Here is a 55888-nt window from a genome sequence, read left to right as displayed (position 1 = left end):
CTCCGTATGACGGACGACGCCGGCCCCGGGACGCCATCCCGGGGCCGGCGTCACGCTTCCGCCGCCTCACCGGTCACGTCGGTGAAGGGCCGCAACCCTCCCGGGCACTTCCTCAGTCTCGTCGGGCGGCCGTCCCCCGGTGGACCACGAAGAAATTTCCGCCGCGCCGTGTCGAGAATGCCGCACCGTCTCCGACGTCCCCTGTGAGAGTTGCCCACAGGGGGCGACCACCCTTCCAGAGGGAGCGGATCATGAAGTACCTGGTGATGGTTCAGGGGACGCAGGCGGACTACGAAGCGATGCGCGGCAACGGCTCGAAGAACGCCCCGGCGTGGAGCGAGAAGGAGGTCCAGGAGATGTTCTCGTTCATGCAGAGCATCAACGACGACCTCGCCGAGTCGGGTGAGTTCGTCGACGGGCAGGGCTTGGCCGAGCCGGCGCAGACCCGTCACGTCACGTCCGGCAAGGACGGCCGGCCGGTGATCACGGACGGGCCGTACGGCGAGACCAAGGAGCTGCTCGCGGGGTACTGGGTGCTGGACTGCGAGAGCCTCGAGCGGGTGACGGAGATCGCGGCCCGTATCGCCCAGTGCCCGGCCCCCGAGGGCACCACCGAATACCCCGTGGTCATCCGGCCGATCATGGAGGGCGGAGGCGACGTGTGCTGACGGCGACCGAGGTCGAGGACCTGCTGCGCCTGCACGCGCCGCAGGTCCTCGGTGCGCTGGTGCGCCGCTACGGCCACTTCGACCTGGCCGAGGACGCGGTCCAGGAGGCGCTGCTGGCGGCGGCGCGGCAGTGGCCGGAGGGCGGCGTACCGGACAACCCGCGCGGCTGGCTGATCAGGGTCGCCTCACGGCGCCTGACGGATCTGCTGCGCAGCGAGGAGGCGCGGCGCCGCCGTGAGGAGGCGGCGGACCGGCTCGCCCCTCGCGACGCCTTCACCGCACCGCCCCCCGGCGAGGGACGCGCACCGTCCGAGGACGACACCCTCACCCTGCTGTTCCTGTGCTGCCACCCCGGGCTGAGCCCCGCGGCGCAGATCGCGCTGACGCTGAGGGCGGTGGGCGGCCTGACGACCGCCGAGATCGCGCGGGCGCATCTGGTGCCGGAAGCGACGATGGCGCAGAGGATCAGCCGGGCGAAGCAGCGGATAAGGGGAGTGCCGTTCCGGCAACCGGGTCCCGAGGACCGCGACGACCGGCTGGCCGCCGTGCTCCAGGTGCTCTACCTGATCTTCAACGAGGGGTACACAGCCACCTCCGGCCGCGAGCTGCACCGCGCCGATCTGGCGGCGGAGGCGATCCGGCTGGCCCGCGCCGTACGCCGGCTGCTTCCGCAGGAGGCCCAGGTGACCGGGCTGCTGGCCCTGATGCTGCTCACCGACGCCCGCAGCGCGGCCCGCACCGGCCCACACGGCGAGCTGGTCCCGCTCGACGAGCAGGACCGCACGCGCTGGGACCGTGCGGCGATCGCCGAGGGAACGGCCCTGGTGGAGGAGGCGTTGGCGCAGGGCCCCGCCGGCCCGTACCAACTGCAGGCGGCGATCGCGGCCTTGCACGACGAGGCGCCGCGCGCCGCCGACACCGACTGGCCGCAGATCCTGGCGCTGTACGACCTCCTCGTGGCCCGGGCCCCCGAGCCGATGGCCGAGCTCGGCCGTGCCGTCGCGACGGCCATGGTGCACGGCCCGCGTGCCGGTCTCGCCGAAGTGGCCCGCCTGGAGGACAGGCTGTCCGGCAATCACCGGCTCGACGCCGTACGGGCCCATCTGCTGGAGAGGGCGGGCGATCTCGACGAGGCCGAGGCGGCCTACCGGACGGCGGCGTCACGCACCCTGAGCATCCCCGAGGCCCGCTACCTCCAGGCCAGGGCCGCCCGTCTTCGCCCGTGACCCGATGCGACCGGGGCGGCCGGACGCGCCGGTCCCCTTCACTGGCGGCGCACCTGCCACCGGGTGATCATCGGGGCATGAGAGCCACGATCCACCTCGCCCAGCAACCGGAGGCCGACGAGCTGCTCGGCCGCAGTCCGCTCGCCGCCCTGGTCGGGATGCTCCTCGACCAGCAGATCCCCATGGAGTGGGCGTTCACCGGCCCGTACACCGTGGCGCAGCGCCTCAAGACCGACGATCTCGACGCCGCCGAGATCGCGGCCTACGACCCGGACGCGTTCACCGAGCTGCTGCGGGAAAAGCCGGCGATCCACCGCTACCCCGCGTCGATGGCCAAGCGGGTGCAGGAGCTGTGCCGGTTCATCGTCGACGAGTACGACGGCGACGCGAGCGCCGTCTGGGCGGACGCGAGGAGCGGTGCGGAGCTGATGGCGAGGCTGAAGGCGTTGCCGGGCTTCGGCGAGCAGAAGGCCCAGATCTTCCTGGCGCTGCTGGGCAAGCAGTACGGCGTACGGCCCGACGGCTGGCGGGAGGCCGCCGGCTCCTACGGCGAGGAGGGCTCCTACCGGTCGGCTGCCGACATCACCGGCCCGGAGTCGCTCGCCCGGGTACGGGCGTACAAGCAGGAGAAGAAGGCCGCCGTGAAGGCGGCCAAGGACGCGGAGACCGCGAGGAACCTGAAGTCGACGAGAACCGCCGGGACCGCGAAGTCCGCCAGGACCACGAAGTCGCCCAAGAAGCCCTGAGGAACGTCCAGTTCATGTGGATGGAGGGCTTCCGCATGCCAATGGGACGAATTACGTGATGAGTTACGGCCCAGGTGTTCACAGCGGCCGCAGAGATCGCTAGCTTCCCTTCAACCCTCGTTCACATCGGGAAGGACCTCTGTGAAGGCAACCCATCGCAGAGCCGTGGCCACCGTGGCCGCAGCCGCACTCGCGACCCCGCTCCTGCTGGCATCCGCCTCCCCGTCCGCTGCACACCGTCAGGACCCGGGCGCCCGGGCCGCCGAGGACGCGTCGAAGCTGGCACGGAAGCTGGTCCAGAAGTCGTCCGCGGACGACGCCTTCGAGCACCTGGAGAAGTTCCAGCAGATAGCGGACAGCACGGGCGGCCACCGCGCCGCCGGCTCACTCGGTCACGACGCGTCGGCCGCGTACGTGTACCAGCAGATGAAGAAGTACGGGTACGACGTCTCGTACCAGCGCTTCGACTTCCTCTACACCGAGACCCTGGCCGAGAAGCTCTCCGTGGTCTCCCCGACGCCCCGCGACGTCGAGATCAAGGCCATGACGTACACCAAGTCCACCCCCGTCGGCGGCATCAAGGCCGACCTGGCCGCCGTGCCGGTGGACAACACGACCGGCTGCGAGGCCGCCGACTACGCGTCGGGCACCTTCACCGGCAAGATCGCGCTGATCAAGCGCGGCGGCTGCACCTTCGCCGAGAAGCAGACCGCCGCGGCCGGGGCGGGCGCCGTCGGCGCGATCGTCTACAACAACGCCGAGGGCGTCCTTTCGGGAACCCTCGGCGACCAGGCGTCCGCGAAGATCCCGACCGGCGGGATCACCCAGGCGGAGGGCGAGAAGCTCGCCGCGGAGCTCGCCAAGGGTCCCCTGAACGTCTCCTTCGAGATCCGCCAGCTCCAGGAGACGCGCAGCACCAACAACGTGATCGCGGAGACCCGCCGGGGCAACGCCGCCAACACCGTGATGCTCGGCGCACACCTCGACTCGGTGACCGCGGGCCCCGGGATCAACGACAACGGCTCCGGCTCCGCCGGTCTCCTCGAGGTCGCCCAGGAACTCGCCAAGCGGGAGAACCGGCCCACCAACAAGGTGCGCTTCGCCTGGTGGTCCGCGGAGGAGAACGGCCTGCTCGGCTCGGAGCACTACGTCGCGAACCTCAGCAACCTGGGCAAGAAGGAGATCAAGCTCTACCTCAACTTCGACATGATCGCGTCGCCGAACTACGGGCTCTTCGTCTACGACGGCGACAACTCGGACGGCGTCGGCGCGGGCGCGGGCCCGGCGGGCTCCGCGCAGCTCGAGCGTGACATCAACGAGTTCCTCGACAAGCGGGGCACCGCTCACGAGGGCACCGACTTCACCGGCCGCTCCGACTACGGGCCCTTCATCGAGGTCGGCATCCCGTCCGGCGGCACCTTCACCGGCGCGGAAGGCATCAAGACCGAGGCGCAGGCGAAGAAGTTCGGCGGCGCCGCGGGTGTGGCGTACGACCCGAACTACCACGCCGCGGGCGACGACCTCAGCAACATCAACATGGAGGCGTTCGCCGTCAACATCGGCGTCATCGCCAACGCCGTGGGCACCTACGCGCACGACCTCAGCTCGCTGCGCAAGCCCGTCACGACCGTCCCGACGGACGGCGACGCGGGCAGCGGCGGCGGCCTGCACGACGGTCACGACCACGAGGTGACCGAGTAACACCCCCCTGGTCCGGCGGATCGGTACGGTCACGGCGCGCCGCGGGCCCCACGCCTGCGGCGCGCCGTCCCATGTCCTCTCCCGCACCGCCCCCTGCCGGTGGGAGGCCGGCCTGGGCCCCGTTCGGGCGAATCGGGCCGCGCGGTCCGGGCAGCCCGAGGCCCCGTTCTCCCGGTTTGCAAAGTTTTGATCCGGATCGTGCCGCGATTCCATGGCTGCGCCATGAGCCTCTTGACCGGTAGGCTTTCCGTGTGATCTTCAAGCGCATCGGTAACGGGCGGCCGTATCCCGACCACGGCCGGGAAAGCACCCGGCAGTGGGCGGATGTCGCGCCGCGCCCGGTCCGCCTCGATCAGCTCGTGACCACCAAGGGCCAGCTGGATCTCGAGACGCTGCTCGCGGAGGACTCCACGTTCTACGGGGACCTCTTCGCCCACGTCGTGAAGTGGCAGGGCGACCTCTATCTGGAGGACGGCCTGCACAGGGCCGTACGCGCGGCCCTTCAGCAGCGACAGGTGCTGCACGCCCGCGTGCTCGAGCTGGGCTGAGCCGGCGGCAGCCGATCGGCCTCGGGCGCAGGGCGCCGGCAGCGGCTCCGCAGGGCGGCGGCTGATCCTTTCGGGGGCGTTTCGGCACCGTACGGACGCAATCCGCTGATCGTTTAGTAGGCACAGCCACCGGGCCGCACTACGCTCAGCCCATGAGCATGCTCACTCCCCCCGGCATGGGCGGAAAGTACCGCATCACGGGCGACAAGTACCCACGAATGCGACGCCCCCGGAACCGCCGCAGGATCGTGCTCGCGGTGTTCGCCGCGGTGGTCGCGCTGGGCCTTGCCGGCTGGGGGACCCTGCAGCTCATCGACGCCTTCACGGGGGGCGGCAAGAAGAACTCCGCGACCACGCGGGGCGCCGCCTGCAAGCCCGGCCCGTCCCCTTCCGCTGCACCGCCGCCGCCGCTGCCCCGCCAGATCACGGTGAACGTCTACAACGCGACACCACGCTCCGGACTGGCCAAGTCGACGGCCGACGAGCTGAAGAAACGGGGCTTCAAGATCGGCAAGGTGTCCAACGCACCGGCGGAGTACGACAAGAAGGTCCCCGGCACCGCGGTCTTCCTCGGCGCGCCGACGGCCCAGGGCGGCGCCTTCCGGGTGCTCGGCACCCAGGTGCAGGGCTTCCAGGCGAAGACCGACACCCGCAGGACGGCGGACATCGACCTGATCATCGGCACGGCCTTCGAGTCGCTCGACCCGAAGGCGAGCGCGGACGTGGCCCTCACCGCCCTGACCAAGCCGAAGCCGGTTCCCTCCGCGAAGTGCTGACAGACGGCGGAAGGGCCGGGGATCCCGGCCCTTCGATCGATGACGACGCGGTCAGCCGCGCGAGCGGGCTACTCGGCCGCCCCGTACATCCGGTCACCCGCGTCGCCCAGGCCCGGCACGATGTACCCGTGCTCGTTCAGGCGCTCGTCCACCGAGGCCGTCACCACCGTCACCGGCGTGCCCGCCAGCTCGCGCTCCATGACCTCGACACCCTCCGGCGCCGCCAGCAGCACGACCGCGGTCACGTCGTCCGCACCGCGCTTGATCAGCTCGCGGATCGCCGCCACCAACGTCCCGCCGGTCGCGAGCATCGGGTCCAGCACGTACACCTGCCGCCCGGACAGGTCCTCCGGCATACGCGTCGCGTACGTCGAGGCCTCGAGCGTCTCCTCGTTGCGGATCATCCCGAGGAAGCCCACCTCGGCGGTCGGCAGCAGCCGGACCATTCCGTCGAGCATGCCCAGACCGGCCCGCAGGATCGGCACCACCAGCGGACGCGGGTGGGACAGCTTCACGCCCGTCGTGCCCGTCACCGGGGTCTCGATGTCGACCTGCTCGGTGCGCACGTCCCGGGTGGCCTCGTACGCGAGCAGGGTGACCAGCTCGTCGGCGAGCCGCCGGAAGGTGGGGGATTCGGTGCGCCTGTCGCGCAGCGTTGTCAGTTTGTGCGCCACCAACGGGTGGTCGACGACGTGGATCCGCATGCCGTCAACAGTAGCCCGCGCTCGCATCAAGGTCGGTTCCGGAGGGAAAGTGGAGGGGTGTCTCCCCGCAGGCCGCAGGGCCGAGGGCGAGTACGGATACAGCCGTGGGGTGGTGTGGCCGATGCCGAAGTCCGAGCCGGAGCACGAAGAGGAAACCGCGACCGACGCGGAGCGCCGCAGGCGACGCGCCCAGTTCCTGCGCGAGCTCAACGAGGCGAAAGCCCTGCGCGACCGCGTCCAGCCACGACGGGCCCGAGCCGCCCGGATGCGCCAGCAGATGCGCATGCGGACCTTCCGCTGGTAGCCCGCCCCATGAACACCGGTAAGAACTGATGGCCGACGCAACGACGGAAGACCTCTCGCATCGCGCCTCTTTCTGCCACGATTCCGATTGGGCGGGGCACGACGCAAGCACCGCCGGTCGTCACACCTCTGATCAGTGGGAGAGTCACGGTGTACTTCGCCGCACTGCTCGCGCGCACTCATGACGGGTGGGAAGCGAGCGACACAGAGCTCGACGATGTGGAGACCCTGTCGGATCTGACCGACCTGGCCCGCGAAGCCTCGGTGGACGAGGACACGGTGCTCGTCTTCATCGAGCAGGAGGACGCCTGGTTCGGGGTCCTTCGGGTCGAGGGCGAGGAGGATCCCCGGATCTTCGTCTCGGACGCGGCTGCGGCCGCGCGCTCCTCCTATGGGGAGATCCTCACCAACGAACTGCTCGGCCGGGACGACGACGACCCTGCCGACGATCTTGACTCGCTGAACCTCGACGGCACGGAGGACGGAGAACCGGAGGAGGACGACCAGGACACGGTCGACGTGCCCGCCCAGGGCGGCGAGGCCGTGCCGGCCGGCCCGGTCGGCGATCGCGAGATCCTGGTGGACCTCGGCCTGTCGGAGAAGGAACTGCTGGCGCTGGACACCGACGCGCTCATGGAGATCGCGGACGCGCTCGGCGCGGGCGAGGTGCTGGAGACCGTGCGCTAGTGCACCGCCCCGCAGAAGAACAGGCACTCGGCCGCACCTCGGTGCCGGTGCCCGGTGGCGACCCCGTGCGCGGTCCGTGGGAGGCGACCATGCGTCTCGCCCTCGGCGAGGCGGACCGCGCGGCACGGGGCGGCGATGTGCCGGTCGGTGCCGTCCTGCTGGCCGGGGACGGCACCATCCTCGCCGTCGGCCACAACGAGCGTGAGGCGACGGGCGATCCGACGGCTCACGCCGAGGTGCTGGCGATACGCAGGGCCGCCGCTGTGCTCGGCGGGTGGAGGCTGACGGGGTGCACGCTCGTCGTGACCCTGGAGCCTTGCACGATGTGCGCCGGCGCGATCGTGCAGTCCCGGGTGGAGCGGGTGGTCTACGGCGCCCGGGACGAGAAGGCAGGCGCGGCCGGTTCGCTCTGGGACGTCCTACGGGACCGGAGACTCAACCACCGGCCGGAAGTCGTCCTCGGGGTGCTGGAGGAGGAGTGTTCGAAGCAGCTGACGGCGTTCTTCCGCGACCGGCCGGGCGACCGCTGACGGTGCCCGAGGAGCGTTCGGGCGGGCGTCCACGGCGAGCCCGGAGCACGCCGGGCGGGCCCTTACTCAGAACCGATTTCTGAGCACGGCCCACCTTGGGCTAAGCTCTCTCCCGGTAGCGTGTCCGAGCGGCCGAAGGAGCTCGCCTCGAAAGCGAGTGTGGCGCAAGTCACCGAGGGTTCAAATCCCTCCGCTACCGCTCTTGTCGAAGGGCCCGGTGCGATGCACCGGGCCCTTCGTACTCTCCGCGTCGCCTTCCGCGGCCACCCACGGCGCGGAGGCAGGCCGGGCCTCGATGACGAGGCCGGGCTTCATGGCGTCCGCCGAGGCAAGCGGCATCGGGAGAGCCGGCACCGGGGTAACCGCCTTCCCTGCGCGAGGACCGGCCCACCAGCCTGCCGCACCCGGGGGAGACCATGCGGCACGGGCCCGCAGCGGGATCCGGTCCCTCGCCCCAGGCTTTCTGTTCCACCCGGCCCACAGACGATTCCGGGTGCCGGACAACGCCGCCGGAGACGCAAAAGACCCGAAACGACGGGCCTTTGGACCATGGAAATCTGTCCGAATACGCTCGGCTAGACTCACGCGACGCGTGGGCCGGGGCAGGGACAGCAGGGGAGACAGGGGCTGATGGTGCAAGCCAAGAAGATAGCGGTCTACATCGTCGTCGTCTTCATCCTGTGGACGATCATCAAGTCCCCGGACCGGGCGGCCGAGCTGGTAGGGGTAGGGTTCGAGGGCATTTCGAGCGCCGCGCAGGGCGTCGGAGAATTCATGACCGAGCTCGTCAACTAGGGCCGTCCGATCCTGATCCGCCGGACACCGCCCGGGCTGCCGGGCCAACCAGGGAGTGCCCCTTGATCCGCCATCTGGTCCTCTTCAAGCTCAACGAGGGCGTCGAGCGCGACGAGCCGCGCGTCGTCGCCGCGGTGAAGGCGTTCCAGGAGCTGGACGGCCTCGTGCCGGAGCTGCAGTTCTGGGAGTGCGCCTGGAACATCACCGACCGGCCGATCGCCTACGACTTCGCCATCAACTCGGCCGTGGCCGACACGGACGCGCTGAAGCGTTACATCGAGCATCCGGCTCACCAGGCGGCCGCCGGACAGTGGCGCGAATTCGCCACGTGGGTGATCGCCGACTACGAGTTCTGAGGCCCGCTCCGCCTGCCCCTCGCCCTCTGGGCGGGGGGCTTTTCGCTTTTCCGTCCCAACCGGGCGTCAACACGGTGTTATCGGGTGCTTGCACACAGTGGACATGTCTTGTGATGCTATGACCGCTTTTGACGGATGAATTGCCCGTAAATGACCGCAAAGGGGTGGCTTGACCGTGTCGGCCAGTACTGCGCCTCAGGTGCCACCTCAGAACGAGAGGCCGGACGACACCGCCCCCGCCGCGAAGCACCAGCGGCGCGGTGCCGACACCAGGGCACTGACCCAGGTGCTGTTCGGCCGCCTCAAGGGGCTGGAGGCGGGCACCGCGGAGCACTCCAGGGTGCGCGCGGCACTCATCGAGGCCAACCTCCCGCTGGTGCGGTACGCCGCCGCGCGCTTCCGCAGCCGCAACGAGCCGATGGAGGACGTCGTCCAGGTCGGCACGATCGGGCTGATCAACGCCATCGACCGGTTCGACCCGGACCGCGGGGTGCAGTTCCCGACGTTCGCGATGCCAACGGTCGTGGGCGAGATCAAGCGCTACTTCCGCGACAACGTGCGTACCGTGCACGTGCCGCGCCGGCTCCACGAGCTGTGGGTCCAGGTGAACGGAGCGACAGAGGACCTGACGACCGCCCACGGGCGCTCCCCCACGACGGCCGAGATCGCCGAGCGGCTGAAGATCGGCGAGGACGAGGTGCTGGCCTGCATCGAGGCCGGCCGCTCGTACCACGCGACGTCGCTGGAGGCGGCCCAGGAGGGGGACGGCATGCCCGGGCTGCTGGACCGGCTCGGCTACGAGGACCCGGCGCTGGCCGGCGTCGAGCACCGCGACCTGGTGCGCCACCTCCTCGTACAGCTGCCGGAGCGGGAGCAGCGGATCCTGATGCTCCGTTACTACAGCAACCTGACACAGTCCCAGATCAGTCAGGAGCTCGGTGTGTCCCAGATGCACGTGTCGCGGTTGCTGGCGAGAAGTTTCGCTCGACTTCGTTCCGCAAACAGGATCGAAGCGTAGCTCGTACGGGTATAACCACTCTCGATTCACTGACGGGGCATCAAAAGCCGTACACCCCCTGTTTCCTGGGCATTCTTGCGCGATACTTGTCGACATGTCACTACAGCGTGTTGCCGACATGTGACATTCTGCTGGAACCGCGTTTGCCGCAGCCTCGCCGCCGGTATTCAGGTGGGAGCTGCGTTCCTCAGACGGTCGCGGCCACCGCGACCGTCCGCGACCTCAAGGGGGTGGCATGTCCGTAGAACAGGGCAGCTCGAAGGTGCTCACTCGCGCCCCAGGCGCACCCGCACCTGTCGAGTCCGGCAGCTCGGAAGCCATCGACACCCGCACGCTCTCCCGTTCCCTGTTCCTGCGGCTGCGCGCCCTGGACTGCCAGGGCGCGGCCGACGACAGCCCGGAGCGCACCTATGTGCGCGACACCCTCATCGAGCTCAACCTCCCCCTCGTCCGGTACGCCGCGGCGCGCTTCCGCAGCCGTAACGAACCGATGGAGGACATCGTCCAGGTCGGCACGATCGGTCTGATCAAGGCGATCGACCGCTTCGACTGCGAACGGGGCGTGGAATTCCCGACGTTCGCGATGCCGACGGTCGTGGGCGAGATCAAGCGCTTCTTCCGCGACACCTCCTGGTCGGTGCGGGTGCCTCGCCGGCTCCAGGAGCTGCGCCTCGCACTCACCAAGGCCAGCGACGACCTCGCACAGAAGCTCGACCGGTCACCGACCGTCCCCGAACTCGCCGCGGTGCTCGGGGTGTCGGAGGAGGACGTCGTCGACGGCCTCGCGGTGGGCAACGCCTATACGGCCTCGTCACTGGACTCGCCCTCGCCCGAGGACGACGGCGGCGAAGGCTCCCTCGCGGACCGGCTGGGGTACGAGGACTCGGCGCTGGAGGGCGTGGAGTACCGCGAGTCCCTCAAGCCGCTGCTCGCCAAACTGCCGCCCCGAGAGCGGCAGATCATCATGCTCCGCTTCTTCGCCAACATGACCCAGTCGCAGATCGGCGAGGAGGTCGGCATCTCCCAGATGCATGTCTCACGCCTGCTGACCCGTACTCTCGCCCAGCTACGGGAAGGGCTGATCGCGGACTGATCATCCGCACGGGGTCCACCCCCGGGGGTTCCCTCCTGACGGTCCGTCAGCCACACTGGCGCGATGCGACGACAGACCGGACCGGGGATCGTGGCGTTGGCGCTCTGCCTCGGCGGAGCGCTGACCGCGTGCGGCGGCAGCGGCGACGGTGACGCTGCACTCGGCGCCGCGGGGGCCGGGGCGGACAGGGCTCCGACGGCCGCGGTGCCACCGAAGGGCAAGGTCTCGCTCGCCCCGCTCGACGGGGCGGAGAACGGGCGCGCCGGCGACGGATCCACCGGCCCTGCCGCGAAGGCGCCTGGGAGCAGCACCGACACCTCCGGCCCGGCTGCCGGCCGGCACGGCGGCAGCCGGTCGCCCAAGAGCGGTACGAGCGGCGCGCGTGGGACGAGCGGTCCCTGGTCCCCGGCACCCCCTGGAGGCGGCGGGCCGCAGCACGCGCCCGGCGACGACGGAGCCCCGGGCACACCGGACGTCCCGGGCCCCGCACCCTCTCCTACGCCGCGACCGACCGCGCCCGTACCCGACCCCGGCCCCACGGGCCCGGCCGTGCTCCAGCTCGGCGAGCCGGTGCGCGAGGCCCTGGACAAGCGGTGGTGCGAGAGGGTCACTTTGGAGTTCCGCAACACCGGCGGCACCGCGGCCGCCTCCGGCACCGTCACCTTCGCCACGCACATCATCGGCGGGCTCGGCATCGACTGGGCCACCGTCGAGTCCCGGCAGGCCCTGCCGGCGCCGATCGCGCCCGGCGCCGTACGGAAGCAGGCGTACGTGGTCTGCGTGGACGCATGGCGGGTGCCCCTGGGAATGCACATCGACACCCAGGACGTCACAGCCACCTGGAAGTGACCGAAGGCCGGCCGGCCGAACCGGTCAGCGGGACCGGTCGGGCGGGCCGACCGGCCGAACCGGTCAGGCGAGCGCCAACCAGGCGACCGCGCCGAGGATGGCCACCGCCGCGATCACACCGACGATCACGCCGACGCGTGACGAGGACGACGCCGCGGGCGTCGCGGCCGCGCGGCCCTGGGGGGCGCCCTCGTCGACGAAGGCGCGGAACATCTGGGTGCTGCCCGCGGGGTCGTAGTTGCCCTCGGGGCCCTGACCTTGGGGAGCATGGGGGTTGTGTGCCATGGCCCAGGACCCTAGCGAACGGCGGTGTCCGGCCCAACCCCGGGCGGACGCGGGGACGCCCCGCAGGGCGGACATGACCCGCACATGACTCTGCGCATGCGAAGCCTTTTGAGTTCCTTTACACACTCGGGTCCATTTTCATTTGCCTGTAGCAACCAATGAGTTCTATCGTTGCCCTAAGCAACAAAAAGCCTGGAGGGGTCGTGGCCGAGCGGAGTCAGTACGAGGAGCTGGCCCGGCAGATCAGCGCCGTGGGGGCGGTGAAACGGAGCCTCGCACGGATGCTTCCCACATACTGCCCCTCGGGGTCCGCCGCCGTACTGGCCCTGGTCGGCCGGCACGGAGAGATGCGGATGAGCCGCCTGGCAGAACTGCTCGCCGTCGACATGTCGGTGACCAGCAGGCATGTGGCCCATGTGGTGGAGCGCGGCTGGCTGGAGCGGTCGCCCGACCCGGACGACCGGCGCTCCCGCCTTCTGCGGCTCACGCCCGCGGGCGAGGGCCTGCTCGACGAGCTCGGCCGCCGCACCACGGACCTGCTCGCCCACCACCTCAAGGACTGGTCCGACGACGAGGTCGGACAGCTCAACGCGATGCTGGCCCGTCTCCGGGACTCCGTCGGGGACTGCCGGGCCCACGCCATCCGTACACCTGCAGACCACACGTAAGGAAGTTCATGGCTACGACCACATCGAGCGGTGTGCGGGGCGGCCACGCCGAGCACGGCGGGTCGGCCGCCTCCGACGGCGGGGCGCCGATGACCCACCGGCAGATCATGGAGGCGCTGTCCGGGCTGTTGCTCGGAATGTTCGTCGCGATCCTGTCGTCGACGATCGTCTCCAACGCCCTGCCGGAGATCATCGGCGACCTCGGGGGCGGACAGAGCGCCTACACCTGGGTCGTGACCGCGTCGCTGCTGGCGATGACCGCGACCACACCGCTCTGGGGCAAGCTCTCGGACCTCTTCTCCAAGAAGCTGCTGGTCCAGATGTCGCTGCTCATCTATGTGCTGGGTTCGGTGGTCGCCGGACTCTCGCAGAACTCGGGCATGCTGATCGCCTGCCGGGTGATCCAGGGCATCGGCGTCGGCGGTCTGTCCGCTCTCGCGCAGATCGTGATGGCCGCGATGATCGCCCCGCGCGAGCGCGGCCGCTACAGCGGTTACCTCGGCGCCGTCTTCGCCGTCGCGACCGTCGGGGGCCCGCTGCTCGGTGGTGTCATCACCGACACCGACTGGCTCGGCTGGCGCTGGTGCTTCTACGTGGGCGTGCCGTTCGCGATCGTCGCCCTGCTCGTTCTGCAGAAGACCCTCAAGCTGCCTGTGGTCAGGCGTGAGGCGAGGGTCGACTGGTCCGGAGCATTCTTCATCAGCGCCGCCGTCTCACTGCTGCTGGTCTGGGTGACCTTCGCCGGTGACAAGTACGACTGGCTCTCGTGGCAGAGCTACGCCATGGTCTGCGGTTCCGTCGTCCTCGGCGCGCTCTTCCTGCTGGTGGAGTCGAAGGCGAGCGAACCGATCATCCCGCTGCGGCTGTTCCGCAACCGCACGATCACGCTGGCGTCGCTGGCGTCGCTCTTCGTCGGTGTCGCGATGTTCGCCGGAACCGTGTTCTTCAGCCAGTACTTCCAGCTGGCCCGGAACGAGTCGCCGACCATGTCCGGCGTGTTGACCATTCCGATGATCGGCGGCCTGTTCGTCTCCTCGACCGTCTCCGGTCGGATCATCACCAGGACCGGCCGCTGGAAGGCCTGGCTGGTCGCCGGCGGCGCCCTGGTCACGGCGGGCCTCGGTCTGCTGGGCACCATCCGGTACGACACCGAGTACTGGCACATCGCGGTCTACATGGCCGTCATGGGTCTCGGCCTCGGCATGATGATGCAGAACCTGGTGCTCTGCACCCAGAACCAGGTCGACCCCGCCGACCTCGGCGCGGCCAGCTCGGTCGTCACCTTCTTCCGGTCCCTCGGCGGCGCGATCGGCGTCTCGGCACTCGGCGCGGTCATGGCCCACCGGGTCACCGACTACGTCAAGGAGGGGTTCGCCGAACTCGGCCCGCACGCCGCGGCACTCGGAAACGGCGGTACGGGCGGCGGCAGCATCCCCGACCTGGACACCCTGCCCGGCCCGGTCCGCACGGTGATGGAGACGTCGTACGGCCACGGGGTCGCCGACATCTTCCTGTACTCGGCTCCCTTCGCACTCGTCGCGCTCGTCGTGACGCTCTTCATCAAGGAGGTCGCCCTGAAGAGCAGTTCACCGGACGACAAGGCACCGGCCGGGGACGAGGCCCACGAGGCCGTCGCTGCCGCTGCGGCCCCCGCCCGGGCGCAGGCGGTCGAGACCGAGACGCTCACCGCGTCGCCCCCGGCGTCGCGGTGACCGCCGACGTGCTTGAGGTCGACCTGGACCTGGGCCGCCTCGCCACCGGGCCCGACCGTGGGGCGGTGCGCGGGCCGCGTTCCGCGCCACGGGGGGGAACTGCACCGCGAGGCCTTCGCGATCGACGACAACCAGGTGGTGCAGGCCGGCGTCTCCGCCATCGGGACGACGCTGAAGCTGGAGCTGGGCATCCAGGCGGTGCAGGTTATCGAGCTGCCGTAGTGTGCCCGCCATGGCACGCCACATCGCCACCAACACCAGGGTGGAACGCGACCAGTTGCTGGACTTCGTACGGCCCCGTCACCGGGCGATCCTGCTGACCCGCCGCGCCGACGGGTCCCCACAGGGCTCACCGCTGACCTGCGGGGTGGACGACGCCGGCCGGATCGTCGTCTCGACCTATCCGGAACGGGCGAAGACGCGCAACGCCAAGCGGGACGAGCGGGTCAGCGTGATCGTCCTGTCGGACGACTGGAACGGCCCGTGGGTGCAGATCGACGGCACGGCCGAGGTGATCGACTCCCCCGAGTCGGTGGAGCCGCTCGTCGAGTACTTCCGCAACATCTCGGGTGAGCACCCGAACTGGGACGAGTACCGCAAGGCGATGGTCACGCAGGGCAAGTCGATCATCCGGGTCACGCCGGAGCGGTGGGGTCCCATCGCGACCGGTGGCTTCCCCGCCAGGCTCGCGGGCAACTGAGGCGGACCAGGCTACGGCCTGGACCGCTCGACCCTCGCCTCGATGCCCGCGACGAGCAGATCGAGCGCGAAGCCGAAGTCCCGCTCGCGCATCTCCTCGACGGTCCCGCCGCCGCGCGCCTCCATGATCTCGGTGGCCTGCTCGAAGTCCTTCTTGAAGTCGGGCTGTTCGCTGATGCTCCCCATGGCCTGCCGGAAGTACTCGTCCTGGCTGAGCCCCGCCGAGGCGCAGCGCTGCACATAGTGGCCCTCGATCGTGCCGAAGCCGTACACGAACTGGAAGACGGCGGCGAGCCCGCCCATCCGGCCTTCGGCCGGCAGGCCCGTGCTGCGCATGACCTGCTGGACGGCGTTGGAGAATGCCATCGCGTGCGGTCCGATGTTGAGGAAGGTGCCGATCAGCGCGGACACCCAGGGGTGCCGTACGAGCAGGGCACGGTAGCCGCCCGCCAGCGTGCGCAGTTGGTCGCGCCAGTCCGCCTCCGGGTCCGGAGCGGGCAGCGGGAAGGTGCCGAACACCGAGTCGAGCGCCAGTTCCAGCAGGTCGTCCTTGGTGTCCACGTACCAGTACAGGGACATGGCGGTGACATTCAGCTCGGCGGCCAGCCTGCGCATCGAGAATCTGGCCGCACCCTCCGCGTCGAGCAGCCGGACGGTCGCCTGAATGATCTTGTCGCGGTCGAGTCCGTCCGGCTGGCCGGACCTGCGTCCGCGTTCCCGTTCCGTCTTGTTCTCGAGCCACACACTGGTCTTGGCGGGACCGGTCGCGCGGTCGGCCGCTCGTACCATCGCGCATCCTCCTCGGTTCCTGCCGGATCGTCCGGCCGGCCGGGCGGAACGGCAGGCCCGCCCGGCCCCGATGCTATGCCGCGGTGCCGGACCGCTGCTCCGGGGCGTCCCCGGCGCACGGAACCCTCGGGCTCCCGGGGGCGGCCCTCTCGGCGCGCCGCAGTAGCAGCGCGGCCAGCAGACCTCCCGTGAGGACAGCCGCCGCTCCGACGAGCTGGCTCGTCTCCAGACCCGATGCGAAGGCGTCCGAGATGCGCGCCTTCTCGTCCGGGCTGTCGGCCGCCGCGAGAGCCGCAGGCAGCGACGGGGCGCCGACCGCCGTGGGCACGAGCGCGGCGAACCGGGAGCCCGGCACGGCGCCCAGGACCGCGACGCCCAGGCCGTTGCCGAACTCGGCGAGGGTGCCGAATGTCCCTTACGCCGCACAACGCTATTTTTCGGCCGTGAGGTCGTAGAGGGTGACGCCGCCCACGGTGACCTGGGTGAACGTCTCCTGGACCCAGTCGGCGACCGTCGAGCTGGTGTTGCCGCCGGGGCCGCCGCGACCGCCGCCTGTGCCTTCGCCGACGATGAAGTAGTGGATCCGTCCGTCGGCCACGTACTGCTTGAACCGGGCCAGCGTCGGGGACGGGTCGCTGCCGTTGAAACCGCCGATCGCCATGACCGGTGCGCCGGTGGCGAGTTGGTAGCTCGCGGCGTTCTGCGAGCCGACGGCCGCGGCGACCCAGGTGTACGCGTCGGCGTCCTGCTTCAACGCGGCCTCGGCCTCGGCGCCGACGTCCGCGCCGCCCAGCAGCCCGCCCATGCCGCCGCCTGCGCCACGGGCCCCGCCGCCCTCACCGCCGCCCCGGAAGCCACCGGGCATGCGGCGCCGGCCGTCCTGGCCGTCCTGGTCCTGGGGCCGGCCCTGACCGGCACCGGTCGGCGGCTGCCCCGCGCCCGGGCCCGTGCCCCGGGCGCCGGGCGGCCACGTCCCGGCACCACCGTCGTCACCGGTCTCGAAGCCGCCGGGCCCCCCGCCCCCGGGCCCCCCGCGGCTGCCCGCCACCGCAGGACCGGCCGTCACGACCGAGCCCGCGTGGCCCTCGCCCACGGTCGTCAGCGAGTACGCCGCCGGGCCGGCCAGTGACACCACGACCCCGAGCCACGCGGCCGCGAGCGCCGACCGGCGCCCCGCCCTGCCCGCCGGCAGCAGCGCCGCCGCGGACACCAGGCCGCCGATCAGCACCGCCGCACGCAGCCACGGAAGGTAGTCCGCGGACCGGCCGAGCAGCACGTACGACCACCACGCCGTCAGGGCCACCGTGCCGGCAAGCAACGCCGACCGAACCGGCTTCGCCCGCTCCTCCCACAGCATCGTGGCGCCCATGCCGACCAGCGCGGCGATGTACGGCGCGAGGGCCACCGTGTAGTACTCGTGGAAGATCCCGGCCATGAAGCTGAAGACCGCCGCCGTCGTCAGCAGCGACCCGCCCCAGACGAGGAAGGCGGCCCGGGCCGTGTCCGCACGGGCGGCCCCGGCGGTCAGGACGAGGCCTGCGACGAGCAGCAGCAGGGCGGCGGGCAGCAGCCAGGCGATCTGACCGCCGATGTTCCCGGCGAAGAGCCGGTCGACGCCGGTCTCCCCCCAGCCGCCTCCTCCGCCGCCTCCGACGCTGCCGGTCTGTTCGCCGTTGATCCTGCCGAGGCCGTTGTAGCCGAAGGTCAGCTCCAGGAAGCTGTTGTTCTGCGAGCCGCCGATGTACGGGCGGGACGACACCGGCCACAACTCGACGATCGCCACCCACCAGCCGCCAAAGACCACGACCGCGAGTCCGGCGAGCGCGAGCTGCCCGAGCCTGCGCCGCAGCGGCGTCGGCGCGCACACCGCGTACACCAGCGCCAACGGCGGCAGGATGAGGAACGCCTGGAGCGTCTTCGTCAGGAAGGCGAGCCCCACCGCTGCTCCCGCCCACACCAGCCACTTGGTCCGCGCGTCCTCGAGGGCACGCAGCACGCAGTACACGGTGACCGTCATCAGGAGCGCGAGCAGGGCGTCCGGGTTGTTGAAGCGGAACATCAGCGCCGCGACCGGTGTCAGGGCCAGCACGGCGCCCGCGATCAGCCCCGCCACCGGTGCGAAGCGCCGGCACACGGCCGCGTACAGCACGCCCACCGTGGCGACGCCCATCAGAGCCTCGGGAACGAGGATCTGATGGGAGCCGAGACCGAAGAGCCGCACGGACAGGGCCATCGGCCAGAGCGCGGCAGGCGGTTTGTCGACGGTGATGGAGTTGGCGGCGTCGGACGAGCCGAAGAAGAAGGCCTTCCAGCTCTCGCTGCCGGCCTGTGCGGCCGCGGAGTAGAAGGAGTTGGCGTAGCCGGAGGCGCTGAGGTTCCAGAGGTACAGCAGCGCGGTCGCGGCCAGCAGGGCGAAGAAGGCGGGCCGCACCCAGCCGGCGTCCGCCTCCCGGCCGCGCCGGAGCCGCGCGGCAGCTCCGGTACCTGAGCGGCCCGGGCCGCCGGCCGCTGTGCCTCCGGTGGACGGAAGGGGCGTGGTCATGCGGTCCACCTCGTGTCGATCGCGGCGCTCATGTCGTCGGGGGTCCGGTGGCGTTCGGGGAAGACCCACGCCCGGAAGAGCAGGAACCGCAGCACGGTCGCGGCGAGGTTCGCCGCGACGAGGACGGCCGACTCGGTGCCGTGGGAGGGACTGCCCGCGGCCACGTCCAGCGCGGCGAGCGAACCACTGGTCAGGACGAGGCCGACGCAGAACACGGCCAGGCCCTGCGCCTGGTGGCGTACGGCACGGTCCCGCCCGCGCACGTCGAAGGTGAGCCGGCGGTTGGCCGCCGTGTTGGCGACCGCGGAGAGCAGCAGGGCGGCCGCGTTCGCCGTCTGCGGGCCCGCTCCGGCACGGAAGAGCGAGTACAGCAGCAGATGGAGCAGGGTCGAGAGGACTCCCACCACGCAGAAGCCGACGAGTTGGCGGGCCAGGCCCCTCGGCACACCTTCGAGTTCCCGGTCGCGCGGGTCGTCGCCGAAGGGGCGCGCCAGACGGTCGAGGGGCAGCGCGCCGACCGCGAGCGCGCGTCCCACCCGCCAGACGCCTTTCAGGTCCTCTGCGGCCGTACGGACGATGTGGACGCTCGAGCGAGGGTCGTCGACCCAGTCCACCGGCACCTCGTGGATGCGCAGGCCGGCCCGCTCGGCCAGCACCAGCAGCTCGGTGTCGAAGAACCATCCGGTGTCCTCGACCATCGGCAGCAGCCGCTGCGCCACGTCGCGCCGGATGGCCTTGAACCCGCACTGCGCGTCCGAGAAACGGGCTGCCAGCGACGATTTGAGGACCAGGTTGTAGGCGCGTGAGACGAACTCCCGCTTCGGGCCGCGCACCACCCGCGAGTTGCTGGCGAGCCGGGAGCCGATCGCCAGGTCCGAGTGGCCCGAGATCAGCGGTGCGACCAGTGGCAGCAGTGCGTTGAGGTCGGTGGACAGGTCGACGTCCATGTAGGCGAGCACGGGTGAGTCCGAGTGCGACCACACCGTGCGCAGCGCCCGTCCCCGCCCCTTCTGCTCCAGCCGGTACGCCTGCACCTCGGCGATGCGGGATGCCAGGCCGGCCGCGACGTCGGGCGTACGGTCGGTGCTCGCGTTGTCGGCGACGGTGATCCGGAAGCCGTACGGGAAGGTCCTCGTCAGGTGCTCGTGCAGCCGCGCCACGCACCGTTCGAGATCGGTCTCCTCGTTGTGGACGGGGATCACCACATCGAGTACGGGTCGATCGGCCGTGTCGGCGAGCAGATGCCCGCGGGCCGGCAGGGTCCCCCATGGGGTGTCGGTTCGCATACCGACGACCCTCGAAGGGGCCGCTGTCACGGCCGTGTGATCAGCCTGTGGTCCGCCTGTGAGTCTGCGTCCCCGATGTGTGCGGGGCCTTCGGCGCCGGGCGGGCCGGACGGCAGCGTGACGGCGAAGACGGTACGGCCGGGCACGGACCGCACGGTCACGGCGCCGCCGTGGGCGGTGACGACGGCGTGCACGATGGCGAGTCCGAGTCCCGTGCTGCCGGCCTGACGGGAACGGGAGGCGTCGCCGCGGGCGAAGCGCTCGAAGATGTGCGGCAGCAGTTCGGCGGGGATGCCGGGCCCGTCGTCCTCGACCTCGAGCAGCACGGGCGGTGCGTGACCGGGTGCCGCTGGCGTTCGTGTGGCCGCGGGGCGCACGCGTGCCGTGACGGTCGTGCCCGCGGGTGCATGGGTGCGGGCGTTGGCGAGGAGGTTGACGAGGACCTGCTGGAGCCGTGGTCCGTCGCCGTGCACGGTGGCCGGTTCCGGCGGCAGCTCCAGCCGCCACAGATGGCCCGGCCCCGCCGCGCGGGCGTCGGCGACGGCGTCCACGACCAGGAGCGAAAGATCAGTGCTCTCGTACGAGAGCGGCCGTCCGGCGTCCAGCCGGGCAAGCAGCAGCAGATCCTCCACCAGGCCCGTCATACGCGTCGCCTCGGCCTCGATGCGGCCCAGCGCATGCCGGGTGTCCGGTCCCGCGGAGTCCCTCCCCCAGGGCCTTCGGCCTGGGGGCACACCCACGTCGTTTCGCTCGCGGCCGCGCCGCGTCAGCTCCGCGTACCCGCGGATCGACGCGAGCGGTGTACGAAGCTCGTGGCCGGCGTCCGCGACGAACTGCCGAACCCGCGTCTCGCTCTCCTGCCGTGCCGCGAGCGCCGAACCGACATGGCCGAGCATCCGGTTCAGCGCCGCCCCCACCTGCCCGACCTCGGTGCGCGGATCGGCCTCCGCGTCCGGCACCCGCTCGTGCAGGGCCACCTCGCCGCTGTGCAGCGGCAGTTCGGACACACGCGTCGCGGTCGCCGCGACCCTGCGCAGCGGTCGCAGCGCCACCCCGACCATGCCGGTGCCCGCGATCCCCGCGGCGACCAGCCCGGCGCCGGTGACGCAGACCTCTACGAGGACGAGCGTCCCGAGCGCTTCCCGCACGTCCTCGGTCGGCACGCCGACGAGGAAGGAGCCTCGGACCCCGGTCGCGTACTGCACGCGGTAACCGCCCTTCCCCGGCAGATCCACGGTGTGCGGCCGGCCGTCCCGCGCCACCCCGGCCAGCGCGGCCGTCTGCGCCGCGTCGAGCAGGCTCTCGGTCGGCGCCGGCCCGGACGGCTCGAGCTGGGTGCTCGCGACGGCCCGGCCCACGTTCCCGTCGTCCTCGACGATCGCGCCCACCGTGCCCACGGGCGCGCCACCACCGGTCACGAAGTCCAGCGGCGGCCGGCGCGGCAGATCCCCGGGCTGCCGCTCCGCGTCCTCGGCCGACGGCCCCGACGCCCGCATCGCGACGTCCTTCAGCCGGGTGTCCAACTGCCCGTACAGATAGGTGCGGAACGCGATCGTGGTGACGGTGCCGATCACCGTGCCGACCACGGCGATCAGCACCACGGCGGCGACCACCAGCCGTGTCCGCAGCGACCACGGCCGCCGCGCCCCCACCTCACTCACCGGGCTTGATCAGATACCCCGCACCGCGGCGCGTGTGGATCATCGGCGGGCGTCCGGCGTCGAGCTTCCGGCGCAGATAGGAGATGTAGAGCTCCACGACGTTGGCCTGTCCTCCGAAGTCGTAGCTCCACACCCGGTCCAGGATCTGCGCCTTGCTCAGCACCCGGCGCGGGTTGCGCATCAGGTAGCGCAGCAGCTCGAACTCGGTCGCGGTCAGATGGATCGACTCCCCGCCCCGCGTCACCTCGTGACTGTCCTCGTCGAGGGTGAGATCACCGACGGCGAGCAGCGACTCGCCGCGCACCGTCGCCGTGCCCGACCGCCGGATCAGGCCGCGCAGCCGTGCCACGACCTCCTCGAGCGAGAACGGCTTGGTCACATAGTCGTCGCCGCCGGCGGTGAGCCCGGCGATCCGGTCCTCGACGGCGTCCCGCGCGGTCAGGAAGAGCACGGGCACGTCGGGCACCTCGCGGCGCAGCCGCCCCAGGACGGCGAGCCCGTCCATGTCCGGCAGCATGACGTCGAGCACCACGGCGTCCGGCCGGAACCCACGCACCGTTCGGACCGCCGCCGCACCGTCAGCGGCGCTGCGCACTTCCCAGCCCTCGTACCGCAGCGCCATCGACAGCAGCTCGCTCAACGGCGCCTCGTCGTCCACGACGAGCACCCGCACGGGGCTTCCGTCCGGCCTGAGCATTTCGGTGCGCCCCCGGGGCGAGGTCGTGGTCATGTCGCCAGCCTGTGACCTTGCCCTGAGAGGCTTCTTTCCTGAACCTGTGAATTCCCTGAGAAGGTCGGAGGACGGGCGGCGTGGTGACGGCACACGAAACCTTCTGGGGGCTGCGGCTTCGGCGGACACTCGCCGGCGACGGCTCGGCCCCCGTGCTCGTCCTGGTCGAGGGCTTCGCCGGGACGGGCAAGAGCAGCCTGGTCCGGGAACTGACCACGCTCCCCGAAGCCGCACGGGCGACCTGCCTGCGCTGGGCGTGCGGCGAGTCGGCCGCGCCGCCGGAGCTGCCCGGGGGCGGGCCGGTCCTGCTGGCCGTGGAGGACGTCCACCGTGCCGGCGCCGAGGAGTCGGCCCTGCTGCGCCGACTGCTGGAACACCCCCGGCCCGGCCTCGCCGCCGTGCTCACCTACCGCCCGGAGGAGCTGGCCGCCCCGGGACTGCCCCTGGGCACCCCGCCGCCCCGCTATCCGCCGGGGCTCACCGTCCTGCGGCACCGGGTGCGGCCGTGGAGCGCCGACGAGGTCCGGCAGGTCGCGGCCGCGGCGCTCGGTGAGCGCTGCACCCAGGAAGCGGTGGCACGGCTGCACGAGCGCTCGGGCGGCGTGGCCCAGATCGTGGCCGACCTGCTGGCCGTCCTGCGGGACAGCACCCGGCTGCGGTGCACGGCGGCCGACGTCGACGCCGCGGGAGTGCCCGTAAGGCTGGCCGAGCTGAGCCTCGGCAGGACGGCCGCCCTGCTCCCGGAACACCGGCCGATCGTGTGGGCCGCCGCCGTCCTGGGCGAGCCGGCCCGCCGTGACGAACTCGTCACCGTCTCCGGACTCGGCCGCTCCGTCGGCAGACAGGCGCTGCTCGCCGCGCTGGCCGGCGCGGCCCTCATCGAGTCGGCCGAGGGCTACGGGCTGCCCGTCCCGCTCGCGGCCGTCGCCGTGCACGAGTCCGTGCCCGGGCCGGTACGGCAGGAGCTGCACGGGCGGGCGGCGGACGTGCTGGCCCACCGGCAGCCCGTCCCGTGGGCGGCGCTGGCCCGGCACCACAGAGCGGGCGGGCGAATACGGGGCTGGCTGCGCGCGATCGAACAGGCGGCGCGGGAGGCGGCGGAGTCCGGGCGTCATCAGGAGGCCATCGGGCTGCTCGAGGAGACCCTCGCCGCCCCGGCCGTACCGCCGCAGACCCGCGCCCGGCTGGCGCCGATACTGGCGCGCAGTGCCGTCGTCGGCCTCCGCTCCGACCAGACCGTCCAGGTGCTGACCCAGGTCGTGGAGGACGCGGCCCTCCCCGCCGCCGTACGGGGCGAACTCCGGCTCGACCTGGGGCTGCTGCTGTGCAACCAGGTCGGCATGAGCGACAAGGGCTGGCAGGAGCTCGAGCGGGCCGCCGCCGAGCTGCGCGACGCCAGACCCGACCTGTCGGCGCGGGCGATGTCGGCCCTCGCCATGCCGTACTGGCCCAACTCGTCCTTCGACATCCACCGGGCATGGCTGGAGGACGCCGCCAGGGCCGCGGCGGACAGCGGTGACGAGGTCGTCCGCACGGCGGTGGCCGCCAACCGTGCCGGGCTCGCCATGAGTTGCGGCGACCCACAGGCATGGGAGCTGGTCAGGAAGCTCCCCACGGACAGCCCCGACCCCCGGTGCCGGCTGCACGCGGCCCGCGGGCTGTGCAACGCGGCCGACGCCGCGCTGTGGCTCGGTCACCACGGACGGGCGGAGGAGCTGCTCGTCGAAGGACTCGAACTGTCCGGCAAGAGCGGCGCGCCCTACACCAAGCACACGGCACTGGGCGCCCGGCTGCTGCTGGAGTGGGTCACCGGGCGGTGGGCCGGACTGGCCGAGCGGTGCGAGACGTTCGTCACGGCGACCGCGGACATGCCGGTGATCTCGGCGGACGCCCGCATGGTGCGCGGACTGCTGGCGCTGGCGCAGGGGGAGTGGGGTTCGGCGCTGTCATGGCTGTCCGGCGCCAACGCGTCGTCCCGCGATCACGCCGCACCACCGCTCGCGGCAGCCACCTCGGGAGCCCTGATCCGGCTGTCCCTGGCCCGCCAGGAGCTGACCGACGCGGCGGCGGAGGCGCGTGACGCCTGGGCGAAGGTGAAGCGCAAGGGCGTATGGGTGTGGGCCGCGGACCTGGCACCGTGGGCCGTCGAGGCGATGGCGCGCACGGGGAACCCAGAGGCGGCGCGGGCCGTGATCGCCGACTTCACCGCGGGGCTCGAGGGGCGCGACGCCCCCGGCGCCGAGGCCGCGGTGACCTGGAGCCGCGCCGCGCTGGCCGAGGCGGAGGGCCGGTGGCTCGACGCCGTCCCGCTGTACCGGGAGGCGGCCGCCGCGTACGCGGCGCTGCCGCGCCCGTACGCCCAGGCGCTGACCACGGAGGCCGCGGGCCGCTGCGGCCTGGCGGCGGGTGCCGCCGATGCGGAGGGCCACGTCCCGGACGCCGACAAGGCGCAGGCCGTCGCCGACCTGAGCGCCTGCACGCGGCAGTTCACCGACCTGGGCGCCGTATGGGACGCCGCCCGCGCCCGTGCGCTGCTCCGCTCGCACCAGCCCGCCAAGGAGGCGCGGCCGCCGGGCCGCCCCTCGTACGGTGACCGTCTCTCGCCGCGTGAGCGCGAGGTCGCCGAACTGGCAGGTACCGGGTTGACGAACCGGGAGATCGCGACGACGCTGCATCTCTCCCCGCGCACGGTCGAGCAGCACGTCGCCCGGGCCATGCGGAAACTGGGCACCACATCCCGGCAACATCTGGCGAAAATGCTCGATGAGGCGGTCCTGCCGGAGTCACTCAACGAGGCCGCAAACAGTGGTTAATCGGACCGATCGCCATACGGGCAGGGGTTAAACAGGTATCCGTAGCGGCACCCATCCGGATAGGCGCGCGTGCATTTCCGGCCGTAGGTTCCCTGCCAACCGATCCGGTCGAACGCACATCCGCAGCGGGGGAGCTGTCAGCGTGCACGGCCGACCGGTGACATGCGCGGCCGAAGGGAGCCGTGTGCGGTGCCCGCGGCCCAACAGGCCGGCAGCCACCGCACCGTGCGTCCCCGGCATCCGGACACGAGTGCACCCCTAACCATGGCGCTCGCACACCGGGGCTCCCTTCGCTGCGCGTACATACGGCCGCCACCTCAACCCCCTGCATCCTGCTTCGCGGCCGCAGGAATGCCTGGCTTGTCATGAACTGAACCAAATGAGCCCTTTGGTTCCTGCTGCCAGGTCATACCCTCGAAAGGCAACGCCTTGAACGGTTCCAGACGCATTCGCATATCGCTCCTCGCGGCGACCGCCACCGCGCTCCTGTGTGCAGGCACCGCCACCTCCGTCGCCGCGCCCCTTCCCGCCCCGGGCGCCCAGGACGCAGGCCCCGCGACAGCGGCCGGCAGTGCGCCCGTCGAGCGCCTCATCGTCGGCTACAAGTCCCAGGCCGCAGAGGCCAGATCAAACGACGCAGCGGCCAAGGACGCCGAGGCCAAGGGCGAGAAGGCCGGTGAGTCCCTCGACTTCGACCGCCGGCTCGGCACCGGAGCGGCCCTGGTCGACCTCGGCGCGGAGCTCGGCAAGGCGGACACCGCCGACGTCATGGCCGCCTTCCGCGCCGACCCGGACGTCGCGTACGTGGTCCCGGACACGCGTATGTACGCCACGGCCGTGCAGCCGAACGACACCGAGTACAGCCGCCAGTGGGACCTCTTCGAGGCCACGGCCGGTATGAACGTCCCCGGCGCCTGGGACAAGGCGACCGGCGAGGGCGTCAAGGTCGCCGTCATCGACACCGGTTACGTCGCCCACTCCGACCTCGCGGCCAACGTGATCGCCGGATACGACTTCATCTCCGACTCGTTCATGGCGAACGACGGCGGCGGCCGCGACAGCAACGCCGCCGACCCGGGCGACTGGATGAACCGCGGCGAGTGCGGCACCGACCAGTTCGGACAGCCGGTCCCCGCCCGCGACACCAACAACTCCTGGCACGGCACCCACGTCGCCGGCACCATCGCCGCCACCACCGGCAACAGCAAGGGCATCGCCGGCATCGCGTACAACGCGACCGTCCAGCCCGTCCGTGTGCTCGGCAAGTGCGGCGGTACGACGGCCGACATCATCGACGCCATCACCTGGGCGTCCGGCGGCTCCGTCCAGGGCGTGCCCGCCAACCCGAACCCCGCCGACGTCATCAACATGAGCCTCGGCGGTGGCGGCGCCTGCGACTCCGGCACCCAGAGCGCCATCAACGGCGCCGTGAGCCGCGGCACGACCGTCGTCGTCGCGGCCGGCAACAGCAACGCCAACGCGGCCAACTTCAACCCGGCCAGCTGCAGCAACGTGATCAGCGTCGCCGCCTCCGACCGCGAGGGCAACCGCGCCGCCTACTCCAACTACGGCAGCCTCATCGACATCACCGCCCCCGGCGGCGAGACATCGGTGAGCTCCGCGAACGGCATCTGGTCCACGCTGAACACCGGCACCCGCAGCGTCGGCAGCGAGAACTACGTGGCGTACCAGGGCACCAGCATGGCCGCCCCGCACATCGCCGGCCTCGCCGCGCTGATGAACCAGGCGAGCCCGTCGATGACGCCCGTCCAGATCGAGACCGCGATCAAGAACAGCGCCCGCACCCTGCCCGGCTCCTGCTCCGGCGGCTGCGGTGCCGGCCTCGCCAACGCGGCGGCCGCGGTCGGCGCGGGCAGCGGCGAGCCCGTACCGCCGACCGGCAACGTGTTCACCAACTCTGCCAACGTGAACATCCCGGACAACTCGACGGTCACCTCCTCCATCCCGGTGACCGGCATCAGCGGCAACGCCCCGACCGCCCTCAAGGTCGCCGTCGACATCAAGCACACCTACCGCGGTGACCTGCGCATCGAGCTCGTCGCCCCGAACGGCGGCGCCACCCAGCTGAAGGCCACCAGCTCCAGCGACAGCGCGGACAACGTCATCACCACGTACACGGTCGACGCCTCCGGCGTGGCCGCGAGCGGCACCTGGAAGCTGCGGGTCACCGACATCTACAGCGGTGACACCGGCTACATCGACTCCTGGAGCCTGACCTTCTGACAGGTCCACGCCTCCAGTCCGAATCAGGGGCCTGCCGATGTCGAGGAGGGCATCGGCAGGCCCCTGCACCATGTGCGCCGGGCCCTAGGGTCCCAGCAGCAGCCCGGCCCCGTTGTCGTGGCAGACGGCCCGCAGCCAGTCGTCCCCGAGCCCCAGGCCCTCCAGCACCCGCAGCTGATGCGCATACGGATAGGGGATGTTCGGGAAGTCCGTCCCCAGCACGATCCGGTCCCCCAGATCCGCCAGCCGCCCCAGCTCACCCTTCGGGAACGGCGCGAAGGCCTCGCTGAAGTCCGTGAACGCCATCGTCGTGTCCAGCCGGACCTCCGAGTGACGCTCCGCCAGGGCGAGGAAGTCTCCGTACTCGGGCATCCCCATGTGCGCCACCACCAGCCGCAGCCGCGGATGGCGCGCCAGCACCCTGCCCACCGGCTCCGGCCCGGTGTGCTCACCGGCCGCCGGGCCGGAACCGCAGTGCATCACGACCGGCACGCGCGCCTCCGCGAGCAGCCCCCAGACCGGGTCCAGCAGCGGGTCGCCCGGGTCGTACGCCCCGACCTGCAGGTGCGACTTGAAGATCCGCGCCCCGCCCTCGACGGCCTCGCGCACATAGCCGGCCACCCCGTCCTCCGGGAACAGCGTCGCGGTGTGCACACAGTCCGGCGTCCGCGCCGCGAAGTCGGCCGCCCAGCCGTTGAGCCAGGCCGCCATCCCCGCCTTGTGCGGATAGAGCATCGAGGTGAAGGCCCGTACGCCGAACTCGCGGAGCAGCGCGACACGTTCCTCCTCCTCGTGCCGGTAGGTGATCGGCCACTCCATGCCCGTCATGGGGCCGACGGCGTCGAAGTAGGCCCAGACCTTCCTCAGCACGCGCTCCGGCATGAAATGGGTGTGGACGTCCACGAGCCCCGGCAGCCCGAGCCGCTGCCAGAACTCCCGTACTTCCCGCGCCTCTCCCGCCTCACGCTCCTCCCGCTCCTCTCGCTCCTTGGCCCCCTCATTCCCGCTCAAAGCTGTAGCTCCGCTCGACCTTGGCCACGTGCACGCTGTAGTTCTCGTACCACTCGGCGCGCCCGCGCCGCTGCGCCGCCTGGTGCTCCTCGTTCCGCTGCCAGGCGGCGATCGCCTCCTCGTCCCGGAAGTACCCCACGGTGATCCCGAGGCCGCCGGGCGTCCTGGCCGACTCGTACCCGAGGAAACCGGACACCTCCCGCACCAGCGCCGACATGCGCGCGGCGGTCTCCGCGTATCCGTCGACGGTGGCCCGCTGCACGGAGGTGAAGACCACGGCGTAGTAGGGCGGTTCGATGCCCGCCACAGGTTCGATGCTCATGAGCCCACCCTCCGGCCGGGGCGCGGGCGGCGTCCAGAGTGATCGTCGAAAGGGATCCAAGGCTTTGCCGACGGCACGCCACGTCACAGCCGATGCGTCAGAAGAGCCCGTCCTGTGAGCCGGCGCCCCGTACACCGGCCGTGGGCACGCTCACCCCCGCCGCCGCGTCCGCCCCGACCAGTCCCCAGCCGGTCATCAACCGGGTGTCGACCACGACGATCCCGTCCCCCGCCGGCCTCAGATGCAGATCGGGCCCGGCGGCCGCGACCAGTCGGCCCGCGACCACCCCTCCGTCCACCAGCTCACGCACCACCGCCGTCGCCGCAGGCAGCCCCTCGAGCCCGAACACACCGACATGATCGACCGCCTCGAAGTCCAACCGCTCCAGCGACTCCGCCCACCCGGGCAACGCGAGCGCCCGCGCATGGAGCGCCTCGACCTCGGCGGCCCGCTCCTGCGCGCTGTCCGGCAAGGCGGCCCGCACCGCGCGCTTGTGGGCGTACGGGATTCGGTCCGGCACCTTGAGCGCGGCACGCAACAGTTCCTCGGTGCGCCGTGCCGCCATCAGCGGCCCCCGCCCCAGCCAGGAGAACACCACGGCCCCCTGTTCCAGCAGCCGGGCCGGCCCGCGCTCCTCCGCGGTGATCCCGACCTTGAGCATGCCCGGCCCGAACCACGCCAGGTACACCCGGTACGTACGGGGGTCTTCGGGCACCGCGTCCGCAGCCACGGAGTGCGCCCGGTCCAGCCGCGCGCACTCGCCGCACCGTGCCTGCGTCGCCCGCCCGGGAACCTCGGATCCAAGCGGGCAGGCGTTCCCCCGCGCCCCGATGCACCGGCGCGGCCCCTCCGCCCGGAAGCCGAGCTCCTTACCGGCGACGAGCGGACTGATCCGCCCGCCCTCCCACTCGAGCACCCCGACGCGCGCCCCGGGCGGCCATCTGACCCCCGCGCACCGCCACATCACTCCACCCGCCCCTCCGCCGAGATCCGCACCCACCCATCCTGGCGCAACCGCCGACGACAGGTCTCCGATCCGGCACCGGAGCCCGCCGCTACGAGTCCCCGAGGGGACGGCAGCGGACGGGGCGGCGACAGGGAACACGTCCTCGGCGAACGTGTCGGTGATCGACACCGCCACCAACACGGTCCCCGCCACCGTCACGTCGACACCGCGCCCGAAGATCCGGCGGTCACGCCTGCCGGCACCCGGGTCTACGTCACCGACCTCCGCTCGGACGACGTGTCGGCGATCGACACGGACACCACCACCGTCACCGTCGGCGACGGACCGGAGGGCGTGGCCATCGCCACCGTCGAAACTCCCCCGCCGTCCGGAGATCGACCGGGTGTCGGCAACTCCGAGATCGTGGTCGTTCCACAGCCGTTGGGCGTCCTGGCATACCCGGCCTCGGTTGCCGTACTGCGCTGCTGTACGACTCAACGCCAGAGGCCCCCGGATCGTCTCCGGGGGCCTCTGGCCTGTGTGCACTCGGCAGGATTCGAACCTGCAACCTTCTGATCCGTAGTCAGATGCTCTATCCGTTAAGCTACGAGTGCTTGTGCTTCCCGGGCTTTTCTGCCCGGTCGGCGTTGCGGGAACAACATTACATGACCTGCGCCGCGACACGAAATCCATTAGCCGCACCCGCTCTGACCTGCACAAATACCTGAACGGGTGTATGTGCGCGGGCCCTGGGACGACCGAAGCCCCGGCCGGGTGGCCGGGGCTTCGGTGATCAGCTGGCGGAGGCGGAGGGATTTGAACCCTCGATGGGCTTTAAGACCCAAACCGCATTAGCAGTGCGGCGCCATAGACCGGACTAGGCGACGCCTCCAGCACTCCCGCACGTGCGTGTGGTGCGTGCAGATGATGACACAGCCAGTGGCGCGTCACCAATCGCCGTCCACGGTACTAGGCACCAGGCCCGCAGAGCAAAGCATCTTCGGTTGCGCAACGCCGGGACGTGAGCAGCGTTAGACATGCCGGGGCCGGTCCCGGCCCCGGCAGGACCCCGAGACTCTCCAGGAGCCCGCATGCTGCGCCGCCTCGTCCTCACCGCAACCGCATCCGCCGCCGCGCTGGCCGCGGCCGTGCCCGCCGCGGGTGCCGCCGCCTCCCCGCTGCCGCTGCCCGTGTCGCTGCTGGAGAGACCGGACCGGCTGACGGTGATCGTCTCCGGGACGGGGAACACCCGGACCAACGGCAGATTCGAGCTGGAGTGCCGCCCCGCCGGCGGGACGCACCCGTCGGCCGAGTCGGCCTGCCGCCGCCTCGAGGAGCTCGCCCGGAAGCAGCGGGACCCGTTCGCCCCGGTGCCGCAGACCCGGATGTGCACGCAGCAGTTCGGCGGGCCGGCCACCGCGCGGATCACCGGCACCTGGCACGGACGGCAGGTCGACGCCGCCTTCAACCGGAGCAACGGCTGCGAGATCTCACGCTGGCGGACCCTCCAGCCGGTGCTGCCGGACACCAGGTCGTAAGACGACGGCGTACGCCATCCGCACACAACCTTGGTGAGAGCTCCCCCTCATCCGCCGTCCCGGCCCCGGCCCCTGCCCTTAGACTCCCTTCAGTGACAGGCTGAGGCCCGAAGGGCAGGATGGGACCGGCCAGTCCGCAATACGCAGTAGGTCAGGGAGGAACCGTCGTCGTGAGCAGCAGGCCATCCCGAGGTGCTGCTCGCCTCGCAGCCATACTCGACGCCCTCCCGGACGGGCTCGTGCTCGTCAACGCCAACGGCACGGTCGTCAACGCCAACACGATCGCGCTCGAGCTGTTCGAGACGCCGGGCACCGCCCTCGTCGGCCGGGGCCTGCTGGATCTGCTGCCCCAGTTCGACTCACGGCTGATCCCCGGCTCGATGCGCCGGCCCGACGCCGCCGACCACCGAGGACGCACGAAGCCCACCCGCATGATCGCGCGGCGCACGGACGGCGGCGAGTTCCCTGTCGAGGTGACCAGCGCGAGCCTGGAGGACGGGCGCGAGGCGTACGACTCGTACAGCGCGTACACCGGCGACGAGCTGCTGATGCTGGTGGTGCGCGACCTGTCGGGGACCGTGGACACCGAGGCGGAGCTGGCGCGTTCGCAGCGGCAGACCGAGATGATCCTGCGCGCCGCGGCCGAGGGCGTGGTGGGCACGGACACCGACGGCCGGGTCGTGCTGGTCAACCCGGCCGCCGCCCAGATCCTCGGCTTCCGCGCCAGCGACCTCGGCGGCCAGGAGTTGCATCCGCTGATCCTGCATTCGCGCGCCGACGGTGAGCCGTTCCCGTACGAGGAATCGCCCCTCGCCGACACTCTCAAGTCCGGGCGCAAGCATCGGGTGCGCGGCCAGGTGCTCTGGGCGAAGAGCGGCGAGAAGGTCTCCGTCGACCTGACGACCGCGCCGGTGCGGGACGGGGACCAGCTGGTCGGCGCGGTGATGACGTTCACCGACCGGCGGCCGTACGAGGAGCAGGCGCAGAAGCACGCCACGGAGCTCGCGGAGACGACGGAGCGGCTCACCGCGGAGCTCGCCGCCACGACCGAGCGGCTCACGGCGGAGCTCGCCACCACGTCGGAGCGGTACGAGGCCGAATTGGCCGACAAGGCAGAGCGCTACTCCGCCGAGCTGGAGGGCGGAGCCGAGCGGTACGCCGAGCTGGCCGGACGGCACGCACAGCTGACCGCGGTGCTCGGGGAGTCGCTGCGCGGGCCGCTGGAGGAGCTGCGGACCGAGTTGGGCACGCTGGCGTCCGACCCGGCCGGACAGCTGTGGCCCGAGGCGAACCAGATGCTGCACCATCTGGCCGCCGGTTACGCCCGGATGACGACGCTCGTCGACAATGTCCTCGGCTATCAGCGGCTCGACACGGGCGCCGAGCAGCTGGCCAAGTCCAATGTGCTGCTCGACGCGGTCGTGGCGGCCGGCGTCGAGGGCGCGATCGAGCTCATCGGGCCCGGCCGGGCCCAGTTCGCCGTGCACGCGCCGCCGATCGAGGCCGAGGTCGACGGGGCCCGGCTGGCCACGGCAGTCGCGCACCTGGTCGCGGACGTGGCGGGCGTCGACTCCACCGGCAAGGCCAGGCTCCAGGCCGGCGGATACATGGACTCGACGGTCGTGGTCGCGGCCGCCCAGCGCGGCGACGTCGTACGGATCGAGGTGCGCGGGCCGTTCGCCGGGGGCGACCCGGTGCACGAGCCGATCGTGCGCGGGATCGTCCGGGCGCACGGCGGTGTGCTGCAGACGCACGAGGTGCCCGGCATGAGCGGAAGCGCGTACGTGCTCGAAGTGCCGCTCGGCGAGGGAGCGGGGACGGTCCCGCCGCCCGCGCCGGACGCCGGCCGGCTGCCCGCCCTGCCCGCTCAGCAGACTGCGGAGCCGACCGCGGCCGCCGCGGTCCCCGCGAACACCACGACCGGTGGCGGGGGCCGCCGGCGCGCCCGGCGCGCCTCCACGGACGCCTTCCTGGAGAGCCCCGTCGCCATGGAGGACCCGGTTGCCACGCCGCCGACCGGGCGGCGCCGGGCCGCGCAGCCGGACGCCGAGCTCACCCCCGCCCAGGACACGGGCGAGGGCACGGGCGAGCCCACGGGAAGCAGCGGCGGCACCGGGCGCCGGCGCGGCCGTCCCAGCCCCGCCGAGAACACCGCCGGAGCCCTGCAGCCCGCGGAGGGCGCCGTGGTGACGGCCGCGGAAGGCGCCGGTGGGCGGGCCGCGCTCGGCGAGACCGTGCCGCCGCAGGGGGTGCCGGTCGATGCCCATGGCGTCCGGTCGCCTTCGGGGCGGCGCGCGCGGAGGGCCGTCGAGAGCGGCCTTCCCGGGCCGTCGGACGGCCTGCCGGACCAGCAGTCGCCGCAGAACACCCAGAACGGCCAGAGCCCGCAGTCGCAGCCCACGCCCCAGCCGACCGGTCGGCGCGCCAGGCGGGCGCTGGCGGCGGCACCGGCCGAGGTGCAGAGCGCGGCGCCGCGGACGGCGTTCGCGCTGCCGCCGGCGGAGGCCGACAGGGCCCCCGCCGCAGCGGCTGCGGCGGGGGGCACGGCTGAGCGGCACGATGCCGTGGCCGGTGACCCGGACAGCCGGCACCACACGCCGCCGCAGCCGCATCCGGCTCCGACGGGGCCCGGGCGCGCGCACGAGGAGGAGCAGCCGCAGGGCACCGCCGGGACACCGACCGGTCCCACGGCGGCCGGTCGGGCGGAGTGGGTGCAGGACACCGGCCCGAGCAACACCGGCCCGAGCGACACCGGAACGGCGGACCCCACCGGCCGGGGCTTCGCCGTGCCGGGGCACGCCTCGGACACCGGCTCCGTATCGCTGCCCCTGCCGCCCGCGGTACCGACACCGACACCGACACCGGCGCAGGAGGAGGACGTCCGGCAGCCCAGGGCGCTCCCCGCCGCGGAGGCTGCCCGGCCCGTCGCCGCACGGGCCGCGCAACCACTTCCCGCGGAGCAGCCGGCACCCGCGGACTCGACACAGGGGCGTGCCTTCAGCGTGCGCACCCTGGGGCAGGGCGTGCCCTTCGCCCAGCACCTCACCCAGCAGCAGAACCAGACGCTCGGCTCGGGACGCCGTCGGAAACTGGGCACACGGCCGGACACCGAACCTCCCGAGCTCGCCGCCCGCCCCCACCCGTTGCCCGCGGCAGCACCGGTGCCGGCTCCTATGCCGCCCGCCGCCGCGCAGCAGAACGGGCCGCGGCTGCCCGCCGACCGGGGGGACAGCCGCTCCGAGGGCCGGTCCTACGCGATAGGGGCACCTGACGAGGGCGCGGAGGGCCCCGAGCCGCTCGACGGCCCCGGCGGTGCGGTCGAGGTCGCCAACCGGCCCCAGCCGCAACCCGTCGACGACGAACTGCCCCCGGAGCCGCTGGACAACCCGCGCCGGCTACTGGTGTGGCCCGCCCCCGACGTCTCCACCCAGCAGGCGCTGAGCGACCGCGGCTACCGGCCTGTCGTCGTGCATTCGCGTGAGGAGGTCGATGCGCAGATCGCGGCGTTCCCCGCGGCGCTGTTCGTCGACCCGCTCACCGGGCCGATCACCCGGACCGCCCTGCAGTCCCTGCGCCAGGCCGCCGTCGCGGCCGAGGTGCCGGTGCTGGTGACGGCGGGGCTCGGGCAGGCCACGCGGGAGGCCGCGTACGGCGCCGATCCCGCCGTGCTGCTCAAGGCGCTGGCGCCGCGCGACAGCGAGCAGCACCCGTCGCGGGTGTTGCTGATCGAGGAGCACGAGGAGATCGCCCTCGCGCTGACGTCCACGCTGGAGCGCCGCGGTATGCAGGTGGCGCGGGCGGGGGGCGACGTGGATGCGGTCACGCTCGCCACTCAGATGCGGCCGAACCTGGTGGTGATGGACCTGATGCAGGTCCGCCGTCGGCGTGCCGGGATCATCGACTGGCTGCGCGCGAACGGCCAGTTGAACCGCACCCCGCTCGTCGTCTACACGTCGGCCGGTCTGGACCCGGCCGAGCTGCCGCGGCTGTCGTCGGGGGAGACGGTGCTCTTCCTCGCGGAGCGTTCGACGAGCAACGAGGTGCAGGCACGCATCGTCGACCTGCTGGCGAAGATCGGCACCAACTGAGAAACGGGACAGGCTGAGAAACGGGACAGGAGGGGCCGGCGGTCGTGACCGCAGGCCCCTCCTCTTCGCCTCCTGTGGTGCGGCTACAGCTCGGTGACGTCCAGCTCACCGTCCGCGTACTGCCTGCGGATCACCTTCTTGTCGAACTTGCCCACGCTGGTCTTCGGCACCGCCGGCACCACCGCCCAGCGCTCCGGCAGCTGCCACTTGGCGATCTTCTCGCCGAGGAACGTCCTCAGCGTCTCGTAGTCCGCGGTCGAGCCCTCCTTCAGCACCACGGTCGCCAGCGGCCGCTCGCCCCACTTCTCGTCCGGTACGGCGACGACCGCCGCCTCCGCGACCTCGGGATGTGCCATCAGGGCGTTCTCCAGCTCGACGCTGGAGATCCATTCGCCGCCCGACTTGATGACGTCCTTGGCCCGGTCGGTCAGCGTCAGATAGCCGTCGCGGCTGATCACGCCGACGTCGCCGGTCTTCAGCCAGCCGTCCTCGCTGAACTTGTCCTCGGGGCGGAAGTTCTCGCCGCCCGCGCCGCCGTAGTAGGCGCCGGCGATCCAGGTGCCGCGGACCTCCAGCTCACCGGCGGACTCACCGTCCCACGGCAGGTGCTCGCCGCCGGGGCCGACGAGGCGGGCCTCCACACCGGCCGGGAAGCGGCCCTGGGTGAGGCGGTACGGCCACTCCTCCTCCGTGGTCAGCCCGGCGGGCGGGTGGGCCATCGTGCCGAGCGGCGAGGTCTCCGTCATGCCCCAGGCGTGGAAGAGCCGCACGCCGAGCTTGTCGTACGCCTCCATGAGGGACGGCGGGCAGGCGGCGCCGCCGATGGTGACCTGCTGCATGGAGGACAGGTCACGGGGATTGGCGGTGACCTCGGCGAGCAGGCCCTGCCAGATGGTGGGGACGGCCGCGGCGTGCTCGGGCCTCTCGCGCTCGATCATCTCCGCGAGCGGCGCGGGCTGCAGGAAGCGGTCGGGCATCAGCATGTTGATGCCGGTCATGAACGTGGCGTGCGGCAGACCCCAGGCGTTCACATGGAACTGCGGGACCACCACAAGCGTGGTGTCCTTGTCGGTCAGGCCCATCGACTCGGACATGTTGACCTGCATGGAGTGCAGGTATATGGAGCGGTGGGAGTAGACGACACCCTTGGGGTCACCCGTGGTGCCCGAGGTGTAACACATGGCCGCGGCGGAGCGCTCGTCCAGCTCCGGCCAGTCGTACGTGGTCGGGCGGCCCGCGATCAGCTCCTCGTACTCGTGCACCTGCGCTTCCGCGTCGGCGATGAGGGAGCGGTCACCGGGGCCGGAGACGACGATGTGCTCGATCGTCGGCAGATGCGGCAGCAGCGGCGCCAGCAGAGGCAGCAGGGAGCCGTTGACGATCACGACGCGGTCGGCGGCGTGGTTGACGATCCAGACCAGCTGCTCGGCGGGCAGGCGGAGGTTGAGGGTGTGGAGCACGGCGCCCATGGAGGGGATCGCGAAGTACGCCTCGACATGCTCGGCGTTGTTCCACATGAGGGTGGCGACTCTCTGGTCGCCGTCGATGCCGAGCTCGTCACGCAGGGCGTTGGCCAGCTGAGTGGCTCGCCGGCCGGCTTCGGCGAAGGTGCGGCGCTGCGGCTCGGCCTCACCGGTCCAGGTGGTGATCTGTGACTTGCCGTGGATCGTCATCCCATGCTGAAGGATGCGGGTCACAGTCAGCGGTACGTCCTGCATGGTGCTCAGCACGGCGTCCTCCCGGTGGGCGCTAGCGCTACGTGGCAGAAAAGGTGGGTAGATTCTGCGCACATACCAAGCGGTATGTCACTACCCAGGGGTAATGAATTCCCCGTGCATCAGCGCACAAAACTGCACAACAGCGCACACGCCGTTCGGCCGAAGGCCGAGTCGACCAGGTCCGGGGCCGGAATCGGCGAGCGGGGCCGTCAGCGGACCAGTGCGAGCTCCGGGTCGTCGCGGAGCTTGCCGAGCGCACGCGACACGGCGCTCTTGACGGTACCGATCGACACCCCGAGCACCTCCGCCGTCTGGGCCTCGCTCAGATCCTCGTAGTACCGGAGCACGACCATCGCGCGCTGGCGGTCCGGCAGCTTCATCACCGCGCGCCACATCGCGTCGTGCAGCACCTGCTGCTCGGCGGGGTCGACGGCCGGGACGCTCTCCGGCTCGGGCAGCTCGTCGCAGACGAACTCGTCCACCTTGCGCTTGCGCCACTGCGACGTGCGCGTGTTCAGCAGCGCGCGGCGGACATAGCCGTCGAGCGCCCGGTGGTCCTCGATCCGCTCCCAGGCGACATAGGTCTTGGTCAGCGCCGTCTGCAGCAGGTCCTCCGCGTCGCTCGGGTTCGAGGTCAGCGATCGGGCGGTCCGCAGCAGCACGGGCCCCCGCGCCCGTACGTACGACGAGAACGAGGGGTGGGGCGTGTACGACGGCACCGGCGCGGCGGCCTTGGAAGCGCTCGTACAGACTGACGTGGTCATGGCTTACACGCTAGGAGCGCGCCCTGCTGAGCGGATCGGCCCCAGGTCCCGAAGCGTTGTCCCCCTCAGGTTGTAGGGCCCGCCGGGGCTGCACCTCCTGAAGGTGGAGGACACCCGCAGGGGCTACCGGCCACCGGCCCCAAGAACCAGCCCCGACGTCGGCACTCCGGTGCCCGCGGTGACCAGGGCCGTGGCCGCGCCGGATATCTGGTTCACCGAAGTACCGCGCAGCTGTCTGACCGCTTCCGCGATGCCGTTCATCCCGTGGAGATACGCCTCTCCCAGTTGCCCTCCATGGGTGTTGAGCGCCAGGGAGTCCGCGGCCACGAAGTCGGCGCCCTCGCCGGGCTCGCAGAAACCGAACTCCTCCAGCTGCATCAGGACGAAGGGTGTGAAGTGGTCGTAGACGATACCCACGTCGATGTCGGCGGGAGCGAGCCCGGAGGTCCGCCACAACTGCCGGGCAACCAGCCCCATCTCGGGCAGGCCGGTCAGTTCGTCGCGGTAGAAGCTGGTCATCTGTTCCTGGGCCCTCCCTGCACCCTGGGCGGCGGCGAGAACCACCGCCGGGGGGCGGGGCAGGTCACGGGCCCGCTCGACGCCGGTGACGACGATCGCCTGACCGCCGTCGGTCTCCTGGCAGCAGTCCAGCAGTCGCAGCGGCTCGACCGTCCACCGGGAGGCGGCGTGGTCGGCCAGGGTGATCGGACGGCCGTGGAAGTACGCCGCGGGGTTGGTGGCCGCGTGCCGCCGGGCGGTGACGGCGACATGGCCGAACGCTTCCGGCGTCAGCCCGTATGCGTACAGATAGCGCTGGGCAGCCATCGCCACCCAGGAGGCGGGGGTGAGCAGCCCGAACGGAAGGTTCCAGCCGAGCGCCACCCCCTCCGCGGACGGCTCACGGTGCTGCACGCCCGAACCGAAGCGCCGGCCTGAGCGCTCGTTGAACGCCCGGTAGCAGACGACCACATCGGCGATGCCCGCGGCGACCGCGAGCGCCGCCTGCTGCACCGTGGCGCAGGCGGCACCACCGCCGTAGTGGACGCGGGAGAAGAAGGAGAGCTCTCCGATGCCCGCGGCTTGGGCAACGGTGATCTCCGGGCTGGTGTCCATGGTGAAGGTCACCATGCCGTCCACGTCAGCAGGGGACAGGCCGGCGTCGTCGAGCGCGGCCCTTACGGCCTCGACGGCGAGCTTCAGCTCACTGCGGCCGGAGTCCTTCGAGAACTCGGTCGCCCCGATGCCGACGATGGCCGCCCTGCCGCCGAGCGCGTCCTTGTCCCTGATGGTCATGCGCCGGCCTCCGGAAGGATCTCCGCCTCCCGTACGCGCGCAGGCCCCGGGAGCGTCACCTTCACCGTGCCGGTGACATGGTTGCCGAGACTGTTGGTGCCGACGACCCGGACCTCGGCGGTCGTGCCGTCGAACGCGCCGATCGAGCCGCTCAGCACCATCGTGTCGCCTGGGTAGTTGGGAGCACCGAGCCGTATGGCGACCTTGCGCAGCAGGGCCTGTTCGCCGAAGAAGTCGGTGACGTACCGGCCCACCAGGCCATTCGTCGTCAGGATGTTCATGAAGATGTCCGGGGAGCCCTTCTGCTCGGCGAGCTCCGCGTCGTGGTGCACATCCTGGAAGTCGCGTGAGGCGATCGCCCCGGCAACGATCAGCGTGCGGGTCACCGGGACGGTGAGGGGCGGCAGTGCCGTCCCGGCACCGATGAGGCCGCGGTCCATGTCAGTCGGCACCTCCTTGTACAACCCGGAAAACGGGCAGCTCGAACTCCCCGTCGACACTGGTGAATTCCAGCTCCACCGGCATTCCGATACGCACTTTGTCGTGCGCCACGCCCACCACGCTGCTGACGATCCGCACCCCCTCGGCCAGCTCGATCAGCCCCACCGCGAACGGGGGGTCGAACGCCGGGAACGGAGGATGGTGCATGACCACATAGGAGAAGACGCTTCCCGAGCCGCTCGCCTCGACCGTGTCCCAGTCCTGCGATCCGCAGCAGCCGCACCCGGGCAGCCAGGGGAATCGCAGCGTCCCGCAGCCGCCGCAGCGTTGAATGAGCAACCGGTGCTCGGCCACCTTCTCCCAGAAGCCCGCGTTGTCCCTGTTGATCACCGGACGTGGGCGGTTCGCCTTCGGTTCACGAGCCCGGGGTGCGTACTTGAGGACCCGGAAGCGATGTGTTCCTGCCGGCTCGCCGTCCGCCCGCACGTCCGTCCTCGTGGTGATGAAGTAACCCGTGCCCAGCTTGGTGGTCTTGCGCTCGGACACGCACTCGATCACCGCGTCGTAGGTGATCCGGTTCCCCGGGCGCAGAGTCCGCAGATACTCCTGTTCGCAGTCGGTCGCCACCACCGAGGTGAATCCGGCGCCCTCGAGCAGAGCGAACAGCTCGTCCTGCGCCGCGGTCCGGCCGGCGTGACCCGACAGACCGCCCATCGTCCAGACTTGGAGCATCGTCGGAGGGGCGACGGCGTCCGGCCCCGCGTACGCCGCGTTGTTGTCCCCCATCGCCTCGCACCAGTGCCTGATCATCGACTCATTGACAGGATCCTTGCCGACGCCCGAGGCAGCCGCGGCCTGCCCCTCGTAGGCCTTCAGCCGTGCGTACAACTCGTCGGTCACGTCGCCCCCTTCCCGCCTATCCAGAATCTGACTGTCCGTCAGCTATGCGTCATGTGTCAAGGTCGCGGACGCCGCCGAGCCCACCCCTCCCCGACACCCCCTGGGGGCGCCTGTGCGACGGCGCCCCCAAGCACCGCCGCACAGACGCCCACTTCCCCCTGCTCACGCTCCCCTCGGGCCGTCCGTCACCACAGCGGCGAGAAGTTCACCGTGACGTTGTCCTGATCGATGACAGTGAAGGCGAGTCCGCCGGCCCCGGCGGACTCGCTCTGATTACTGGCGCCCCAGCCGGTCGCCACCTGTTGAGAGGTGGACGAGTTGCCGAAGTTGCCGCCCTCGGCGCCGCCGCCGGCGACCGTCGCCACCGACACGTTCGACCCGCCGTCCGCGAAGCCGCCGCTGTCGGCCTGGGCCACCCCGCCGAGCACCGAGAGCGTGAGGGGCAGGGCGGCGGCAACGGCGAGAACGCGGGCGGAACGGATGCTTGCCATGTCATTCCTCCATGAACTGGAACTGCACAAGGGCTGTGGACTCGGGGGCGGTTGGCCGACCGCGCCCGACTTGATCACGACGTCGCAAGATCAGAATTGCCCACGCGATCGCTGTCGAACCATCCGGGAAGGGGCGATTCGCTCGCAAGCGTGAGGACATGTCGATAAACCCCTTCTTGCCCCCGAAACGCCCACCGCGGGCACACCTCCCTTGAGTCGCGCGAGGCGCGGGATGAAGCGTTTCGCCACCCTTTACGGCATCCGCCCTCTTCCCTTCTTCGAACACTTGAACGAATATAGAGCCATGGCCATCACCACCCGGCAGACCGCGACCCTGGCCCTCGCCCACGCCCTGTCCGCCGCGGAGCGCGGACTCCCCGTCATCCCCCTGTCCGCCACCAAACTCCCCGCACTGCGCTCCCCCCACCGGGGCAACCCCGATCCGGCCCTGTGCCGGGGCGAATGCGGTCTCCCGGGCCACGGAGTCCATGACGCCACCACAGACCCCGCGGGCGTGCGAGCACTGTTCGCGGCCGCTCCCTGGGCCACCGGCTACGGCATCGCTTGCGGGCGGCCGCCGCACCACCTGATCGGCATCGACCTCGACATCAAGACCTCGATCGACTCCATTGCCGAGCTCCGGCACCTGGCGCTGCGCCACCTGTTCACCATCCCGGAGACCGTCACCGTCCTCACCCCGAGCGGCGGGCGCCACCTGTGGCTGACCGGCCCGCCCGACACCGTCGTCCCGAACTCGGCGAGCCGGCTCGCCCCCGGCATAGACGTCCGCGGCACCGGCGGCTATCTCGTCGGCCCGGGCTCGGTCACCGCCCACGGGGCGTACCGCCTGGCCCCCGGCACAGCGCACCTCCCCCCGGCGCCCTGCCCTCGCGCACTCCTGAGCCTGATCACACCCCCCGCGCACCCCCGCTCCCACCCAGGGCCTGCCCACGGAGACGGGCACGGACTGGTCCAGTTCGTCCTCGCCGCACAGGAAGGCCAGCGCAACACCCGCCTGTTCTGGGCCGCCTGCCGTGCCTACGAGAACGGCCTCGGTGACACCCTGGCCGCCGCTCTCACCGCCGCAGCGGTCGGCGCCGGCCTCACCGAACGCGAGGCCCGGGCCACCATTGCCTCCGCCGCCCGCCTCACCTCGGGCCGCGGTGTCCACTGACCCGCCGGACACCGGAGCGGCCCCCGCCCACGCACCTGTCCCAGGGGGCCGCTCGTCCGGCGGGCCGGCTTGAGGCCGGCCAGGCTCGGCAACGGGGCTCGGACGGGCATGCCCACGGCGAAGGCGGAGCGAGTAAGGGACCGTTCGGTGGAACGCCGGGGGAGACGCCGGGTGTGGCGGAGAGAGGAGCGGGGGCGCGGCTCGTACGTTCGGCCGGTATGACGTATGTATCCAGAGACAGCGCATCCGGCCCCACCCGGCGCACCACGCTCGCCGGGCTTGTCGGTGGAGCCGGGGCCGTCCTGGCCACAGGGTGTACGCCCTCGGGCGCATCGCCCGCGCCGGCGCCCACACCCAGTGGCACGGCGTCGGCCTCCGCCCCGGCAGGTGGCGCCGCGCCCGGAGTGATGACCCTGTTCCAGGACCCGGGGTTCAACTTCAGCGGGCTCCTCGCGCTCGGGGCATCCGGCTACGGGGCCGGTGAGGTCGGCGAGGTGCTCACCGCCGCGAACGCGATCAACAAGGCCGGACTCTCCGCGCAGACGTACACCCAGACCTTCAAGAAGCTCGGCGATCAGCTGCTGAAGGCTCCCGAGGGCGGTGAGTCCGGGCGGGAGACCACACGTTCCCGTGCACTGCGGGCCGCGCAGTACTACGCCCAGGCGCTGTTCTTCGTCCTCGGCTCCGACGATCCCGGCAGCGAGGAGCGGCTGTACCGGGCGGGCCGCGATGCCTGGGACACGTTCTGCCGGCTGTGTGACCCGGCGCCGGTCAGGGACAGCGTTCCGTACGGGAAGACCCCGCTGCCCGTGTGGTTCTTCGGGCAGGCCGACTCGGGAGGCCGGCGCCCCACGGTGATCCTCACCAACGGCAGCGACGGGCAGAACGTCGACATGTGGACGTATGGCGTCTCGGCCGCTCTGGAGCGCGGCTGGAACGCACTCGTGTACGACGGGCCCGGCCAGGGGCAGCTGCTCTTCGTGGACCGGGTGACTTTCACCCCGCGCTGGGAAACCGTGGTCACGCCGCTCGTCGACTGGTTGGTCGCCCGTTCCGACGTGGACGCCGACAAGATCGCCCTGACCGGGCTGAGCATGGGGGGTGACCTGGCCCCCAGGGCCGCCGCCTTCGAGCAGCGGATCGCCGCACTGGTGGCGATGCCCGGCACGCTGACGCCGTGGCTGGGCTTCCCCCAGCAGATCCGGGAGATCCTCACCCCGGACAAGGATGAGACCAACAACATCTGGAACAAGGAGGTCGTCCCCGAGCTGCCTCCGGCCGCGGCGGCCACGATCAAGAAGCGCATGGAGCCCTTCTCCGTACAGGCGATGCTCGACGCCCGCGAGGGCAGGACGTTCACCGACTTCTACACCCCTGCCCAGCGCATCAGGGCACTGGACATCAGCGACGTGGTGGGCCGCATCAAGGCGCCCACGCTGGTCCTGGACTACGAGTTCGAGCAGTTCTACCCGGGCCAGCCGCGCCAGATGTTCGACAAGCTGACCGCTCCCAAGGAGTACGTGAAGCTCACCGCTGCCACTGGCGCGCAGTTGCACTGCTCCCCGATGGCACCGCAGGAGCACTGCGAGGTCGTTTTCGACTGGCTGCAGGAGACGCTGTCAGCGCGCTGACCTCCTGTGCGTCCGCTTCCGCCGGCGCGCCCCGAAACGCCGTCGGGGCGCCCGCTCCCTTGGTGTCCGGCACCCGGCCCAACACCACGTGTCCCCGCAGGCACCCCCGAGTAGCGTCCGAATCGTGAGCGCAGAGCGACGTGGGCCGGCAGCCGAACGCGGCGGGCCGGTCATGGGGCCGGAGCAGCTTCTGGCGTTCGGGGACGCTGTCTTCGCCATCGCGATCACGCTGCTGATCCTCGACGTCGGTGTGCAGGACGACCTGGCCGACTCGGATCTCGGCGACGCGCTCCACGACGCACTGGCCGACGTGGGCGCGTATGTCCTCAGCTTTGCCGTCATCGGGGTGCTGTGGCTGGCTCAGCACGCCCTGTTCACCTCGATCGCACGGCTCGACACGTGGCTGCTGTATCTCTATCTGGCGCTCCTCGCCGTGATTGCAGGGCTGCCGTTCCCGACACGTTTGATCAGTGAGTACGGGGACACCGCTCTTGCAACGGCGATCTACGCCGGAGCGATCGCTGCCGCCTCGGGCCTGATGACCGCGATGTCACTACGGCTCATCTGCCGGCCGGCCCTGGTGAAACCCGGCATCCCGCGCGAGAGTCTGACCGGGTCCGTCCAGCAGGGACTGGTCATGGTGGTCGTCTTCGTCGCCTCGATGCCCCTCACGCTTGCCTCACCCGTGCTGGCGCAGCTCTCGTGGCTGGTCGCTGTCCCACTGCGTACCTGGCTCTCCCGGCGATCCGACACCGGTCCCGCCTGACGCGACGGGCTGTCACCGGTGCCGGGAGAGGACCGGTTCGCGGAGAACTTGCCCACGAGGTGACCCGGGCAGGGACGGGCATGGGTGCCCGACTGGGCGGGGAGGAGCGTTGAGACTCCACAGACCTCATCGGCGCGCGCCGCGATGCGCAATGAGTGAAGGTGCACGGTCATGCTCCCGTGGTGGAGCCGGGGCGGATGATCATCAGAACAGTGACGGTTGCCCACAGCAGGTTGAAGACGCCGGTGAGCATGGCAAGGCGGGCGGCAGAGTGGGTGCCGGAGCTGGAGCCGGGGGCCTGCGCGGCGGCGAGGGCACCGTCCTGGGCGGGCAGGATCAGCAAGGCCAGGATGGCGGCTGCTGCGGTGGTCAGGAGGATCGAGGTGATCAGCCATCCGCTGCCAAGGACGCCGAGGCTACTGGCCGTGGCGAACCCGAAGACGGGAACCGCGATGCCGATGCCGGCGTAGACGCGGCAGATGCGGTGCAGCGTCCGCAGGGTCGTGAGAGCCTCGCGGTCACCCGGGTCGCTGTGGGTACGACGCAGCGCTTTGGGGAACATGCTCGCGGCGACTGTGACCGGGCCTATGGTCAGCACCGCGGCCAGGACGTGCAGGGAGAGAAGAAGTTTCGTCACGGTCAGTGTTCCGTGCCCGCCTGGACGACGCGGCGCTGGCCGGTGACCTTCGAGGCCGGAAGGCGTCCGGCCTTGGAAGTGCCGGTGAGGGTGTCGCCGTTGACTGTCGCGGCAAAGGCCAGGTTCAGGCGCATGGGCTTGGTGATGGCCTGCTTCCAGGTGAGCCAGTCGCCGTCGAGGGCGACGTCGCTGAGCGGGACTTCCTCTCCTGCCCCGTGGGCGGTCCCGGTCAGGACACCGGCCTCCCGCAAGAGTTCGACCACGGCTTTGATCTTGCCGATGGGGGTGGAGATGGACAGGTCCCAGATGCCTTCTACGGACATTCTGCTTCTTCCTCACAGTGCGGTGCGGTTAAGAGGTGCGGGGGCGGGACGTGTGGTCAGATGCCGGCAGGCACCGGGCCGTCGTTGCGCCAGACGGTGCCGCGGCGCTCATGGGCGAACAGCTTCTCGACGGCGTGGGCGATCTGGGGGCCCACCTCGCGCTCCAGCAGGTACAGGCCCAGGTCGAGGCCGGAGGTGACGCCAGCGCCGGTGACGAGGTTGCCGTCGTCGACGACGCGGGCGCTCACGGCGTGGACGCCGGTGGCATCGAGCATGTCCATGCCCATGTGGTGGGTGGTGGCATAGCGGCCCTCCAGCAGGCCGGCCATGGCCAGGACGAGCGAGCCGCCGCACACCGCGCTGACCGTCACCTCGGGGTTGTCCATCGCCGCCTTCATCAGCGTGGGCAGCTCGGTGGTCAGAGTGCGGCCCAGCAGCACGGGGATGAATTCGTCCGGCTGCCACTCCCCGATCCCAGCGTCATCGTCAGGGACCTCGCCGGGTTCTCCAACGCGGCCCGAGGCACCGGGGACCAGGATCAGGCCCGCGCGTCCTGGGTCGAGGGCGGCCGTGGCGCGCAGCACCAAGCCCCCGGTGCCGCTGACCACCTCGCGCGGTCCTTCGGCGGAGACCAGTTCCACGCTCACCGCGCCGCCGGAGGCGGTGCCGCCGGCGTACAGCACTTCGTAGGGGGCGATGGCATCGAGCGGATCGAAGCCGTCAAACAGGATGATCTGGGCATGCATGGAGGGTCCTTCACGTGGGGCAGCGTCCGGCCCATGCCGGAGTCGCTCCAGACGCTAACCGGCTGCCAACCTGTCTCCCAGTGGCATTAGTGACGCCCTCCAACGGAATACCGCCACGATTGCAGGGATGGCTTTGAACTGGCTAAAGCAGAGAATTCACGGTGCTGAGACCAAGGCAGGCCACCGGAGGGCAGGTATCTTCTGGCCATGCACACCATTGCCGTCCTCGCGCTGGACCAGGTGATCCCCTTCGATCTGTCCACCCCGATCGAGGTCTTCACCCGCACCCGCCTCCCGGACGGACGCCCCGGCTACCAGCTCCGCGTGTGCGCCGAGCGGCCGGAGATCGATGCCGGTGCCTTCACCCTTCGCGCGCCCTGGGGACTGGAGGGGCTCAAGGGCGCGGACACGATCATCGTGCCCGGTACATCTGCCCCCGCGACCCCGCTCGCCCCCGCTGTCCGCGACGCGCTGCGAGCAGCGGCCGAAGACGGCACGCGCATCGCCTCCATCTGCTCGGGCACCTTCCCCCTAGCCGCCACCGGACTTCTCGACGGCCTGCGTGCCACCACCCACTGGATCGCGGCCGATCTCCTGGCCGCCGCCCACCCGGACATCGAGGTCGACCCGGACGTCCTGTACGTCGACAACGGCCAGCTGCTCACCTCGGCTGGCGCCGCCGCGGGCCTGGACCTGTGCCTGCACATGATTCGCCGCGACTACGGCTCGGCCGTCGCCGCCGACGCCGCCCGGTTGTCCGTTATGCCCCTGGAACGCGAGGGCGGACAAGCACAGTTCATCGTCCAGAATTACGTGCCTACCCCTCAGGGCTCGACCTTCGAACCGCTGCTGCTCTGGTTGCAGGAAAACCTGGGCTCCGATCTCACCCTCGCCGATATCGCCGCCCACGCCGGAACCAGCACCCGGACCCTGATACGCCGCTTCCGCGAACAGACCGGCACCACCCCGCTCCAGTGGCTCCACCGCGCCCGCATCCGCCAGGCCCAGCATCTCCTGGAGACCACACGCCACTCCGTCGAACGCATCGGCGCCCAAGTCGGCTTCGGCTCACCCACCGCCTTCCGCGACCGGTTCAAGAAGACTACCGGCGTCAGCCCCTACACCTACCGCCGTACCTTCAGCTGACACCTTGCCCATCACGCCCTACCCGGCGGAAGCGGCGTCTCACAAACGGTCCTTACTGCATCGGCGGAGCGACGTTCGCGGGCGTGGCCATCAACACCGACGCCGACATCGTGGTCGACGGCCTGCTGCTCGACTTCAAAAGCACCAAGCATCCGCAGGCCTTCCGTAAGGACGTCGTGTGGCAGCTGCTCGGCTACCTGCTACTCGCAGTGCGACATCTGGACGCCGATGAGGAGTTGCCTGCCGCGCTCCACGGGGCTACCGGCCGGAGCATGTCGAGGGGACGCGACTGGTCGACCCGACGCCCGGACCGGCCGGCAGGGGCGGTGGCTACAGGGTGCTCTATGACGCGGGGTACGAGATCGACCACATGAGAGAAGCACTGTTCGCGCGCGTGCCCACGGCCGAGGAGGCCAAGCTCCTGCAACTTCCACCGGGTGAGCCGGTCATGGAGCTTCACCGGAGTACTTACACCAGGCTGGGTGGCCACACCCTCAAAGAATGTCCGCATTGCGGCTTTTCGAGAAGATCATCTAGCCTGAGAGTCAGTTCGCGGCTCCGTCGTAATTTTGAGGATCGAATTTGCGAACTCCCGCTCTTGCGTCACCATGAGCCCCGCAGCGCAGAAAACCCGCCCTCGCCGAACAGGTTCCTAGGCGTGCACGGCAGGGCGGGCTCCGAACCTCTAGGAGGCCCAACAATGGGGGTGTCCCTTACCCCGTGGGACCTGTCAAACCACGGAGCAAAGCCGTGGCCGGTCATCGTGATCGTTCTCGTCGTGATCACTTGGCCCTCGGCAGGTATCACCGTTGCTGCTTACGCCGATGCCATCGCCCTCGCATCCCTTTTGATCGCGGTCGGCGGCTCAGCAGCCAAGGACCGCAAGCGAAGCAACTGACCGTGCCCCTCCCGTGCCCGATCGATCGGGAAACAGCGGGGAACAGCGGTTACTGACGAGCAACTTGCATGAGAGCGGCCCCCGACCAAACTACCTGGTCAGGGGCCGTTCACCTGCGCGGTGGGTGTGGGATTTGAACCCACGGTGACTCTCGCCACGACGGTTTTCAAGACCGTTCCCTTAGGCCGCTCGGGCAACCCACCTGCGCTCCGTCCCACCTGGGGCGGAGCGGCTACAGCCTACCGGCCTCCAGCCTCGCGCGGGGTTCTTGGTCCACACAGGGTCCACTACCTCCTACTCGGCCCAAGATCCCTTCGGATCGACGCTTGGGCCAAGGCTCACGCCGACACCGGGCAAGCCTATTGTCATGCCGACCGCATCCGTCGCCCCCGGTTCCCGCGCCTGTGCGGCAGGGCCTGGGCGCTGGTGCGCCTCGTCCGGACCACGCGCACAACTGCCGGCCGCTTGCCCTCGACCAGGCCCTGCAGAACGCCGACCCCCAAGTTGTGTGTTTCTGTGCAGGTCTACACAGCAACTGGCCACCGATGCAAGGAAGTCCAGTTACGCCAAGGTCAGAGTACGGGGAGGCTTGGAAAGCGGCTCGACTCGCGGTGCTGACCGGCTCTGAAGCGGCTTCCCCCTGGCTGACGTGCCGTACTCCCTGCGTCACGCGGGCGTCTCGCTCTGGCTTGAGTCCGGCGTCTCCCCGGCCGAGGTCGCACGCCGGGCAGGCCACAGCATCGCGGTTCTCTTCCGCTTCTACGCGAAGGCAATACATCGAAGCCAGCAGCGTGCGAATGAGCAGATCCAACGCGCCCTAGAAGCCGCGGACGAGTAGCTCCTTGCCCGACAAGGCGCCGCCCCAGCAGTGCGAGTGGGACGGCGCCTTCGTCGCTCATTCCCACTTCGGGTCGGCCCTTGGCGTGCCTAGGCGACGTGTTGGGCGCGGTGGCGGGCTTCCCGGAGTCGGACCTTCGACGGGAGGCGATCCAGGCCGGCCGAGTCCCGCGCGTGTACGAGCGTTTCCCGGCTCAGTTCTCCCAGAGTCCGCACCGGATCCGCGTGAGGCTCCAGCAACAGCCGCACGCGCGCGGTGGGGGCGGTGCGTCGGCCCGTCAGCCGGACATGGGCCCGCGAGACCCCGTCCAGGGCTTGCGCCTCTTCCGCGATGACGTCCTCCAGTGTGCGGCCGTTGAGTCGGGCCGCCGCGCCGTCCTCACTGTTGACGAGGACCCGGTCCAGGCGGTGTCTGCGTTGCGCAAGGAGCCACCACAGCAGCAGGGCCAGCAGCACGGCGAGCACCGCGATGACGGTCGGCCACCACCAGCCTTCTTCCCGCCACCGGGTGCGTCCCTCGGTGCCCAGCACCACATCGTCCGGCCCACGGAAGGGCCACCAGCCCGGCACGTCGAAATCCCATTGGCGCTGCAGGTCCAGTGCGCCCAGCAGCACACCGCCGCCCAGGGCGAACAGTCCGAGGCCAAGCAGTCCGAGCAGCACCCGGTTCGCCGTCTTGAGCATCGAATCACCTCAAGCCCTTCTTCGGGCGCCGAACGCGCACGACCAACGTGGGTTGCCGGGCTAGGCCCAAGGACGTCACGGCTTCGCCCAGCTCGGCGTCCAGGTCCGCGCGGACCTCGTCGAGATCGCGGAAATGTGCCTGTGCCCGGGCTTTGACCTTCCGGCGGCCGACAGCGACCCGTGCCGACTGGACACCGGGCACCCGCACGGCCCGGTCGCGCAGAACCAGAGCGGCCGCGCGGCGGTCGAGCCCGGCACGGACCTCCCCTGTCCCGGGGACGTCGGTGGGCTGCCGCATAGGCAGCAGCCTGCGCAGTCCCGGCGTCACCGCCAGCAGGAAGAGCCACAGGCCGAGGGCCATCGCCACCGCGGCCCCGACGATCATCCAGATGTCGTCCAGTGGCCGTGTGGCCAGTTCCTCGGCGAGCCGCCGGCGCCAGCGCATCGCAGACTGGCCTGCCCGCACCGAGACCACGTCGTACAGGAGCAGTCCGATAGCCGCCGCGGACAGCAGGGCCACGATGGCGGCGGGGATCCGCCGCGCGGACCAGAAACGGCGTGCGGACCGGCCCGATTCATCGACCGCTGCCGTCGCGCCCGTGCTCGGTGGGCCATCGGTGGACGGAGCTGCTTGTCCGTGATCGGGGGAGAGGTCGGGGAGGTCGCTGTCGCCGGTCGGCTGCCGCCAGGTGTTCGCGCTCATCTCACCCTCTCCTGGTCCGTGTGCCGCGAGTGCGCCGAGTGCAGCCTCTCGACCGACACCGCGAGGTCGGGGACGTCCATGCCGGCCCACGTCCTGATCCGGTCGGTGACCTCCCGGCGCACTGCGGCGCACTGTGCCCCGATGTCGGACGGATAGCCGAGCTCCACGGTGATACGCATCCGCACCTCGCCAAGCACCGCCTGCCGTTTGACTGCAGACTCTCCGTCTCGTCCTGCGGCATTCCGCTCCGGTGCCCGCCGCACGGCTGTGGTCACGCGTGGTGTCCGGCGGCCGGGTGGTACGTGGCCGGCCGACTCGGCGAACCGGCTCAGCGCATCGCGCGCAACCTGGGAGGCGATCTTCGCAACGACCCGGTCGGCGACGGTGGTCGCACCGCGCTCCCCGCGGGGGATGCCCGGGCGCCGATCGGTTTCACCGGTCACCGCAGCCAGTCTCCCCGAGCCCGTCGCCGGTCATCGCGGATCCGCTCCTGCCGGTCTCGGCGGCGGACGAAGTCGCCCGGTTCGAAATCACCTTCCATGAGCCGCCCGACCACAAGGCCGACCACGCCCAGCCCCAGCACCAGCACGAAAGCCCAGAAGTCACCGAAATACGCGGCGAAGCCCAGCGCCATTCCGGCCATCAAGCCCACCACGGCCCTGCTCATCACGCGCTCCTTCTCTCAAGCGGGCTGCTCCGCCCCGGTTACTGGATCCGCTGCCGCTCTTCGCCTTCGTCCTCCTCGTCCGGCAGTTTCACGTCGCTGACCATGATGTTGACTTCCACGACTTCGCGACCCGCCATCCGCTCCACAGCGGAGATCACGTTCTCCCGAACTGCACCGGCGACGTCCGTGATCGACACGCCGTAGTCGACGACGATCTCCAGATCGATGGCCGCCTGTCGCTCGCCGACCTCGACACTGACGCCGCGCGTGACGGACTTGCCACTATCAGCACCAGGCATCCGCTCCCGCATGGATCCCATCGAGCGTGCGGTTCTGCTGCCCAGGGCGTGGACGCCGAGCACGTCCCGTGCCGCCATTCCGGCGATCTTCTCCACCACCACATCGGCAATGGCGGTCCGGCCGCGAGAGCCGGGCGCACCGACTTGCTTTACGCCGGTGTTCTCAGTCATCGAGGTCATCGAGCCCATTCCTCCCTCAATCAAGGAGCCCACCTGGCACCGCTGTTAATACTATAGTTCGCGTTAGTACCCATTGTCCGAAATGCGAATCATGAGGCGGGCGGTGCGAGTGCCACGAGCGCCCCCGCTCGAAGCCCTTGGGGACCTCGGGCGCAGCGTGGCAGCAAAAGAACCGCGGCTGTGGGCCATGCAAGAAAAGGCGGTGAGAGGTCAGGTGACTGAGGCGTGGATGCAGGCAGTCCGGCGCCAACTCGATCTGGGCCGGCTGCTCCCGCTCGGCGGGCCCGACGACGGGACATGGATCACTGAGCAAGCGGCCGTCCGGGTCCTCGGGCACGCTGCCGCTGAGATTCCCGGTGTTTGGCTGGAGTCTCTGCGCATCGGGTCGGCACCGCTCGAGCCCGTGTCCGAGCCGGCCGTCCGTCCACCGGCCAGCGCGCTACCGCCTGGACCGCTCAGGATCGAAGCCGCCTTCACAGCATCCCTCGGACAGCCGCTGCCTGAGACCGCCGATCAGTTGAGGAGCACACTGCTCAGCACCGCCGCCGAACGGCTCGGCCTGGCCGCAGTGACAGCTGACCTGCGCGTCACAGATCTCCATGAGGGCCCGGAGACAGTCGGCAGGTCGCGAACCTCAAAGAGGGCCATGAAGCCCCCGCCGGAAGGTGCAGCAGCGCGAAGCTCGCACCCGGCGACCGAAATAGGGCCCACGCCGGGGCCCACCGGGGAGCTGGCCGACGTCGCGGCGGCCGTTCCGGGCGTCGCCCGACTCACCGCCGCACTGGGAAGCCGCCCGGTCAAGGTGGAACACCATGACGACCCACCCGGCCGACACATCGAGGTCCAGCTCGCGGTCGCCCCCGGACACCATCCACTGGAAGTCGCCCGCGCCGTCCGGGCCGCCGTAGCCGACTCAGCCACTACCGACACCCCGGACCCGGTCACCGCCGCCGTCCTCATCACAGAAACCGCGACCTAGCCGGCCAGGCGTCAAACCTGGTTGCTCAAGAGGTCTGGAGACCCCTGCAATCAAGGCTGTCTCGCAGGCCAAAGCTGGTCCACGCCTGGTCCACACGCGCTGATCCACACCGCGACAGAGCCGAATCAAGGTGAGACAGCCCCATGCAGAAGGGGTGCCCCTCAGTGAGAGGCACCCCTTCTGACCAGCACGTCTATGAGCTGCGGAGTCGGCGGGATCCGTACCTACGGGGACGCTTCCACGTCCTCACGTTTTTCAAGACCGTTCCCTCAGGCCGCTCGGGCAACCCACCCACGCCCCGCCTCACCTGCTGCGGAGCGGGCTACAGACTACCGGGCCCGCGTCGTGGGGCGCAGCAGCCTTACGGGAAGGGCGGGGTGGGGTGGGTCAGCTGTCGCCCTTGCGTTCGCCGAGGACGACTTCCACGTTCTGGGACTTGCCGTCGCGTTCGAAGGTCATGGCGACCTTGTCGCCCGGCTTGTGGGTCCAGATCTCGCTGATCAGGGTCGGTCCGCTGTCGATCGGCTTGCCGTTGAACCTGGTGATGACGTCGCCCGGCTTGAGCCCGGCCTTCGCCGCCGGACCGTTCGGGGTCACCGGAGGGCTGCCACCCGCGCCTTCTTCCGTGATGCGTGCGCCCGAGCCCTGCTCGGACATGTCGACCGTGGCGCCGATCACCGGATAGACCGGCCGGCCAGTCTTGATGAGCTGTTCCGCGACCGTCTTGGCCTGGTTGACGGGGATGGCGAAACCGAGGCCGATGGAGCCCGCCTGGGTCTGGCCGAAGCCGCCGTTGCCCGCCGACTGGATGGCGGAGTTGATGCCGATGACCGCGCCGCGCGAGTCCAGGAGCGGGCCGCCGGAGTTGCCCGGGTTGATGGACGCGTCGGTCTGCAGGGCGCTCATGTACGAGTTCTTGCCGCTGGCGCCGTCGCCGGAGGCGACCGGGCGGTTCTTGGCGCTGATGATGCCGGTGGTGACGGTGTTGGACAGCCCGAAGGGCGCGCCGATCGCGATGGTCGAGTCGCCGACCGCGACCTTCTCCGAGTCACCGAGGGCCAGCGGGTCGAGGCCGGCGGGTGCGTTCTTCAGTTTCAGGACGGCCACGTCGTAGCCCTGGGCCCGGCCGACGACCTCGGCGTCGTACTTCTTGCCGTTGGAGAAGATCGCCGACACGGTGCCGCCGTCCGCGGCGGAGGCCACCACGTGGTTGTTGGTGAGGATGTGGCCTTCCTTGTCGTAGACGAAGCCGGTGCCCGTGCCGCCCTCGCCTTCCGAGCCCTCGATGTCCGCGCCGTTCGCCTTGGCCTCGATCGTGACCACGCTGGGCAGTGCGTTCGCCGCGACTGCGGCGACCGTGCCGGGGTCGCGCTTGAGGTCCCCTGGGCTGGCCGCGGAGACCGTGGTCGAGCTTGAGCTGTTGTCGTTCCGCTCGGCCGCCCAGTAGCCGACGCCACCGCCGACACCGCCGGCGACGAGGGCCGCTGCGAGGGCGGCGGCCGCCAGGCCGCCGGCGCGCTTCCGCCCGGGCCGCTGCTCCGGGAGCGGCGCTCCCCACGCGGGACCGCCACTGCCGCCTCCGTAGGAGGGGACCGTGGGCGGCGGCGGAGGCCAGCCGCCTCCGGCGTGCTGCGCCGGCGCGGACGGCGGGGCCTCCCCGCCATGGACGGGGATCGGCGCCGTGGCGGGCTCGGGCCGGGGGGAGTGCCCGGGCGCCTCCGGCGACGCCGCCGCCGGTTCGTACGCAGGGCGGGAGGGGGCGGCAGGAGCGGGGCCGTCCGCCGTCCCACCTGCCGTCACGTCGTGCGACCCGGCTCCGGGGGCCGGAGCCGTCGATCCCTCGGGAGCGGCGCCCGGCACAGGAGGTACGGACGGGGCGGCAGGGACCGCGTTGCCCTCGTTCTCGGTGCTCACAGCTCTCTTCTCCTCAGGTTCCACATCGGTCTGCGGCCGGCGGCGGATCCGCTCGCCGACCGGTAACCGGGTCACGTCCATGGCTTCCGCTGCGCAAGTGTCCGGTGTCAGCCTTTCCCACAGCACGTCAGGCCACTGTAAGCAGGACCTGTGCGTATCCCGGCAATCCTTTACTTCCGGCAAAAGGGACGCACCTTCACGGCGTCCATCGGGTCATCCTCCACACCTGCACACGCCTTCCCCGTGACGGTGACACCATGACGCGGTGACCCAAGCACGGCAGCACAGCATTCAGGTCGTCGCCCACCGAGGCGCATCGGAAGACGCCCCCGAGCACACCCTGGCCGCCTACCGCAAGGCGATCGAGGACGGCGCGGACGCCCTCGAGTGCGATGTACGACTCACCGCCGACGGGCATCTGGTCTGTGTCCACGACCGCCGGGTGAACCGCACCTCCAACGGACGGGGCGCGGTCTCCGCCCTCGAGCTCGCGGAACTCGCCGCCCTCGACTTCGGTTCCTGGAAGGACGCGGCGGAGAGCCCCGACTGGCGTGACCCCTCGCTCACCTCCGTGCTCACTCTGGAGCGGCTGCTGGAGCTGGTGGCCGATTCCGGGCGCCGCGTCGAGCTGGCCATCGAGACGAAGCACCCCACACGCTGGGCGGGGCAGGTCGAGGAGCGGCTGCTCCAGCTGCTGGGACGCTTCGGTCTGGCCGCACCGGCGTCACCCGACGACTCCGCGGTGCGCATCATGAGTTTCTCCGCCCGTTCCCTGCACCGGATCGCGGCAGCCGCGCCCGGCATCCCCACCGTGTACCTGATGCAGTTCATGACTCCGCGGATGCGCGAGGGCAGGCTGCCGGCCGGTGCGCGGATCGCCGGCCCCGGCATCCGGCTCGTGCGCAACCACCCCGGCTATGTCGACCGGCTGCACCGCGCCGGCCATCGCGTCCATGTCTGGACCGTCAATGAGCCGGAGGACGTCGAGCTGTGCGCACGGCTGGGCGTGGAGGCCATCATCACCAACCGTCCCAAGCAGGTGCTGTCCCAGCTGGGCCGGCTCTGATCCAGGCTCTGATCCGGCCCGCAGGCTCCTGTCTCGCGCTCCGTCTCCCAGGGAGTGCACCGGCGCGTTCGGTACCTGTCCGATCGTGTCGAGTGCGTCACTGGTGGCGCCTTGGCCGGTTTCCGGTCCAGTCCATTGGGGCATTCACACCGTGGCGTGGGGCAAAGGAGGTCTCGGGGGTGGCGTTTGTGGTGGCACAGGAGGTGCCCACGTCGTCGAGCATGGCCGTACCCCATGGCCCTGCGGGCGTGGGCAAGGCGCGACACAGGATGCGCGAGCAGCTGGCCCGCAGCGGTG

Annotated in this window: 55 protein-coding genes, 4 tRNA genes and 4 pseudogenes (1 of these 63 running past the window's edge); 34 read left to right on the top strand and 29 right to left on the bottom strand. The window is 70.9% G+C overall.

Going from position 1 to position 55888, the window contains the following annotated elements:
* Positions 1-251 precede the first annotated feature (251 nt).
* The 6 genes from IE198_RS16675 (at position 252) to IE198_RS16650 (ending at position 5665) form a co-directional block, all read left to right on the top strand.
* The gene (locus IE198_RS16675; protein WP_189887213.1) at positions 252-668 is read left to right on the top strand and encodes a YciI family protein; all 417 of its coding nucleotides are present in this window, start codon (positions 252-254) and stop codon (positions 666-668) included.
* Positions 662-1894 carry an RNA polymerase sigma factor gene (locus tag IE198_RS16670; protein ID WP_189887210.1) on the top strand — a complete coding sequence of 411 codons (1233 nt, stop codon included), beginning with the start codon at positions 662-664 and terminating at the stop codon, positions 1892-1894. The genes IE198_RS16675 and IE198_RS16670 overlap by 7 nt, the downstream gene beginning before the upstream one ends.
* A 77-nt stretch (positions 1895-1971) precedes the next feature.
* Positions 1972-2640 (top strand): HhH-GPD-type base excision DNA repair protein, encoded by a 669-nt coding sequence (locus IE198_RS16665; RefSeq protein ID WP_189887208.1) that lies wholly within the window; start codon positions 1972-1974, stop codon positions 2638-2640.
* A gap of 165 nt (positions 2641-2805) precedes the next feature.
* Complete coding sequence (locus IE198_RS16660; RefSeq protein ID WP_189887301.1) at positions 2806-4341, top strand: M28 family metallopeptidase; 1536 nt, start codon at positions 2806-2808, stop codon at positions 4339-4341.
* 251 nt (positions 4342-4592) lie between these two features.
* Complete coding sequence (locus IE198_RS16655; RefSeq protein ID WP_003955420.1) at positions 4593-4889, top strand: type II toxin-antitoxin system VapB family antitoxin; 297 nt, start codon at positions 4593-4595, stop codon at positions 4887-4889.
* A gap of 152 nt (positions 4890-5041) precedes the next feature.
* Positions 5042-5665: a LytR C-terminal domain-containing protein gene (locus IE198_RS16650; protein ID WP_229834013.1), complete on the top strand. Its 624-nt coding sequence runs from the start codon at positions 5042-5044 to the stop codon at positions 5663-5665.
* Between the two features lie 68 nt (positions 5666-5733).
* On the opposite strand, the gene upp is transcribed toward IE198_RS16650, so the two are convergent.
* Complete coding sequence (upp, locus tag IE198_RS16645; RefSeq protein WP_100107998.1) at positions 5734-6369, bottom strand: uracil phosphoribosyltransferase; 636 nt, start codon at positions 6367-6369, stop codon at positions 5734-5736.
* A gap of 121 nt (positions 6370-6490) precedes the next feature.
* Between upp and IE198_RS16640 the strand changes: the two genes are divergently transcribed.
* The 9 genes from IE198_RS16640 to IE198_RS16600 all read left to right on the top strand — a co-directional run bounded on the left by IE198_RS16640 (position 6491) and on the right by IE198_RS16600 (position 12000).
* Positions 6491-6673: a hypothetical protein gene (locus IE198_RS16640; protein WP_189887207.1), complete on the top strand. Its 183-nt coding sequence runs from the start codon at positions 6491-6493 to the stop codon at positions 6671-6673.
* A gap of 149 nt (positions 6674-6822) precedes the next feature.
* Positions 6823-7359, top strand: coding sequence for a tRNA adenosine deaminase-associated protein (locus IE198_RS16635; RefSeq protein ID WP_189887206.1), 537 nt, complete (start codon positions 6823-6825; stop codon positions 7357-7359).
* Between the two features lie 89 nt (positions 7360-7448).
* A complete protein-coding gene (gene tadA, locus IE198_RS16630) occupies positions 7449-7889 on the top strand; it encodes a tRNA adenosine(34) deaminase TadA (protein WP_189887296.1) in 441 nt (146 codons plus the stop codon).
* Between the two features lie 114 nt (positions 7890-8003).
* A tRNA-Ser gene (locus IE198_RS16625) sits at positions 8004-8088 on the top strand.
* A 431-nt stretch (positions 8089-8519) separates the two neighbouring features.
* Complete coding sequence (locus IE198_RS16620; protein ID WP_189887205.1) at positions 8520-8684, top strand: hypothetical protein; 165 nt, start codon at positions 8520-8522, stop codon at positions 8682-8684.
* 62 nt (positions 8685-8746) lie between these two features.
* Positions 8747-9040: a Dabb family protein gene (locus IE198_RS16615; protein WP_189887204.1), complete on the top strand. Its 294-nt coding sequence runs from the start codon at positions 8747-8749 to the stop codon at positions 9038-9040.
* A 175-nt stretch (positions 9041-9215) separates the two neighbouring features.
* Complete coding sequence (locus IE198_RS16610) at positions 9216-10058, top strand: RNA polymerase sigma factor SigF (RefSeq protein WP_189887203.1); 843 nt, start codon at positions 9216-9218, stop codon at positions 10056-10058.
* 235 nt (positions 10059-10293) lie between these two features.
* Positions 10294-11151, top strand: coding sequence for an RNA polymerase sigma factor SigF (locus IE198_RS16605; protein WP_189887201.1), 858 nt, complete (start codon positions 10294-10296; stop codon positions 11149-11151).
* 63 nt (positions 11152-11214) lie between these two features.
* On the top strand, positions 11215-12000 hold the full coding sequence (locus IE198_RS16600; RefSeq protein WP_189887199.1) for a hypothetical protein: 786 nt from the start codon (positions 11215-11217) through the stop codon (positions 11998-12000).
* 63 nt (positions 12001-12063) lie between these two features.
* Here IE198_RS16600 and IE198_RS16595 read toward each other — a convergent pair whose 3' ends face one another.
* Positions 12064-12285 (bottom strand): hypothetical protein, encoded by a 222-nt coding sequence (locus IE198_RS16595; protein WP_189887197.1) that lies wholly within the window; start codon positions 12283-12285, stop codon positions 12064-12066.
* A gap of 203 nt (positions 12286-12488) precedes the next feature.
* On the opposite strand from IE198_RS16595, the gene IE198_RS16590 reads away from it, so the two are divergent.
* From IE198_RS16590 to IE198_RS16575, 4 genes and pseudogenes are all read left to right on the top strand, one after another.
* Positions 12489-12953 carry a MarR family winged helix-turn-helix transcriptional regulator gene (locus tag IE198_RS16590; RefSeq protein ID WP_189887194.1) on the top strand — a complete coding sequence of 155 codons (465 nt, stop codon included), beginning with the start codon at positions 12489-12491 and terminating at the stop codon, positions 12951-12953.
* Between the two features lie 89 nt (positions 12954-13042).
* The gene (locus IE198_RS16585) at positions 13043-14665 is read left to right on the top strand and encodes an MDR family MFS transporter (protein ID WP_506417278.1); all 1623 of its coding nucleotides are present in this window, start codon (positions 13043-13045) and stop codon (positions 14663-14665) included.
* Between the two features lie 8 nt (positions 14666-14673).
* Positions 14674-14887: pseudogene (locus IE198_RS16580) on the top strand (YceI family protein); the annotation flags it as partial.
* Between the two features lie 10 nt (positions 14888-14897).
* Positions 14898-15365: a PPOX class F420-dependent oxidoreductase gene (locus IE198_RS16575; protein WP_189887189.1), complete on the top strand. Its 468-nt coding sequence runs from the start codon at positions 14898-14900 to the stop codon at positions 15363-15365.
* An 11-nt stretch (positions 15366-15376) separates the two neighbouring features.
* Here the strand turns inward: IE198_RS16575 and IE198_RS16570 are convergent, their stop codons facing one another.
* The 6 genes and pseudogenes from IE198_RS16570 to IE198_RS16545 all read right to left on the bottom strand — a co-directional run bounded on the left by IE198_RS16570 (position 15377) and on the right by IE198_RS16545 (position 22372).
* Positions 15377-16153 (bottom strand): TetR/AcrR family transcriptional regulator, encoded by a 777-nt coding sequence (locus tag IE198_RS16570; RefSeq protein WP_189887187.1) that lies wholly within the window; start codon positions 16151-16153, stop codon positions 15377-15379.
* Positions 16154-16226: 73 nt separating this feature from the next.
* Positions 16227-16568 (bottom strand): annotated as a pseudogene (locus IE198_RS16565) (MFS transporter); the annotation flags it as partial.
* A gap of 15 nt (positions 16569-16583) precedes the next feature.
* Positions 16584-18695: an ArnT family glycosyltransferase gene (locus IE198_RS16560; RefSeq protein WP_189887185.1), complete on the bottom strand. Its 2112-nt coding sequence runs from the start codon at positions 18693-18695 to the stop codon at positions 16584-16586.
* Entirely contained in the window at positions 18692-19981 is a 1290-nt protein-coding gene (locus tag IE198_RS16555; protein ID WP_189887183.1) for a glycosyltransferase, read from the bottom strand. The genes IE198_RS16560 and IE198_RS16555 overlap by 4 nt, the downstream gene beginning before the upstream one ends.
* A 26-nt stretch (positions 19982-20007) precedes the next feature.
* On the bottom strand, positions 20008-21642 hold the full coding sequence (locus IE198_RS16550; protein ID WP_229834012.1) for a sensor histidine kinase: 1635 nt from the start codon (positions 21640-21642) through the stop codon (positions 20008-20010).
* Positions 21635-22372 carry a response regulator transcription factor gene (locus IE198_RS16545; RefSeq protein ID WP_308426814.1) on the bottom strand — a complete coding sequence of 246 codons (738 nt, stop codon included), beginning with the start codon at positions 22370-22372 and terminating at the stop codon, positions 21635-21637. Before IE198_RS16545 ends, IE198_RS16550 begins: the two co-directional genes overlap by 8 nt.
* Positions 22373-22455: 83 nt before the next feature.
* On the opposite strand from IE198_RS16545, the gene IE198_RS16540 reads away from it, so the two are divergent.
* On the top strand, positions 22456-25185 hold the full coding sequence (locus tag IE198_RS16540) for a helix-turn-helix domain-containing protein (RefSeq protein ID WP_189887181.1): 2730 nt from the start codon (positions 22456-22458) through the stop codon (positions 25183-25185).
* 429 nt (positions 25186-25614) lie between these two features.
* Positions 25615-27429 carry a S8 family peptidase gene (locus IE198_RS16535; protein ID WP_189887179.1) on the top strand — a complete coding sequence of 605 codons (1815 nt, stop codon included), beginning with the start codon at positions 25615-25617 and terminating at the stop codon, positions 27427-27429.
* Positions 27430-27513: 84 nt separating this feature from the next.
* On the opposite strand, the gene IE198_RS16530 is transcribed toward IE198_RS16535, so the two are convergent.
* The 3 genes from IE198_RS16530 to IE198_RS16520 all read right to left on the bottom strand — a co-directional run bounded on the left by IE198_RS16530 (position 27514) and on the right by IE198_RS16520 (position 29726).
* On the bottom strand, positions 27514-28344 hold the full coding sequence (locus IE198_RS16530) for an amidohydrolase family protein (RefSeq protein WP_189887290.1): 831 nt from the start codon (positions 28342-28344) through the stop codon (positions 27514-27516).
* Between the two features lie 82 nt (positions 28345-28426).
* Positions 28427-28762: an antibiotic biosynthesis monooxygenase family protein gene (locus IE198_RS16525; RefSeq protein ID WP_189887177.1), complete on the bottom strand. Its 336-nt coding sequence runs from the start codon at positions 28760-28762 to the stop codon at positions 28427-28429.
* 97 nt (positions 28763-28859) lie between these two features.
* Complete coding sequence (locus tag IE198_RS16520; RefSeq protein ID WP_229834019.1) at positions 28860-29726, bottom strand: DUF2797 domain-containing protein; 867 nt, start codon at positions 29724-29726, stop codon at positions 28860-28862.
* Positions 29727-29750: 24 nt separating this feature from the next.
* Here IE198_RS16520 and IE198_RS36605 point away from each other — a divergent pair, with 24 nt between their 5' ends.
* Positions 29751-30284: a hypothetical protein gene (locus tag IE198_RS36605; protein ID WP_373299881.1), complete on the top strand. Its 534-nt coding sequence runs from the start codon at positions 29751-29753 to the stop codon at positions 30282-30284.
* Here IE198_RS36605 and IE198_RS16510 read toward each other — a convergent pair.
* A tRNA-Arg gene (locus tag IE198_RS16510) sits at positions 30250-30322 on the bottom strand. The genes IE198_RS36605 and IE198_RS16510 overlap by 35 nt on opposite strands.
* Positions 30323-30506: 184 nt before the next feature.
* Positions 30507-30600 (bottom strand) — tRNA-Ser (locus IE198_RS16505).
* Between the two features lie 199 nt (positions 30601-30799).
* Between IE198_RS16505 and IE198_RS16500 the strand changes: the two genes are divergently transcribed.
* Positions 30800-31246 (top strand): SSI family serine proteinase inhibitor, encoded by a 447-nt coding sequence (locus tag IE198_RS16500; RefSeq protein ID WP_189887173.1) that lies wholly within the window; start codon positions 30800-30802, stop codon positions 31244-31246.
* 170 nt (positions 31247-31416) lie between these two features.
* Positions 31417-35334 carry a PAS domain-containing protein gene (locus IE198_RS16495; protein WP_189887172.1) on the top strand — a complete coding sequence of 1306 codons (3918 nt, stop codon included), beginning with the start codon at positions 31417-31419 and terminating at the stop codon, positions 35332-35334.
* An 83-nt stretch (positions 35335-35417) separates the two neighbouring features.
* Here IE198_RS16495 and IE198_RS16490 read toward each other — a convergent pair whose 3' ends face one another.
* From IE198_RS16490 to IE198_RS16465, 6 genes are all read right to left on the bottom strand, one after another.
* On the bottom strand, positions 35418-37064 hold the full coding sequence (locus IE198_RS16490; protein ID WP_189887170.1) for a long-chain fatty acid--CoA ligase: 1647 nt from the start codon (positions 37062-37064) through the stop codon (positions 35418-35420).
* A 197-nt stretch (positions 37065-37261) separates the two neighbouring features.
* Complete coding sequence (locus IE198_RS16485; protein WP_189887168.1) at positions 37262-37816, bottom strand: SigE family RNA polymerase sigma factor; 555 nt, start codon at positions 37814-37816, stop codon at positions 37262-37264.
* Between the two features lie 123 nt (positions 37817-37939).
* Complete coding sequence (locus IE198_RS16480) at positions 37940-39109, bottom strand: lipid-transfer protein (RefSeq protein ID WP_189887166.1); 1170 nt, start codon at positions 39107-39109, stop codon at positions 37940-37942.
* Positions 39106-39549, bottom strand: a complete 444-nt coding sequence (locus IE198_RS16475) for a MaoC family dehydratase (protein WP_189887164.1) — start codon at positions 39547-39549, stop codon at positions 39106-39108. Before IE198_RS16475 ends, IE198_RS16480 begins: the two co-directional genes overlap by 4 nt.
* 1 nt (position 39550) lies before the next feature.
* Positions 39551-40450 carry a Zn-ribbon domain-containing OB-fold protein gene (locus IE198_RS16470; RefSeq protein WP_229834011.1) on the bottom strand — a complete coding sequence of 300 codons (900 nt, stop codon included), beginning with the start codon at positions 40448-40450 and terminating at the stop codon, positions 39551-39553.
* Between the two features lie 185 nt (positions 40451-40635).
* Positions 40636-40941: a hypothetical protein gene (locus IE198_RS16465; protein WP_189887162.1), complete on the bottom strand. Its 306-nt coding sequence runs from the start codon at positions 40939-40941 to the stop codon at positions 40636-40638.
* Between the two features lie 304 nt (positions 40942-41245).
* Between IE198_RS16465 and IE198_RS16460 the strand changes: the two genes are divergently transcribed.
* The 3 genes from IE198_RS16460 to IE198_RS16450 all read left to right on the top strand — a co-directional run bounded on the left by IE198_RS16460 (position 41246) and on the right by IE198_RS16450 (position 44512).
* The gene (locus IE198_RS16460) at positions 41246-42115 is read left to right on the top strand and encodes a bifunctional DNA primase/polymerase (RefSeq protein WP_189887286.1); all 870 of its coding nucleotides are present in this window, start codon (positions 41246-41248) and stop codon (positions 42113-42115) included.
* Positions 42116-42522: 407 nt separating this feature from the next.
* Positions 42523-43746 carry an alpha/beta hydrolase family protein gene (locus tag IE198_RS16455; RefSeq protein WP_229833995.1) on the top strand — a complete coding sequence of 408 codons (1224 nt, stop codon included), beginning with the start codon at positions 42523-42525 and terminating at the stop codon, positions 43744-43746.
* Between the two features lie 124 nt (positions 43747-43870).
* Positions 43871-44512: a TMEM175 family protein gene (locus tag IE198_RS16450; protein ID WP_229833994.1), complete on the top strand. Its 642-nt coding sequence runs from the start codon at positions 43871-43873 to the stop codon at positions 44510-44512.
* Positions 44513-44681: 169 nt separating this feature from the next.
* Here IE198_RS16450 and IE198_RS16445 read toward each other — a convergent pair whose 3' ends face one another.
* Genes IE198_RS16445 through IE198_RS16435 form a run of 3 tightly spaced genes read right to left on the bottom strand, consistent with a single transcriptional unit; the run spans position 44682 to position 46218 of the window.
* Positions 44682-45149 (bottom strand): DUF2269 family protein, encoded by a 468-nt coding sequence (locus IE198_RS16445; RefSeq protein ID WP_189887158.1) that lies wholly within the window; start codon positions 45147-45149, stop codon positions 44682-44684.
* Positions 45150-45151: 2 nt separating this feature from the next.
* Complete coding sequence (locus IE198_RS16440) at positions 45152-45472, bottom strand: hypothetical protein (RefSeq protein WP_189887157.1); 321 nt, start codon at positions 45470-45472, stop codon at positions 45152-45154.
* A 56-nt stretch (positions 45473-45528) separates the two neighbouring features.
* On the bottom strand, positions 45529-46218 hold the full coding sequence (locus IE198_RS16435; protein ID WP_189887155.1) for a DJ-1/PfpI family protein: 690 nt from the start codon (positions 46216-46218) through the stop codon (positions 45529-45531).
* 207 nt (positions 46219-46425) lie between these two features.
* Here IE198_RS16435 and IE198_RS16430 point away from each other — a divergent pair, with 207 nt between their 5' ends.
* The 3 genes and pseudogenes from IE198_RS16430 (at position 46426) to IE198_RS16420 (ending at position 48262) form a co-directional block, all read left to right on the top strand.
* The gene (locus IE198_RS16430; protein WP_189887153.1) at positions 46426-47364 is read left to right on the top strand and encodes a GlxA family transcriptional regulator; all 939 of its coding nucleotides are present in this window, start codon (positions 46426-46428) and stop codon (positions 47362-47364) included.
* A gap of 259 nt (positions 47365-47623) precedes the next feature.
* A pseudogene (locus IE198_RS16425) lies at positions 47624-47848 on the top strand (UTRA domain-containing protein); the annotation flags it as partial.
* A gap of 216 nt (positions 47849-48064) precedes the next feature.
* Positions 48065-48262 (top strand): hypothetical protein, encoded by a 198-nt coding sequence (locus IE198_RS16420; RefSeq protein ID WP_189887151.1) that lies wholly within the window; start codon positions 48065-48067, stop codon positions 48260-48262.
* Between the two features lie 118 nt (positions 48263-48380).
* Here the strand turns inward: IE198_RS16420 and IE198_RS16415 are convergent.
* Positions 48381-48465: transfer RNA gene (locus IE198_RS16415), tRNA-Ser, on the bottom strand.
* Between the two features lie 372 nt (positions 48466-48837).
* On the opposite strand from IE198_RS16415, the pseudogene IE198_RS36350 reads away from it, so the two are divergent.
* Positions 48838-49100: pseudogene (locus tag IE198_RS36350) on the top strand (site-specific integrase); the annotation flags it as partial.
* Positions 49101-49189: 89 nt separating this feature from the next.
* Here the strand turns inward: IE198_RS36350 and amaP are convergent.
* The 5 genes from amaP to IE198_RS16390 form a co-directional block, all read right to left on the bottom strand.
* Positions 49190-49783 (bottom strand): alkaline shock response membrane anchor protein AmaP, encoded by a 594-nt coding sequence (gene amaP, locus IE198_RS16410; protein WP_189887149.1) that lies wholly within the window; start codon positions 49781-49783, stop codon positions 49190-49192.
* A 4-nt stretch (positions 49784-49787) separates the two neighbouring features.
* Entirely contained in the window at positions 49788-50486 is a 699-nt protein-coding gene (locus IE198_RS16405; protein WP_189887146.1) for a DUF6286 domain-containing protein, read from the bottom strand.
* Positions 50483-50665 (bottom strand): hypothetical protein, encoded by a 183-nt coding sequence (locus IE198_RS36600; RefSeq protein WP_373299880.1) that lies wholly within the window; start codon positions 50663-50665, stop codon positions 50483-50485. The genes IE198_RS16405 and IE198_RS36600 overlap by 4 nt, the downstream gene beginning before the upstream one ends.
* 260 nt (positions 50666-50925) lie before the next feature.
* Positions 50926-51153 carry a hypothetical protein gene (locus IE198_RS16395; protein ID WP_189887142.1) on the bottom strand — a complete coding sequence of 76 codons (228 nt, stop codon included), beginning with the start codon at positions 51151-51153 and terminating at the stop codon, positions 50926-50928.
* Positions 51154-51191: 38 nt separating this feature from the next.
* On the bottom strand, positions 51192-51623 hold the full coding sequence (locus IE198_RS16390) for an Asp23/Gls24 family envelope stress response protein (RefSeq protein WP_189887140.1): 432 nt from the start codon (positions 51621-51623) through the stop codon (positions 51192-51194).
* 196 nt (positions 51624-51819) lie between these two features.
* On the opposite strand from IE198_RS16390, the gene IE198_RS16385 reads away from it, so the two are divergent.
* Positions 51820-52611 carry a hypothetical protein gene (locus tag IE198_RS16385; protein ID WP_189887282.1) on the top strand — a complete coding sequence of 264 codons (792 nt, stop codon included), beginning with the start codon at positions 51820-51822 and terminating at the stop codon, positions 52609-52611.
* A gap of 387 nt (positions 52612-52998) precedes the next feature.
* Here IE198_RS16385 and IE198_RS16380 read toward each other — a convergent pair whose 3' ends face one another.
* Positions 52999-54525 (bottom strand): S1C family serine protease, encoded by a 1527-nt coding sequence (locus IE198_RS16380; RefSeq protein ID WP_189887138.1) that lies wholly within the window; start codon positions 54523-54525, stop codon positions 52999-53001.
* 265 nt (positions 54526-54790) lie between these two features.
* On the opposite strand from IE198_RS16380, the gene IE198_RS16375 reads away from it, so the two are divergent.
* Positions 54791-55591, top strand: coding sequence for a glycerophosphodiester phosphodiesterase (locus IE198_RS16375; RefSeq protein ID WP_189887136.1), 801 nt, complete (start codon positions 54791-54793; stop codon positions 55589-55591).
* 92 nt (positions 55592-55683) lie between these two features.
* Positions 55684-55888 carry the start of an ATP-binding protein gene (locus tag IE198_RS16370; RefSeq protein ID WP_189887134.1) on the top strand. Its footprint extends 395 nt past the window's final position, so 205 of the gene's 600 nt are visible here — the first part of the coding sequence; the start codon lies at positions 55684-55686; its stop codon lies beyond the right edge, outside the window.

The organism is Streptomyces xantholiticus, from assembly GCF_014651015.1.
Taxonomy (GTDB): Bacteria; Actinomycetota; Actinomycetes; order Streptomycetales; family Streptomycetaceae; genus Streptomyces; species Streptomyces xantholiticus.
This window is presented reverse-complemented; position numbering and strand designations above follow the sequence as displayed.

What these genes read in the sequence shown, in the direction of transcription:
- IE198_RS16675 (WP_189887213.1), top strand. Translation starts at nt 252, where the DNA reads ATGAAGTACCTGGTGATGGTTCAGGGGACGCAGGCGGACTACGAAGCG.
- IE198_RS16665 (WP_189887208.1), top strand. Translation starts at nt 1,972, where the DNA reads ATGAGAGCCACGATCCACCTCGCCCAGCAACCGGAGGCCGACGAGCTG.
- IE198_RS16650 (WP_229834013.1), top strand. Translation starts at nt 5,042, where the DNA reads ATGAGCATGCTCACTCCCCCCGGCATGGGCGGAAAGTACCGCATCACG.
- upp (WP_100107998.1), bottom strand. Translation starts at nt 6,369, where the DNA reads ATGCGGATCCACGTCGTCGACCACCCGTTGGTGGCGCACAAACTGACA.
- IE198_RS16640 (WP_189887207.1), top strand. Translation starts at nt 6,491, where the DNA reads ATGCCGAAGTCCGAGCCGGAGCACGAAGAGGAAACCGCGACCGACGCG.
- tadA (WP_189887296.1), top strand. Translation starts at nt 7,449, where the DNA reads ATGCGTCTCGCCCTCGGCGAGGCGGACCGCGCGGCACGGGGCGGCGAT.
- IE198_RS16620 (WP_189887205.1), top strand. Translation starts at nt 8,520, where the DNA reads ATGGTGCAAGCCAAGAAGATAGCGGTCTACATCGTCGTCGTCTTCATC.
- IE198_RS16605 (WP_189887201.1), top strand. Translation starts at nt 10,294, where the DNA reads ATGTCCGTAGAACAGGGCAGCTCGAAGGTGCTCACTCGCGCCCCAGGC.
- IE198_RS16600 (WP_189887199.1), top strand. Translation starts at nt 11,215, where the DNA reads ATGCGACGACAGACCGGACCGGGGATCGTGGCGTTGGCGCTCTGCCTC.
- IE198_RS16595 (WP_189887197.1), bottom strand. Translation starts at nt 12,285, where the DNA reads ATGGCACACAACCCCCATGCTCCCCAAGGTCAGGGCCCCGAGGGCAAC.
- IE198_RS16585 (WP_506417278.1), top strand. Translation starts at nt 13,043, where the DNA reads ATGACCCACCGGCAGATCATGGAGGCGCTGTCCGGGCTGTTGCTCGGA.
- IE198_RS16575 (WP_189887189.1), top strand. Translation starts at nt 14,898, where the DNA reads ATGGCACGCCACATCGCCACCAACACCAGGGTGGAACGCGACCAGTTG.
- IE198_RS16570 (WP_189887187.1), bottom strand. Translation starts at nt 16,153, where the DNA reads ATGGTACGAGCGGCCGACCGCGCGACCGGTCCCGCCAAGACCAGTGTG.
- IE198_RS16560 (WP_189887185.1), bottom strand. Translation starts at nt 18,695, where the DNA reads ATGACCACGCCCCTTCCGTCCACCGGAGGCACAGCGGCCGGCGGCCCG.
- IE198_RS16555 (WP_189887183.1), bottom strand. Translation starts at nt 19,981, where the DNA reads ATGCGAACCGACACCCCATGGGGGACCCTGCCGGCCCGCGGGCATCTG.
- IE198_RS16545 (WP_308426814.1), bottom strand. Translation starts at nt 22,372, where the DNA reads ATGACCACGACCTCGCCCCGGGGGCGCACCGAAATGCTCAGGCCGGAC.
- IE198_RS16525 (WP_189887177.1), bottom strand. Translation starts at nt 28,762, where the DNA reads ATGAGCATCGAACCTGTGGCGGGCATCGAACCGCCCTACTACGCCGTG.
- IE198_RS16520 (WP_229834019.1), bottom strand. Translation starts at nt 29,726, where the DNA reads ATGTGGCGGTGCGCGGGGGTCAGATGGCCGCCCGGGGCGCGCGTCGGG.
- IE198_RS16500 (WP_189887173.1), top strand. Translation starts at nt 30,800, where the DNA reads ATGCTGCGCCGCCTCGTCCTCACCGCAACCGCATCCGCCGCCGCGCTG.
- IE198_RS16485 (WP_189887168.1), bottom strand. Translation starts at nt 37,816, where the DNA reads ATGACCACGTCAGTCTGTACGAGCGCTTCCAAGGCCGCCGCGCCGGTG.
- IE198_RS16480 (WP_189887166.1), bottom strand. Translation starts at nt 39,109, where the DNA reads ATGACCATCAGGGACAAGGACGCGCTCGGCGGCAGGGCGGCCATCGTC.
- IE198_RS16475 (WP_189887164.1), bottom strand. Translation starts at nt 39,549, where the DNA reads ATGGACCGCGGCCTCATCGGTGCCGGGACGGCACTGCCGCCCCTCACC.
- IE198_RS16465 (WP_189887162.1), bottom strand. Translation starts at nt 40,941, where the DNA reads ATGGCAAGCATCCGTTCCGCCCGCGTTCTCGCCGTTGCCGCCGCCCTG.
- IE198_RS16460 (WP_189887286.1), top strand. Translation starts at nt 41,246, where the DNA reads ATGGCCATCACCACCCGGCAGACCGCGACCCTGGCCCTCGCCCACGCC.
- IE198_RS16455 (WP_229833995.1), top strand. Translation starts at nt 42,523, where the DNA reads ATGACCCTGTTCCAGGACCCGGGGTTCAACTTCAGCGGGCTCCTCGCG.
- IE198_RS16440 (WP_189887157.1), bottom strand. Translation starts at nt 45,472, where the DNA reads ATGTCCGTAGAAGGCATCTGGGACCTGTCCATCTCCACCCCCATCGGC.
- IE198_RS16435 (WP_189887155.1), bottom strand. Translation starts at nt 46,218, where the DNA reads ATGCATGCCCAGATCATCCTGTTTGACGGCTTCGATCCGCTCGATGCC.
- IE198_RS16430 (WP_189887153.1), top strand. Translation starts at nt 46,426, where the DNA reads ATGCACACCATTGCCGTCCTCGCGCTGGACCAGGTGATCCCCTTCGAT.
- IE198_RS16420 (WP_189887151.1), top strand. Translation starts at nt 48,065, where the DNA reads ATGGGGGTGTCCCTTACCCCGTGGGACCTGTCAAACCACGGAGCAAAG.
- amaP (WP_189887149.1), bottom strand. Translation starts at nt 49,783, where the DNA reads ATGCTCAAGACGGCGAACCGGGTGCTGCTCGGACTGCTTGGCCTCGGA.
- IE198_RS16405 (WP_189887146.1), bottom strand. Translation starts at nt 50,486, where the DNA reads ATGAGCGCGAACACCTGGCGGCAGCCGACCGGCGACAGCGACCTCCCC.
- IE198_RS36600 (WP_373299880.1), bottom strand. Translation starts at nt 50,665, where the DNA reads ATGCGTATCACCGTGGAGCTCGGCTATCCGTCCGACATCGGGGCACAG.
- IE198_RS16395 (WP_189887142.1), bottom strand. Translation starts at nt 51,153, where the DNA reads ATGAGCAGGGCCGTGGTGGGCTTGATGGCCGGAATGGCGCTGGGCTTC.
- IE198_RS16390 (WP_189887140.1), bottom strand. Translation starts at nt 51,623, where the DNA reads ATGACTGAGAACACCGGCGTAAAGCAAGTCGGTGCGCCCGGCTCTCGC.
- IE198_RS16385 (WP_189887282.1), top strand. Translation starts at nt 51,820, where the DNA reads ATGCAAGAAAAGGCGGTGAGAGGTCAGGTGACTGAGGCGTGGATGCAG.